The organism is Pseudomonas sp. NPDC088890, assembly GCF_044900155.1.
GTDB classification, from domain to species: Bacteria; Pseudomonadota; Gammaproteobacteria; order Pseudomonadales; family Pseudomonadaceae; genus Aquipseudomonas; species Aquipseudomonas urmiensis.
Genome location: NZ_JBJDNG010000019.1, coordinates 1 through 53,588, shown reverse-complemented (window position 1 = coordinate 53,588; position 53,588 = coordinate 1). Strand labels below are relative to the sequence as shown.

Genomic DNA, 53,588 nt, shown 5'->3' with positions numbered 1-53,588 from the left:
GACCAAAGTAGGCCGCCGTAAGGGCGGAAGGGGCCAGTAGCGCCGCCACATCAAACGGATAAGCTCAAATCTCTAAAAGCCCAAGCCCAAGCCCAAGCCCAAGCCCAAGCCCAAGCCCAAGCCCAAGCCCAAGCCCAACTTAAAGAAACACAAACTTGGCAATAAAGATCGCACAAAGCACCCAAAGGCTAGCCGAGATCTCCTTGTACTTCCCAGTCCCCGCCTTGAGCACCACATAACTGATGAACCCCAAGGCAATCCCATCGGCCACCGAAAACGTCAACGGCATCATGATCACCGTGACAATCGCCGGAATGCTGTCAGTTGCCTCATCCCAGTGAATGTGCGCCATGCACCCCATCATCAGCATCGCCACGTAGATCAGCGCCCCCGCGGTGGCATAAGCCGGAATCATCCCCGCCAGCGGGGCAAAGAACATCGCCGCGACAAACAGCAGCCCGACCACCACGGCGGTCAACCCGGTACGCCCACCCGCCGCTACACCCGCAGCGCTTTCCACATAGCTGGTCACCGGCGGCACACCCACCGCAGCACCAAAGACGCTCGACGCACTGTCTGCCTTCAGTGCCCGCGACAAGTTCTCGATCTTGCCATCCGCCGCTACCAGGTTGGCTCGCTGAGCAACGCCCATCAAGGTCCCGGCCGTGTCGAACATATGCACGAACAGAAACGCCAGGACCACGCTGATCATGCTGACATTGAACACACCCGCCACATCCATGGCCATCCAGGTCGGCGCCAGGCTCGGCGGCAGCGAGAACACCCCGCCATACTGCACCAGGCCCAGCCCCCAGCCCGCCAAGGTAACGGTGATGATGGCGATCAGGATCGCGCCGAACACCCGGTGGTAGCTGAGCACGGCAATCATCAGGAAGCACACCGCCGCCAGCAGTGGCCCCGGCTCATGCAGCGAGCCCAACTTGATCAGGGTGGCAGGGCTATCGACAACGATGCCAGCAGTCTTCAAGCCGATCAGTCCGAGAAACAATCCGACGCCGGCACCCATCGCATGACGCAAGCTCACTGGGATGCTGTTGAGCAGCCACTCACGTACCCGTGACAAGGTCAGGAACATGAACAGTACCCCAGAGACGAACACCGCACCCAGCGCTGCCTCCCAGGTGTACCCCATGGTTCCGACCACGGTATAGGTGAAGAAGGCATTCAGGCCCATGCCCGGTGCCAGGCCAACCGGCCAGTTGGCGTACAGCCCCATCAACAGGCAACCAAGGGCGGCGGCGATGCAGGTGGCGACGAATGCTGCCCCGTGGTTGATGCCGGCGTCAGCCATGATGTTGGGGTTGACGAAGATGATGTAGGCCATGGTGATGAAGGTGGTCACCCCGGCGATCATTTCAGTCTTGACCGTGGTGCCGTGTCGCTTGAGTTTGAAAATCCGCTCCAGCCAACTCGTTTCGAGCGGTGGGGCGAGATCCAGCGTAGGGGCTTCGGATTTGCGGCTTTCCACAGCGAGTACTCCTCAAGTCTTTCTTGTTGTTCGGAGCCAGTGACCTGCGCTATGCACTTGGTGACTCCGCGAGGGGGATTGGCAGACGTCCGACCGTTTGTTGACTTCAGGGTCAAGAAGTTGCTCGCTGGATTATCCTTTTGTGTACAAAGAATGCAAATAATGTTTTATCTTTTGTACGAACAATCTGACGTCTGATGGCTATATGCCGAAAGGCCACCTGCAGAAACGGGTCAGCCTGTGTACAATAGACCCATACCTTTATCCTTTATTTTCCAACCAGGGCTTGCCATCCACCCTCTGACAGGTATTACAGTCAAGGTCCGACTGGCGGATTCCCGTGCTCGAGTGCCCATGAACGAACAGCTGCAACCTCTCAAGAAACCTGTGCGCAATGGCAAGGCCGGCCGCAGTGGTACCCAGGATGACATCGTCTACGCGCATATTTTCGAGGCGATCCTCGAGCAGCGGCTGGCGCCGGGCACCAAGTTGAGCGAGGAAGCGCTGGGCGAGATCTTCGGTGTCAGTCGCACCATCATCCGCCGCGCCTTGTCGCGCCTGGCCCATGAAAGCGTGGTGCTGCTGCGGCCCAATCGCGGTGCGGTTGTCGCCAGCCCAACGGTTGAAGAAGCCCGCCAGGTGTTCTTCTCCCGGCGTATGGTCGAGCGCGCGATCACTGAACTGGCGGTGCAGCATGCAACGCTTGAGCAACTCAACGAACTGCGCCAGATGGTTCGCGAAGAGCGCGACAGCTTCTCGCGTGGTGACCGGGGCGCGGGTATTCGCCTGTCCGGTGAATTCCACCTCAAGCTGGCCGAGGCTGCCGGTAATGCACCGCTGGTGAGTTTCCAGCGCAGCCTGGTATCGCAGACCTCGCTGATCATCGCCCAGTACGAAAGCGGCAACCGCTCGCATTGCTCCTACGATGAGCACATGCAACTGATCGACTCCATCGAAGCGCGCGATGCGCAGCAGGCGGTGAGCCTGATGATGCATCACATGGACCACATCGACAGCAAGCTGAACCTGGACGAGGAAAGCGCCTCGGATGACCTGCATGCAGTGTTCTCGCACTTGCTGCAGAAAAAGCCCAAGGCTTCTGCCAAGGGTTGATCGTTTGCCTGGGTGATAATGGGGCCGCTGTACGGCTCTTCGCGGGCAAGCCCGCTCCCACAGGCACAGCGCTGTTCTGAATTCAGCGCTGTGCCTGTGGGAGCGGGCTTGCCCGCGAAGAGCCGTACAGCGGCCTCAGTCGTTACTGGCCATTAGCCAAAGCTCTGCTAGATTTCACTCCTGCAAACCTTCATCAAGCAGTTGGGCTTGCGCAACCGTTGCGTCCAACTACTTGAGGAAAGGTCCATGACTATGTCCCTGGGTGTGCGCATGGGTGCCGAGCTGCTCGGCACATTCTGGTTGGTCCTCGGGGGATGTGGCAGCGCAGTGCTGGCGGCCAGCTCTCCGATCGGCATCGGTGTTCTGGGTGTCGCGTTCGCGTTCGGTCTGACCGTCCTGACCATGGCCTTCGCCATCGGTCATATCTCCGGTTGTCATCTCAACCCTGCGGTTTCGCTAGGGCTGGTGGTCGGTGGCCGGTTCCCTGCCAAAGAGCTGTTGCCCTACGTCGTCGCCCAGGTGGTCGGGGCAAGCCTGGCCGCTGCGGTGATTTACTTCATTGCCAGTGGCAAGGCGGGCTTCGAGTTGTCGTCGGGGCTTGCCTCGAACGGCTATGCCGAGCACTCCCCCGGTGGTTATTCGCTGCTGGCGGGATTCACCAGTGAGGTGGTGATGACGGCGATGTTTCTGGTGATCATCATGGGCGCCACCGATGCCCGTGCGCCGGCAGGCTTTGCGCCAATTGCCATTGGCCTGGCCCTGACCTTGATCCACCTGATCTCCATCCCGGTCACCAACACTTCGGTGAACCCGGCGCGTAGCACCGGGCCGGCGTTGTTCGTGGGTGGCTGGGCGTTGCAGCAGCTGTGGCTGTTCTGGTTGGCGCCGCTGATCGGGGCTGCGATCGGCGGCGCGTTGTACCGAGGGCTGGCGCGCGAACCTTAGCGCTGGTGCACGCAGCGTCCTGCCGCGAAGGTTTCACGCACGGTACGGTCGTCGCCCAGGGTGGTGAGGACGAACAGGGTCTCCTCGATGCTGTTGGACTGCTGAATGCGGTAGTCCAGCAACGGCGTGGCCTTGTAGTCGAGCACCACGAAGTCGGCGTCGTTGCCAGGCTGCAGGCTGCCGATGCGATCCTCCAGGCGCAGCGCGCGGGCGCCGCCGAGAGTGGCCAGGTACAGCGACTTGTACGGGTGCAGGCGTGCGCCCTGCAACTGCATGACTTTGTACGCCTCGTTGAGAGTATTGAGCAGCGAGAAGCTGGTGCCGGCGCCCACGTCGGTACCCAGGCCGACGTTGACCTTGAACTTCTCCGCTTGCGGCAGGTTGAACAGACCACTGCCCAGGAACAGGTTGGAAGTCGGGCAGAAGGCGATTGCCGAACCGGTCTCGGACAGGCGCTGGCATTCTTCATCGCACAGGTGCACGCCGTGGGCGAACACCGAGCGCTCGCCGAGCAGCTCGAAGTGGTCGTAGACGTCCAGGTAGCCTGTGCGCTCAGGGAACAGCGCCTTGACCCAGTCGATTTCCTTGAGATTCTCCGACAGGTGGGTGTGCATATACACGCCCGGATGCTCCTTGAGCAGTTGTCCGGCCAGGGCCAGTTGCTCTGGGGTGCTGGTCGGGGCGAAGCGGGGGGTGACTGCGTAGTGCAGGCGGCCCTTGCCGTGCCAGCGCTCGATCAGTGCCTTGCTCTGGCTGTAGGAAGATTCGGCGGTGTCGGTGAGGTAGTCCGGTGCGTTGCGGTCCATCATCACCTTGCCGGCGATCAGGCGCAGGTCGAGGCGTTGGGCTTCTTCGAACAGGGCGTTGACCGACTCGGGGTGCACGCTGCCGAACACCAGGGCGGTGGTGGTACCATTGCGCAGCAGCTCCTGGAGGAAAATTTTCGCGACGTTGTCGGCATGGGCCTTGTCGGCGAACTGCTTCTCGCACGGGAAGGTGTAGGTGTTCAACCAGTCCAGCAGTTGCTCGCCATAGGAGCCGATCATGCCGGTCTGCGGGAAGTGGATATGGGTGTCGATGAAGCCTGGGGTGATCAGGGCATCCTGGTAGTGCACCACTTCGATGTCGGCATCCAGCGTCGGCAGCAGCTCGCTGGCGTGCCCCAAGGCACTGATGCGGCCGTCGTCGACTACCAGCAGGCCGTCTTCGTAATAGGCATGGGAGGCCTCCAGGCCGACCTCGGCTGGGTCCGCGATGCTGTGCAGGATGGCCGATCGGTAGGCTTTACGGGTTGCAGTCATATCACGCTCGTCAAATGGCTTGGCTGCGCCGAGAGGGCGGCAGCAGTTGGGCAATGGGGCCGGCGTTCACGCCAGCGTCGTGCTGGCCAAAGCAGGCGTTGTAGGTGGCAATGATTTCCGCGGCGATGGACACGGCGATCTCGATCGGCAGCTTGCCCTTGACCTCGGCCAGGCCCATCGGGCAACGCATCCGTGCCAGCAGGGCGTCGTCGTAACCGCGTTCACGCAGGCGGTGCTCGAACTTGACGCGCTTGGTCTTCGAGCCGATCAGGCCGAACCAGGTGAAATCGTTGCGCTTGAGGATGGCCGCAGTCAGCTCCAGGTCGAGCTGGTGGTTGTGGGTCATGACGACGCAGTAACTGCCTGCTGGCAGTTCGGCGACTTCGTCGACCGGCTCCTCGCTGATGATCTTGCTCACCCCGGCTGGGATCAGCTCGGGGAATTCCTGCTCGCGCGAATCGATCCAGCGCACTCGGCAGGGCAGGGCGGCGAGCAAGGGTACCAGAGCGCGGCCGACATGGCCCGCGCCGAACACGGCGATCTGTGCTTGTACTGCGGCCATTGGTTCGAACAGCAGCACCGTGGCGCCGCCGCAGCATTGGCCGAGGCTGGCCCCGAGGCTGAAGCGCTCCAGGTGTGGGGTGCTGCGTTGTTCCTCGAGCATCTGCCGGGCGATGTGCAGGGCTTTGTATTCCAGGTGGCCGCCGCCGATGGTGTCGAACATCTGGCTGGCGCTGACGACCATCTTCGAGCCGGCATTGCGCGGGGTCGAGCCGCGCTCCTCGATGATGGTCACCAGGACGCAGGCTTCGCCGCGGGCTTGAAGGTCGGCGAGGGCGTTGATCCATTGATGCATGATGCAGATCCTCTCTCGATCCCTGTTGGAGCGGACATGCCCGCTCCAACAGGGAGCCGCGGCGTTAATGCGTTACGGTTTCCACTTCAACTTCTGTAGGTTGCGCTGCGGCCAGCGCCTGGCGCATCTGCTCGCAGCCCCACAGTACCCGCTCGGGGGTTGCTGGGGCGTCGATGTTCGGCTGCACCTGGTAGCCGGCAATGCTCGCCACCGCATCCTTGATCGCGCACCAGGCAGCGATGCCGAGCATGAACGGCGGCTCGCCAACGGCCTTGGAATGGAACACGGTGTCCTCCGGGTTCTTGCGGTTTTCCACCAGTTTCACCCGCAGGTCCAACGGCATGTCGGCGACGGCGGGAATCTTGTAGCTGGCCGGGCCGTTGGTCATCAGCTTGCCTTTGGCGTTCCACACCAGCTCTTCGGTGGTCAACCAGCCCATGCCCTGGATAAAGCCGCCTTCCACCTGGCCGATGTCGATGGCCGGGTTCAGCGAGTCACCGACGTCGTGCAGGATGTCGGCACGCAGCATCTTGTACTCGCCGGTCAACGTATCGACGATCACTTCGACGCAGGCCGCCCCGAAGGCGAAGTAGTAGAACGGCCGACCACGCGCTTGAGAGCGGTCGTAGTAGATCTTCGGGGTGCGGTAGAAGCCGGTGCTCGACAGCGATACCTGGGCAAAGTACGCCTGCTGCACCAACTGCTCGAAACTGACGATCTGTTCGCGAATGCGCACATGGCCATTGCGAAACTCGACGTCTTCCTCGGTGACCTTCCAGTGCCGTGCAGCAAACTCAGTCAACCGTGCCTTGAGGATTTCGGCGGCGTTCTGAGCGGCCTTGCCGTTCAGGTCGGCGCCACTGGAGGCGGCGGTTGGCGAGGTGTTGGGCACCTTGTCGGTGTTGGTTGCGGTGATCTGGATGCGATCGAAATCGACCTGGAATACCTGCGCCACCACCTGCGCGACCTTGGTGTTCAGACCCTGGCCCATCTCGGTGCCGCCGTGGTTGAGGTGAATGCTGCCGTCGGTATAGATGTGGATCAGCGCGCCGGCCTGGTTGAGGAAGGTGGCGGTAAAGGAAATACCGAACTTCACCGGCGTTAGCGCCAGGCCCTTTTTCAGGATTGGGCTGTGCTCGTTGAAGCGACGGATCGACTCGCGGCGCTCGGCGTAATCGCTGCTGGCCTCGAGTTCTGCGGTCATCTCCTCGAGCATGTTGTGCTCGACGGTCTGGTAGTAGTGGGTGACGTTGCGCTCGGTCTTGCCGTAGTAGTTGGCCTTGCGCACCGCCAGCGGGTCACGGCCCAGCTGACGGGCGATGTGGTCCATCACCTGCTCGATGGCGACCATCCCTTGCGGGCCCCCGAAGCCGCGGTAGGCGGTATTGGAGGCGGTGTTGGTCTTGCAGCGATGGCCATGCACGGTGGCATCGCCCAGGTAATAGGCGTTGTCGGAGTGGAACATGGCGCGGTCGACGATCGAGCCAGACAGGTCAGGTGAGTAGCCACAGTTGCCGGCCAGGTCGAACTGGATGCCATGCAGGCGGCCGTCGTCATCGAAGCCCACGTCATATTCGACGTAGAACGGGTGACGCTTGCCGGTCATGGTCATGTCTTCGACGCGGGGCAGGCGCATCTTGGTCGGCTGGCCGGTCAGGCGGGCGATCACCGCGCACAGGCAGGCGGGGCTGGCAGCTTGGGTTTCCTTGCCGCCGAAACCGCCACCCATCCGGCGCATGTCGAGGACGATCTTGTTCATCGGTACGTCGAGTACTTCGGCGACCAGCTTCTGCACTTCGGTGGGGTTTTGCGTGGAGCAGTAGACGATCATGCCGCCATCTTCGGTGGGCATCACCGAGGAGATCTGCGTTTCCAGGTAGAAGTGCTCCTGGCCGCCGATGTGCAGCGTGCCCTGCAAGCGGTGCGGGGCGCTGGCCAGTGCTGCTGCCGAGTCACCGCGCTGGTGAGTGTGGCTGTCGAGCACGAAGTGCTTTTTACGCAGCGCTTGCACCACATCGAGCACCGGCTCCAGGTCCTCGTACTCGACGATTGCCGCCATCGCCGCCTGGCGTGCGGTTTCCAGGTCGCGGGCAGCGACGGCGAGCACGGGCTGGCCGAAGAACTCGACCTTGTCGATCGCCAGCAGTGGGTCACCGGCGACGACCGGACCAATGTCCTTCAGGCCCGGAATGTCTTCGTGGGTGATGACGATGCGCACACCTTCGAAGGCGTAGCAGGGCGTGGTGTCGATACGCAGGATGCGCGCGTGGGCGCGGTCCGAGGTGCGCGCATAGACGTGCAGCTGGTTGGGGAATTCCAGGCGGTCATCGATGTAGATCGCCTCGCCGGACACATGTTTGTCGGCGCTGTCGTGCTTGACGCTGCGGCCGACCCCGGTGGTCAGGTCCTGGCGGAACAGTTCGGCCATTTCGGCCTGGCTCTTGACGGCGTGATGGTTAGACATAGGCGGTCACCCGGGTTTCGATGTGCGGCGATTGCAGTTCGATGAAGTACTTGCGCAGCAGGTTCTGCGCGGTGAGTAGGCGGTACTCTTTGCTCGCGCGGAAATCCGTGAGCGGGCTGAAGTCTTCCGCCAGCGCTTGGCAGGCACGCTCCACAGTGGCCTGGTTCCAAGGCTTGCCACGCAGCGCCGCTTCACAGGCGCGGGCGCGTTTGGGAATCGCCGCCATGCCGCCGAAGGCGATGCGCACGCCGCTGACCTGGCCATTGTCGATGCTCAGGTTGAACGCTGCGCACACCGCCGAGATATCGTCGTCCAGACGCTTGGAGACCTTGTAGGCGCGGAAGGTCCAGTCATTGCTGGCGCGCGGCACGATGATCTTTTCGATGAACTCGCTGTCCTGGCGAGCGGTGATGCGGTAGTCGATGAAGTAGTCTTCCAGGGCCAGGGTGCGCTGGCGTTGGCCCTGGCGCAGTACCACCTGGGCATCCAGGGCGATCAGTAGGGGCGGTGAGTCGCCAATCGGCGAAGCGTTGCCGATGTTGCCACCCAGGGTGCCCTGGTTGCGGATCTGCAGTGAGGCGAAGCGGTGCAGCAGGGCGCCGAAATCCGGGTATTCCTCGCTCAGCGCGCCATAGCAGTCGGTCAGAGGGGTGGCCGCACCGATTTCCAGGTGCGTGGCGCTCTTGTCGATGCGCTTGAGTTCGGCGACGCCACCGACGTAGATCATCACCGGCAAGGTGCGGTGGAACTGGGTGACTTCCAGCGCCAGGTCGGTGCCGCCTGCGAGCAGGCGGGCTTCTGGGTGCGAGCTGTACAGGTCGGCCAGGTCGGCCACGGTAAGCGGTACCAGGCAGCGTTTGTCGCCGCTGTTTAGTTCGCCGGTTTCGCTCGGCGCGATGGCTTTGAGGCGAGCGATGGTTTGCGCCTGCTGGGCATCGAACTGATCGCGGCAGGGCATGGCGCAGCTCTGCTCGGCAGCGGCGAGAATCGGCCGATAGCCGGTGCAGCGGCACAAGTTGCCAGCGAGGGCCTCCTGGGCTTGGTGCAGGTCGTGGCCTTGGCTGTTTTTCTGCAGGGCGAACAACGACATGACAAAGCCCGGGGTGCAGAAGCCGCATTGCGAACCATGGCAGTCAGCCATTGCCCGCTGCACACTGTGCAGCTCGCCTTGATGCTTGAGGCCCTCGACACTGATCAGTTGCTTGCCGTGCAACGACGAGACGAAGGTCAGGCACGAGTTGAGGCTGCGGTAGCGCAGGGTCTCGTGACCTTGGTCGTCCTGGGTGAGCTCGCCCACGACCACGGTGCAGGCGCCGCAGTCGCCACTGGCGCAGCCTTCCTTGGTTCCGGGTTTGCCTAGGTGCTCACGCAGGTATTGCAGCACCGTCATGTTCGGGTCCAGGGCGTGCTCATTACGCAGCTCCTGGTTGACGAGAAACTGGATCACGGGGAAGGCCTCGCAATGGTTTTATTGTTGTTCGGGCGGACTCTAAGCAACCCTTGACCTCTTGGTCAATAATTTTCTGACTCAAAGGTCAAGAAATTGCCTGTGATGAGTCTGGGCCGCGAACACTGCCTTTACCGTAAGCATAGATCGCGCCGGATTTATTGGGAGAGGAGTGACGAGTTGCGCAGGTACGTGGCGTTTGCAGCCAGATTGCTTGGTAGATTGCAGCTTTGCTTCCCAGGCAGGCGTTGCGCGTTGCCTGTGAACCAGGTCCGCGCAGGGCGGAGCTGGGGATCATGCGCCACCAGGCAGATCGCAAAGAGCTTCCCGTTGCCTGGCAGCGAATGTGTGGCGAGGGCTACAGCCCGGCCATGATCACAGCCCTGAAGCGGCTGTGCCATTGTTCAACTTAGGTTGCCGGTAAAGCTCGAGCAACACCTGATCCAGCACCTGTGATGCCCCCCAAGGCTTGGGATCATTCAAGATTGCCGCCACGGCCCAGGTATGCCCGTTGCTGTCTCGGCTAAACCCGGCGATCGCCCGCACTGTATTGAGCGTCCCGGTCTTGATGTGGCCCTCACCGGTCAAGGCGGTGCGTTTGAGCCGCTTGCGCATGGTCCCATCCATGCCTACCAGCGGCATGGAACTGATGAACTCGGCAGAGTAGGGGCTCTTCCAGGCCGCTTGCAGCAACTGCGCCATCTCGCGGGTGCTAACGCGTTCAGCGCGAGACAAGCCGGAGCCGTTTTCCATCACCAGGTGCGGCGCGGTAATGCCCTTTTTCGCCATCCACTGACGCACCACGCGCTGGGCAGCACGCGCATCATCGCCGTCAGCATCGGTGCGGAATTGTGCGCCCAGGCTGAGGAACAGCTGCTGGGCCATGGTGTTGTTGCTGTATTTGTTGATGTCGCGAATCACTTCCACCAGGTCCGGCGAGAACGCCCGGGCCAGCAAGCGTGCGCTCTTGGGCACGTTCTCGATGCGGTCACGACCCTGAATGCTGCCACCGAGCTCGTTCCAGATTGCCCGCACGGCCCCGGCGGCGTAGGCCGGATGGTCGAGCAGGGCCAGGTAGGTCTGCGAATTGCAGCCTTCACCTAACTGGCCACTGACCACGACACTGACCCCATCAGGCTGAACCTGCGGGTTGTAGCGCACCTCGCCGGTGCATTGCTTGGAGGCTACGGCCTTGACCTGATTGTCGATGCGGATCGTAGCGATGGGGGGCTCGACCGCCACCAGTACTTTGCCGCCATCGTTACGGGCAACGAAGCGCAACGCTTTGAGGTTGACCAGCAACGAGTCCGGCTTGACCAGGAACGGCTTGTTCATGTCGCCGCCGTCATCGTCGAAGTGTGGCAGGTTGGGCTGGACGAAGTGGCTGCGATCGAGCACCAGATCACCCGTGACCGTGCGCACGCCGTTGGCACGCAGGTCGCGCATCAGCAGCCACAGCTTTTCCATGTTCAGCTTGGGATCACCGCCGCCCTTGAGGTACAGGTTGCCGTTGAGCACGCCGTTGCTCAGGGTGCCATCGGTATAGAACTCGGTTTTCCACTGGAAGGTTGGGCCAAGCAGCTCAAGGGCTGCGTAGGTGGTCACCAGCTTCATGGTCGAAGCCGGGTTGACCGACACATCGGCATTGAACACCGTTGCTGTGCCAGGGCCATCCAGAGGCAGCATCACCAACGACAGGGCCGAATCTTGCAGTTTGTTGGTCTTGAGAGCCTGCTGCACCTTCGGTGGCAGGGTGGTGTTGACGGCGGCAGCCTGGCTGGGCATGGCCAAGGGCAGCATGAGGCCGGCGAGAAACAGTGGGCGGAGCGCTTTGATCATAAGAACTGGAACCCTGCGGGCGAGGGGAAAGATAACGGGGCTGTAAAAGATGATGGCCCCAGATCGAAATATAGTGCGCATTATGCCCCAAGCGCACCGAACATGGGCCCCGTTCGACACAAATGCGCCGCTTGGCCGCGGAAACTGGTAAAGTGCCGCCGGTAATTACTCAAGAGGATTGTTTCATGGCTACCAACCGTTCCCGTCGTCTGCGCAAGAAACTCTGCGTGGATGAATTCCAGGAGCTGGGCTTCGAGCTGAACCTTGCTTTCAAGGAAGACCTGTCCGACGAAGCCATCGATGCCTTCCTCGACGCATTCCTTGCAGAAGCAATGGATGCCAACGGCCTGGACTACGTAGGCGGTGATGATTTCGGCCTGGTTTGCCTGGCTAACCGTGGCTCTGTCAGCGAAGAGCAACGCGCTGCTGTGGAAGCCTGGCTCAAAGGCCGTAACGAGCTGACCAAGATCGAAGTCAGCCCGCTGCTGGATGCCTGGTATCCGGAAAAGCCGATCAACTCGGCTTCCTGATCCACGCCTGAGCGGGTGCTTCAAGCACACCGCTCTGCCAAGCCCTGGTGGGTCAGCCTAGCTGATCAGCCAGGGCTTTTTCTATGCGGCGCATTTGTCGTGCCAGCACCTGTCGGCGCAGTTTGAGCTCCAGCAAAGACAGATTCGACTGCTCCAGCCGCTCACACGCCTCCATCAACTTCCTTGCCTCCAGCATTCGCGCGGCGCTGAGGATCTTGTGTGCCTGTTCGGCGATCGCTTGCGCTTGCTTCTGCGGATCGAGCGCCATGAGTGCGGCACAGTCATCGTGCAAACTCTGCTGCAGTATAGCCAGTAGGCGCCTGCGGTCCTGCGGATCATCACCCACCACTGAGGCTAGCCCAGACAAGCAGAAGTGGCGGTTCAGCGATGCCGGTGCTGTTGTGCGAAGTGCGGGCGTAACGCTGGCTAGGCGTTGGCTCAAGGTACGCAGACTGATGGGTTTGAGCAGGCAGTCATCCATGCCCGCATCCAGGCATTTTTGCCGCACTTCAGGCTGGGCATTGGCGGTATAGCCCAGGATGATGCAGCGCGACCTCGCACCCGCCTGCTCCTCGGCACGTATAGCCCGGGCGACTTGGTAGCCGCTCAAGTGCGGCATATTGCAATCGAGGATCAACACGTCGAAATCTTGTTCACGCCATCGGTCAAGGCCTTCTCGGCCATCGCTTGCGGTCGTGTGGCCAAGCCCCAGGAAGTTCAATTGCTGCGCCATCAGCAGCAAGTTCGCCGGATGGTCGTCAATGACCAGAATCCTCAGGCGCGCATCAGGCACCTCGACCTTAGGTTCCTCCGGGCCTACTGGCAGCGCGGACTCGACCTGCTGCAGGGGCATCAGCAGGCGGACCTGTGTGCCGACATCCTGTAGGCTCTTGAGCGTCAGGCTGCCGCCCATCATTTCACACAGGTTGCGGCTGATTGCCAGCCCCAGCCCGGTACCTGCGCGAGCGCCTTCGCTGTGGGCGTTGGCCTGGACGAATGGATTGAACAGCCGCTGCACCTCGTCATCGGCGATACCGATGCCGCTGTCGCGCACTTCCAGATCCAGTGTGGGCCCGCTCATCGCATCCAGATGCGTTAGGGCAACGCTGATGCGCACCTGACCATGCTCAGTGAACTTGATGGCATTGCTCACCAGGTTGGACAGCACTTGTTTGAAGCGCAAGGGGTCGATCAACACGTGGCAGCGAGCACTTGAATCGATCACCAACTGCAATGCCAAGCCTTTTTGCCGCGCCTGGCCCTCGAACACCCGCGCCACTGACTCGATCACATTGGTAAGGTTCACCGGCTCGGGCAGCAGCGACAAATGGCCCGACTCGATCCTGACGATGTCGAGGATATCGCCAATCAGCCCCAGCAAGTCCTTCGCCGACTGATAGGCGACTTCGATCGCCGGTTTGTCCAGGCGGCCTTGCTCGGCATGCTCGACCGCCAACTCAAGCATGCCGATCACCGCGTTCATAGGGGTGCGGATTTCATGGCTGATGGTGGCCAGAAACGTGCTCTTGGCGCGGTTGGCTTCTTCGGCCTGTTTTTTAGCCAGGCGCAGTTCCTCGATCAGCTTGCGCCGATCACTGATATCGATCCAGCCACCGATGATGCCTTGTAGTTCACCCAGCGAGTCTCGGAAGGGGAGCACCCAGTGATAGATGGTCAGCTCGCGATCGTTGATGCAAATCTGCCGATCAACGATCAATGGCACGCCGGCTTGCATCACATGCTGATAGTCGGCTTGGATCTGCTGGGTATGCTCATGATTACTACACAGGCTATCTTCCAGGCGCTTGCCGATGACGTCTGTGGCGCAAGCCTGCACTGCCTCCAGATAACTGTCGTTGCACGATTGCAGACGGCCTTCACGGTCACGAACGAACAGTGGATGCGGCGTCCCATTGAGCAGCGCACTCATGAATTCGAGTTGATCATTGAGGGCCTTTTCGGCTTGTTGGCGTTGTTTAATCTGGCGGCGCAGTCGCGCATTCCAGAGCAGCGCCAGCAGCAGCAGTAGGCAGAAGCCTATGACGATTTGAATCGCCAACTGCCGGTATTTTCGCCAATAGACGTCGTCGTGGTTGGTGTAGCCTCGCCAGCGGTTATTGATCACACCCAGCTCTTCCGGCGAGATGCTCATCAGCGCCTTGTCGAGGATCGATGCCAGCAGTTGAGCCTGCAGGGTGGTGGCCATGGAGAAGCTGGCGGGCTCTGTCCCGACTGTGCTGCGGATGATCAGCTCGGAACTGTTGGCCAGCGCGTGATTGGCATCGATCATTGTGGTGATTGCGGCGTCGACAGCGCCACTACTGAGCAGTGCCATGGAAAAATACGGGCTTTCGGTTTCGATCGCCATGACCTGGGGGTGCTGCTCGGAAAGCAGTTCGGCGATCGTGCTGTCACGGGTTACCGCTACGCGTTTTCCCGCCAACTGCTCCAAAGCAGGCGGCGTATCGCTGTCGGCCCGGGTGAGTAGCACGAAGGCGCTCTCCAGGTAGGGGCGGCTGATACGCAGCTTGCTGTCGCGTTCTTGCTGTTTGGAGATGGCTGCAATGACGTCGGCGCGGCCGTCTTCGAGCCGGGTGATCATGTCGCTAAGGCTGCTGGACTTCTGAATTTCAAAACGCAGACCGGTACGTAGGCGCAGCAGCTCCAAGAGGTCAGCGGTGATGCCACGAAACTGGCCATTGTTGTCAACGTACGACATGGGCGCGGCAGTTTCATCGATCACCACGCGCATTACAGGATGCTGTGACAGCCATTGCTCTTCGCGCCGCGTAAGTTGCAGTTTACGTTCGCTCAAGAGCGTGTCGCTGCCTGCGCTCCAGCGTTTGAGGATGTTGGTGCGCACGGTGCTGGGCTGGCTATCGATTACGGCATCGATCAGCGTCTTGAGCATGGTGTCGTCGCTGCGCATGGCAAAGCTGAAACCAATGGCCTCATGTTTACCGAAGGCCGCCATGCGCAAGCGCGGCAGGTGCCCCCGATTGAGCTGGTAATGGGTGGAAATGGTATCGCCGATGAACACGTCGGCCTGACCAAAGGCCACGGCGTTGAGTGCTTGGGTAGAGGATCCGAATGTCTGCAGGGTCGACTTGGGATAGGCTTGATTCACGCCTTTAGCTGGCAGGTAGTGATAGAGCATGCTCAGGCGCATGCCTTCGAGCCCAGCGTCCAGCGAGCGTTGTTCGTTTTCGCGGGTCACCAGCACCGGCTGGTCTATTGCGTAGGGCCGCGAGAGGGCCAGGCCAGCGGTGGCAGCTTCATAGCCATTGGCACTGCCGAGCATATCGATTTGCCCTTGTTTAAGGGCCTCAACCGCTGCATGGCGGCTGGGAAAGCCCAGCACCCGCACAGGGATTTGCAGGGCGCTACCGATCAGCCCGGCGTATTCGGCAGTGAGCCCTTGGTAGTCACGGCCACCGCTGGTGATGTCGAACGGGGCGTAATCTGGAAAAGATGTGCCGAGGGTCAAGGTCTGCTTGTTCTTGAGCCATTCTCTTTGTTCGCTCGACAGAGTCGGGTGCATAGCGTTGGCGGTCGATCGTGTGAGCAGGGTGTAGGACACGACGTCACGCTGGACGACCTGTGCCTGCCCGGTGCTGATCACCAAGCTAAGCATCAGTAAGGCTAAGTACCGCGCCATTGCCAACCTCAGACCAGCGCGTTGCGTTTTGCCACGTCGATCAGGTCCACCAGGCTAGCGACCTGGAGTTTCTGCATGAGGCGTTTTTTATAGGTGCTAACGGTCTTGTTGCTGAGGAACATGCCTTTGGCTATATCTTTGTTGCTCTTTCCTTGGGCAAAAAGTTGCAGCACCATCAGTTCTCTATCATTGACGTGTCGGAAAAGGTGTATGTCGGAACTGTTTTTTTCCATGTCGCCATGGAGCGCCTGGCTGGGGAAGTAGTTGTAACCGGAAAGTACCGCCTTGATTGCACTGACCAGCTCAGTCAGGTCTTCTTGTTTGCACACATAGCCCGAAGCGCCCGAATGCATACAGCGTAGGGCGAACAAGGCGGGCGCTTGCGCGGTAAGGATCAGCACTTTGCTGGGCAACGCCATCGACTGGAAGCGTGACAGTACTTCCAGCCCATCCAGTTTGGGGATGGCGATGTCGAGAATCACCAGGTCAGGCCGTGTTTCACGAATCAGTTGCATGGCGTCGACGCCATTGTCCGATTCACCCACGATCCTGTAACTCTGATTTTCCAGCAGCATACGCACCGCTAACCGTATAACGGGGTGATCGTCGACAATAAATATGGATTGCATATTCAACTTTCCATGGGCAGGTGTCTGAAACAGTGAGCACCTTATCGCAGATGGAGGAGGTCGGACATGCAGGAAACGGCGTTGAGCCGTATATGGGAAATGGCCTACAGCAAAAGACTATTTGTCCTGCGAGAGCAGCATCAAGATGTTTTGTTTTAACGACAGTCTGGTCATTTGCCAGGGAGATAACTTGGGTTGTTTATTTCGGTGATGGCAAGGTCGGACGTTTCCTTCAATGCGATTCGGCCAGCTTGCGCTGGCCGTGGTTGTCTCAAGTTGGACTGGAGCGCCCGGTCATTTCGCAGGCCATCTCGCTGGCATAGCTGTCAGTCATTCCGGCGATGAAGTCGATCATGCGCAGGAAGGCGTTATGCAATGAGCCGTGAGGGTCGGGAGCATGATTGCCGATCAGGTCCAGGACGCGGCGGCTCTTGAACGACGGCGTACGCCCGCCGTGCTGTTCCAGCGCCGCGCCACAGAAGGCGTTGAGGAGGATTTCCAGGGTGGTGTAGGCGCCAATCTCATGCAGCGTCTTGCGCTTGTCCTGGAAAATCTTCTTGCGCGCCATGTCTTTAGCCTGCAACACGCAGCGTTTGGCCGGGCCGTGCATATGCTCGACCAGGTCGCCCGCCAGCTGGCCGCTGAGCAGGGCGGCCTGCTGCTCGACAAACGCCTGCGCAGCAGCGTTGGTCAGGTGCTCGATGGCTTTGCCGCGCAGAATGGCCAATTTGCGCCGACGAGAATCATTGGCGCCAAGTTGACGGTAGGTCTCTGGCAGGTCGTCACCGACCAGATCGAGCAACAGCGCCTCAACTTCGGCGTACTCCAGCAGCTCCATCTCCAGGCCGTCTTCCAGGTCAATCAGCGCATAGCAGATATCGTCTGCGGCCTCCATCAGATAGACCAGCGGATGACGGGCCCAGCGCTGCGCTTCGAGTTGCGGCAGGCCAAGCTTGCGGGCGATTTGATCCATCAGCGCCAGCTCACTCTGGTAGCAGCCAAACTTGTGCTTCTTGTAGCCCAGGGCGTCGGCATGGCGCGAACTCCACGGGTACTTGAGGTAGGTGCCGAGCGTGGCATAGGTCAGGCGGGTGCCACCGTCGAACTGGTGGTATTCCAGTTGCGTCAACACGCGAAACCCTTGGGCATTACCCTCGAAATTGAGGAAGTCGGCGCGCTGGTCGTCGCTCATATCATCCAGCCAGCCGCGTCCTGCGGCCTGTTGGAACCAGTAACGGATGGCGTCTTCGCCCGAGTGACCGAACGGCGGGTTGCCGATATCGTGGGCCAGGCAGGCGGACTGCACGATCATCCCCAGGTCGCTCGGTTCGCACCAGTCGGGCAGATTCTGGCGCAAGGTTTCGCCCACGCGCATGCCTAGCGAGCGTCCGACGCAGCTGACTTCCAGCGAGTGGGTCAGGCGGGTATGGATGTGGTCGTTGCTGGACACCGGGTGCACCTGGGTCTTACGCCCCAGACGGCGGAAGGCGCCGGAGAAGATGATGCGGTCGTGGTCCTTGTGGAAGGGGCTGCGCCCCAGCTCTTCCGGGCTGTAAAGGGCTTTGCCCAGGCGTTCGCGGGTCAGCAGGGTATGCCAGTCCAAGGCTCATTTCTCCCGTCGGATAATCGCCATAGCTTCCTGTTTCAGCGGCGCCCGCGCAAGCGGCGGGCGCCGCTGATCAATGCCGCCGACCGTTCTGCAGGAACAGGCGTACCAGTGGGATCAGGCTACTGCCCAAACGCACCAAGCGAGAAAGGTTGCCGCTGCGTGCACCCTTGCCAGTCAAGAAACCCAGCGCTACCACTGCGCCAAGGCCCCACAACGGCGCGTGCTTGATGCCCAGGCCGTCCTGCAACGAGCCGCCCATGCCGCGCAGGCGTCTGACCGGTGCGAGCAGTTGCGCTGACTCATGACGAATTTCCTGGCGGTGCATTTCCAGGCGCAGGCGCAGCAACGCTTTGCGTAGCTCGCGCGGATTACGGGTGTTGGGGAGTTCGGGCAGGCTCATGGCAACAGACGCTCCCTGTCCTTGGCAAGCTCCTCGAGCGTGGAGCTGAAAGGGGATGATTCATCGAACACGGCAGCCTTCAAGCGCAAGCCGCAGTAGACCGTTGCTGCGCCATAGAACACACACAGCCCGATGATGCCCGCCAGCCGATAGCTGTCCCACAACAGTACCAGCAGCAAGCCGGACAGCGCCGTCAGCAGCAACAAGGCAAACACCAGCGCCAACCCTGCAAACAGCAGCAGCTTGAGGGTGCGACCTTTCTGCTCTTGCAGCTCGATGCCGAACAGTTCGATATGGCTGTGCAGCAACCCAAGCATGGCCGCGCCCAGGCGTTTGCCAGAGGCGCCAGCCGTGATGGCCTCGTTATCCATGGGCACTCCTCAGCGCCGATTGGCCAGCAGGCCGATCAGCAAGCCGACGCCTGCGGCAATGCCAATGGCCTGCCAAGGGTTTTCCTGGACGTACTCTTCGGCACTGGCCAGTGCCGCCTGGCCACGTACGCGCACCGAATCCTGGGTCAGTTGCAGGCTTTCGCGGGCTTGCTCGAGGCGCTCGTGGATCTGCTCGCGCAGCTCATCAGCCTGGTCACCGGCCAGGTTGGCGGTGTCAGCGAGCAGTTTTTCGGTGTCGCGCACCAGTGCCTGGAAGTCAGCCATCAATATCTCTTGAGCATTCTTTGCCGATTTGCTGGCCATTGGATCTCTCCCTGTCGATGTGTGTGGTTAATTCGAGTGACGCGGTGCAATGAAGGTTCAGTGCCAGTTGCTGGTATGGCGCTTGCTACGTCTGGGGGCGCCGCTGAGCGTCGCTGCGCCGAATCCGTGCGCCACGTCTGCGGATACCGCTAAACCTTAACCCAATCCACGACAAACCCAAGAAAAAACCACGCACGCTCTGCTCGCCTCACCGAAACGGGGCAGGGGAGTGGGCACCGATTCGGTGCAGGGATGCAGGTTCTTGAACTGTCCTGGTGCTTTTTCAGCAGGTCTGCCTACCTCATGGAAAACATGCACAGCGCGATGGACTCCCTGGTCCATGGCTCCAACACCCTGTTCCTTCTGCTGGGGGCCATCCTGGTCCTGGCGATGCATGCCGGCTTTGCCTTTCTTGAAGTCGGCACGGTGCGCCATAAGAACCAGGTCAATGCCTTGTCGAAGATCCTCAGCGACTTCGCCGTGTCGGCCCTGGTGTACTTCTTCGTCGGCTACTGGATTGCCTATGGCGTGAGTTTCCTGCAGCCAGCTACGCAGCTGGCCAGCGATCACGGCTATGGCCTGGTCAAATGCTTCTTCCTGATCACCTTCGCCGCAGCCATACCGGCAATCATTTCCGGAGGCATTGCTGAGCGTGCGCGCTTTGCCCCGCAGTTGTGTGCCACGGCGTTGATCGTGGCGTTGGTTTATCCGTTCTTCGAAGGCATCGTGTGGAATGGCAATCTGGGCATCCAGGCCTGGCTGCAGGCGCGCTTTGGGGCACCGTTCCATGACTTTGCCGGGTCGGTTGTGGTACACGCGATGGGCGGCTGGCTGGCGCTGGCGGCGGTGCTATTGCTAGGGGCGCGCCGCGGGCGCTATCGCGATGGCCGCCTGGTGGCGTTTGCGCCGTCGAGTATCCCCTTCCTGGCGCTGGGTTCGTGGATTCTGATCATTGGCTGGTTTGGCTTCAACGTGATGAGTGCGCAGAGCCTGCAGGGCATCAGTGGTCTAGTGGCGATCAATTCGCTGATGGCCATGGTTGGCGGCACGCTGGCCGCGTTGTGGGCAGGTCGCAACGACCCGGGTTTTTTGCACAACGGGCCGCTGGCTGGGTTGGTGGCAATCTGCGCTGGGTCCGACCTGATGCATCCGCTAGGCGCTTTGGCCACTGGCCTGGTAGCGGGGGGGCTGTTCGTCTGGTGCTTCACCGCTGCGCAGAATCGCTGGAAGATCGACGATGTGCTGGGCGTCTGGCCGTTGCATGGGCTGTGTGGGGTATGGGGTGGCATCGCCTGTGGCATCTTTGGCCAAGCCAGTCTGGGGGGCTTGGGTGGCGTCAGTCTGGTCAGCCAGCTGCTGGGCAGCCTGGCAGGGGTGCTGGTGGCGCTGCTCGGGGGCTTTGCCGTGTATGGCCTGATCAAGGCGGTGCATGGCTTGCGTCTGAGCCATGAAGAGGAGTTCCAGGGGGCTGACCTGTCGCTGCATCGGATTGGCGCAACCAGCCAGGATTGATCGTGGTCAGGTGCACTTCGCGCGTTGTGGACCTAAAATAAGCATCTCTCCACAGCTTGCGCGGGACTTGCCATGCTGCCTGAATGCCAACTGTTCAGCACCCTCGGTTGCCACTTGTGTGAAGTGGCCGAAGCGGTGCTGATGCCCTTTGTCGAACACGGCTTGTTGGTGGAGCTTATCGACATCGCCGACGATGAATCGTTATTCGAACGCTATGGTTTGATCATTCCGGTGCTGCGTCGTTGTGATAACGGTGGCGAGCTGCGCTGGCCGTTCGATGCTGAACAGGTGGTGGCCTTCCTGCAGTAGCATTGGCTTGATTTGACGCAACCGTAGGTAACTCCGTATGCTGTATATAAATACAGTATTGGAGTGGCCGATGCTCAACGTCGAGCAATTGAAGTACAGCGTCAATCGGATGTCCCCGCAGAAGGTGGGTGACGCCGTGCTGGAGCTGCGCCTCGAAGGCTTGGTGACCGACGACCGAACGCCTTTCGGCAAAGTCCATTTCAACACCTGCTTCGCTGAAATCGAGGCCTTGTTCCAGCGTGCCGGGTTTCACCGGCCACTGGATGTGGTGGGCTATCAGGGCCAGGTTTATGCGCTCTATGATTCCGGCCGCTGGGAGGCTGTGCAGGTGCTGCGCTGGCTCAAGGCGCGCTGCGAAACCGCCGAGGCTGGTTGAGGGCCGGGGCTTGGGGGATAATGGCAATCCCTCGATTGCACGAGCCTGTCATGACCACACCGTTCGACCCCGCCCATCAGCAAGCCAGTACCGTCTGTCTTCCTCCGGGAAATTGGCCAACCGTACTCGACTGTTTGTGTGATCACTTCAAGGGCATCGCTCGTGAACAGTGGCTTGATCGCTTTGCCAGGGGGCGCGTGCTCGATGCTCAGGGCCAGGCCATCCAGGCAGACCTGGCCTATCGGCGCGGCATGCGTCTGCATTATTTTCGCGAAGTGCCCAATGAGAAGCCGATCCCGGTAGAAGAAACCATCCTGCATCTGGACGAGCATCTGGTGGTGGCCGACAAACCGCATTTTCTCCCAGTGACACCCACCGGCGAGTACGTCGAGCAAACGCTGCTGCGCCGGGTGATCCGCCGTTTGGATAACCCGCACCTGGTGCCACTGCACCGCATCGATCGGCATACCGCAGGTTTGGTGCTGTTTTCGGCGAACCCGCAGACTCGTGGTGCTTATCAGCGGCTGTTCCCCGAGCGGCGTATCGACAAACGTTACCAGGCCATTGCTGCGGCGTTGCCGGCGCTTGAGTTTCCCTTGGTGCACCGCAGCCGTCTGGTGCATGGCGAACCGTTCTTTCGCATGCATGAAGTAGAGGGGGCGCCCAACAGTGAAACACTGGCGCAGGTGCTGGAGAAAAACGGTGAGCTGTGGCGCTATGGCTTGTCGCCGGTGACGGGTAAGACCCATCAGTTGCGGGTGCACATGGCAGCGCTCGGGGCGGGGATCTGTAACGATCCGTTCTACCCGCGGTTGCTGGAAGTAGAGGATGACTATCAACAGCCGCTTAAGCTGCTGGCGCAGAGCCTGCGCTTTGAGGATCCGTTGAGCGGGGAAGAGCGGTATTTCGAAAGTCGGTTGGCGTTGGACTGGTAGGGGTGTTGCGGCGCTGATTTTTGGGGTCGCTTCGCGGCCCGCCGCAGGCAAACCAGCGCCTGCATAAATCGCAGGTGGGCCAGCTTATACGCTGCGATGGGCCGCCTCGCGGCCCCACAATTTCAGCGGTTGAAGCGCTCCACCAGCGAATATTGCGTACCTGCGGTGCTGGTCAGCTCTTCGCTGAGTAGCGCCGAATGCTGCGCCTGCTCGGCGGTTTGGTCGGCCAGCTCGGCAATGGTGCTGATGTTGCGGCTGATTTCGTCGGCCACGGCAGTTTGCTCTTCGGTGGCAGCAGCGATCTGGGTCGCCATGTCGGTGATGTTGGCCACCGCTTCGCTGATACCCAGCAACGCCTGGTCGGCCTGCATTACCCGCTCCACACCTTCCTGAGCCTGGCGATGGCCGTTCTCCATGGTCAGCACGGCGCTGCTTGCAGTCTGCTGCAGCTTGGCGATCAGGCTGTGAATCTGCCCAGTGGATTCGGCGGTGCGTTGCGCAAGTTGGCGTACTTCATCGGCGACCACGGCAAAGCCGCGGCCCATCTCGCCGGCCCGGGCGGCTTCGATCGCAGCGTTGAGGGCCAGCAGGTTGGTCTGGTCGGCAATGCCTTTGATCACGTCAACCACGCCACCGATCTCGTCACTGTCCTTGGCCAGTTGGGTCACGGTCAGGCCGGTCTCGCCCACGGCGCTCGACAGCCGCTCGATGGCATCGCGGGTTTCCCCGGCAATCTGCCGACCTTGGCTGGTCAGGCGATTGGCTTCCTGGGTGGCATCGGCCGTGCGCTGCACGTGGTTGGCCACTTCCTGGGTGGTGGCGGCCATCTGGTTGACGGCGGCGGCGACCTGTTCGGTCTCCACCCGTTGACGTTCCAGGCCCGAGGAGCTCTTGTGCGCCAACGCATCGGACTGACGGGCCTGATCGCTGAGGTGTTCGGCGCTGTCTTGCAGGCGGGTCAGGCAGGTTTTCATCCGCGCGTCCTGGCTGAGCATGGCCATTTCCAGTCGGGCCTGGACGCCGCGGCTGTCGGTGAACATCTGCGCGATCAACGGATCGGAGGTGGTTTGTTCGGCCAGGCGCAGCAGGCGCTTGAGGCCGCGCTGCTGCCAGCTCAGACCGAGCAGGCCGAGCGGTACCGAGAGGCCTGCGGCCAGGGCGAAGCCCCAGGAATGCCCCAGCCAGTTGCCGATCAGGAAGCCGACCTGGCTGACTAGGATGAACGGCAGCCAGTCTTGCAGTACCGGCAGCCATTTATCGCGGCGCGGTATCGCCGACTTGCCCTGGTTGATGCGCTGGTACAGCGCTTCGGCGCGGCGGATCTGTTCGGCAGTAGGCTTGACCCGCACCGATTCGTAGCCGACCACCTGATTGTTATCGAAGATCGGCGTGACGTAGGCGTTGACCCAGTAGTGATCGCCAGACTTGCAGCGGTTCTTGACGATACCCATCCACGGCAGGCCCTGCTTGAGGGTCTGCCACATGTGGGCAAACACCGCAGGCGGCACGTCGGGGTGACGCACCAGGTTGTGCGCAGCACCGGTCAGCTCCTCGCGAGAGAAACCGCTGATCTCGATGAACGCATCGTTGCAGTAGGTGATCACACCCTTGGCGTTGGTGGTGGAGATCAACCGCTGTTGTGCAGGGAAAGTCCGTTCTCTCTGGGTAATCGGCTGGTTGTTACGCATGGGTCGTCAGGTCCGCAAGGCTTTCGATGGGTATCGGCAAGCCTCTGGTTTTATTGAATGAATATTTAACTTAGTTGATCTGGGGCAAGGGCTGGGTTGCTCACGTAAAGTAGCAAACGCGCGCTGTTCGCAGCAGTTGGCGGCAATGTTACTGAATTATTCCAGATTTCTGACGCTATGGTCGGATCATGACGCATTGTCCAGGCAAGGGCCAGCGCCGAGGCACCGATTTGGGGCGGGGACAGGGGGCGCTGCGCGCCCCCTTGATGCTCAGCTTGCGATCAGTTGGCGCAGTACGTAGTGCAAAATCCCGCCAGATTTGAAGTATTCAACTTCGTTGAGTGTATCGATCCGGCACAACACCTCGATCTGCTCCTGCTGGCCGTCTTCACGGGTGATGCGCAGCGTCAGGCTCATGCCCGGGCGAATTGTCGCGCCAGTGAGGCCCAGCAGGTCAATTTGCTCCTTGCCAGTCAGACCCAGGCTCTTACGGGTTTGCCCGGCCTTGAACTGCAGGGCCAACACGCCCATGCCGATCAAGTTGGAGCGGTGGATGCGTTCGAAGCTCTCCGCCAGCACGGCTTTGACCCCAAGCAAATTGGTACCTTTTGCCGCCCAGTCGCGGCTGGAGCCGGTGCCGTACTCCTGGCCGGCAATCACCACCAGCGGCGTGCCTTCGGCCTGATAGCGCATGGCAGCATCGTAGATCGAGAGCTTTTCGCCGCTGGGCACATGCAGGGTGTTGCCGCCTTCCTCGCCGCCAAGCATTTCGTTGCGAATGCGGATATTGGCGAAGGTGCCGCGCATCATCACTTCATGGTTGCCGCGGCGCGAGCCGTAGGAGTTGAAGTCACGAGGCTCCACGCCTTTGTCGCGCAGGTAGCGGCCAGCGGGGCTGTCGGCCTTGATGTTGCCGGCCGGGGAGATGTGGTCGGTGGTCACCGAATCGCCGAGCAGGGCCAGCACGCGCGCGCCGTGGATATCGGCGATGGTCGGCAAGGGACCGCCGATATCATCGAAGAATGGCGGATGCTGGATGTAGGTGGAGTCATCCTGCCAGACGTAGGTGGCCGCCTGCGGCACTTCGATGGCTTGCCACTGGGCATCGCCTGCGAAGACTTCGGCGTATTCCTTGTGGAACATGGCCGTATCGACTTTGGCCACAGCGTCGGCGATCTCCTGTTGGCTGGGCCAGATGTCGCGCAGGTACACCGGTTGGCCGTCTTTGCCGGTACCCAGCGGATCGCGGGTCAAGTCCAGGCGCACGCTGCCGGCCAGGGCGTAGGCCACAACCAGGGGCGGGGAGGCTAGCCAGTTGGTCTTCACCAGCGGATGCACCCGGCCTTCGAAGTTGCGGTTGCCCGACAGCACCGAGGCCACGGTGAGGTCGGCGCTGCCGATGGCTTTTTCGATGGCTTCATCCAAGGGGCCGGAGTTGCCGATACAGGTGGTGCAGCCATAACCCACCAGGTCGAAGCCCAGTTGGTCGAGGTACGGAGTAAGACCAGCAGCCTTGTAGTAATCGGTGACCACCTTGGAGCCGGGCGCCAGCGAACTCTTCACCCACGGCTTGCGCGTCAGGCCCTTTTCCACGGCTTTTTTCGCTACAAGTCCTGCTGCCATCATCACGCTGGGGTTGGAGGTATTGGTGCAAGAAGTGATCGCCGCGATCACTACCGCGCCATCACGCAGGGTGTAGGTTTGCCCGCCATGGCTGAAATCGATCTCGCCGGCCTGATCGGCATTGCCTACCGCCACGCCGCCGCCACCTTCGCTCTCCAGGCGGCCGACTTCTTTGGCCTGGGGTTTGGGTTGCAGATCGATGAAGCCGTTGAAGGCCTGGGCGACCTGCGACAGGGCAACCCGGTCCTGCGGGCGTTTAGGGCCAGCCAGGCTGGCCTCGACCTCGTGCATGTCCAGGGACAGGCTGTCACTGAACACCGGCTCCTGGCCAGGCAGGCGCCACAGCCCCTGTTCCTTGCAATAGGCCTCTACCAGTTGCACGGTCTGTTCGGGACGCCCCGTGAGGCGCAGGTAATCCAGTGTGACTTGGTCGACCGGGAAGAAACCACAGGTTGCGCCGTACTCCGGGGCCATGTTGGCCAGGGTGGCGCGGTCGGCCAGCGGCAGCTGGGCCAGGCCATCGCCGTAGAATTCGACGAATTTGCCGACCACCCCCTTCTTGCGCAGCATCTGGGTCACGGTGAGCACCAAATCGGTGGCGGTAATGCCCTCGCGCAGTTTGCCGGTCAGCTTGAAGCCGATCACTTCCGGGATCAGCATCGATACGGGTTGGCCGAGCATGGCCGCTTCCGCCTCGATCCCGCCGACGCCCCAGCCGAGTACGCCCAGGCCGTTGATCATGGTGGTATGCGAGTCGGTGCCGACCAGGGTGTCGGGGAAGGCATAGGTGCGACCGTCTTCTTCGCCAGTCCACACGGTGCGGCCGAGGTATTCGAGGTTGACCTGGTGGCAGATGCCGGTGCCCGGCGGCACTACACTGAAGTTGTCGAAGGCGCTCTGCCCCCAGCGCAGAAACGCATAGCGCTCACCGTTGCGCTGCATTTCGATGTCGACGTTCTCGGCAAAGGCGTTTTGGCTGGCATAGCGGTCGACCATCACCGAGTGGTCGATCACCAGGTCGACTGGTGACAGGGGATTGATCCGCTGTGGGTCGCCACCGGCCTTGGCCATGGCCGCACGCATAGCCGCCAGGTCGACCACCGCAGGTACGCCGGTGAAGTCTTGCATCAGTACCCGGGCAGGGCGGTATTGGATCTCGCGATCGGAGCGGCGATCCTTGAGCCACTGCGCCAGGGCTTGCAGGTCAGCGCCGGTAACGGTCTTGCCGTCTTCCCAGCGCAACAGGTTTTCCAGCAGCACCTTGAGCGACATGGGCAGGCGTTGCAGATCACCCAACTGGCGGGCTGCGTCAGTCAGGCTGTAATAGTGGTAGACGCGGTCGCCTACGTGCAGGGTTTTGAGGGTCTTCAGGCTATCGAGCGAGGGCATTGCCAACTCCTTCTGCGCCGGTGCCCGGCCCCTCGTGAAGGCCGGTGTCACCGCTCTGTACCGGTCCGCACGGTACGGACCTGGCTGAATGGTCAGGTTAGACCGATTTCCCGGTCCCGACCCTGTACTGGACAGGCGGGGCATGTCGCAGGTTCCGATCTTCCTTTATCATCGCCGCCCTGCCGGTGCGTGACGTGCGCTGGATCAAGGCTGGCGGTACCCGCCAGCGATGTGGAGTGAGAAATGAATACCCTGTTCATGCATTGCCGGCCCGGTTTCGAGGGCGAGGTCTGCGCCGAGATCAGCGAACACGCCGCCCGCCTGGGCGTTGCTGGCTACGCCAAGGGCAAGCCGCAGAGCGCTTGCGCCGAGTTTGTCTGCACCGAGCCGGACGGTGCCGAGCGCCTGATGCGTGAACTGCGCTTCACGCAGTTGATCTTCCCGCGCCAGTGGGCGCGCGGCAGTTTTGTCGAGTTGCCAGAAACCGACCGCATCAGCGTGCTGCTCGAACACCTGGCGGATGCGCCGGTTGCCGGTAGCCTGTGGCTGGAAGTGGTCGACAGCAACGACGGCAAGGAGCTGTCGACCTTCTGCCGCAAGTTTGAAGTGCCGCTGCGCAAAGCCCTGGAAAAGGCTGGGCGCTTGGTCGACGATGCCAACCGTCCGCGCTTGCTGCTGACCTTCATCAGTGGGCGCCGGGTGTTTGTCGGTGTATCGGAGGCGAACAATTGCGCGCTGTGGCCGATGGGCATCCCGCGCTTGAAATTCCCCCGGGAAGCGCCAAGCCGCTCGACGCTCAAGCTGGAAGAGGCATGGCATCAGTTCATCCCGCGTGATCAGTGGGAGCAGCGCCTGCACGATGACATGACCGGGGTCGACCTTGGCGCATCGCCAGGTGGCTGGACCTACCAGCTGGTCAAGCGTGGCATGCTGGTGACCGCCATCGACAATGGCCCGATGGCTGAAAGCTTGATGGATACTGGCCTGGTGCAGCATTTGATGGCTGATGGCTTCACCTGGCAGCCCAAGCAGATGGTCGACTGGATGGTCTGCGATATCGTCGAGAAGCCTGCGCGCAGTGCGGCGCTGATCGAGACATGGCTGGGTGAGGGGTTGTGCCGTGAGGCGGTGGTCAACCTCAAGCTGCCGATGAAGCAGCGCTACGCCGAGGTGCGGCGCTTGCTCGATCGTATCGAGGAGGGCTTCAAGGCGCGCAAGATCAAGGTTTCGATCGCCTGCAAACAGCTGTATCACGACCGCGAGGAAGTTACCTGCCATCTGCGCAGGCTGGATCTCAAGCCGCGTAACGGCGCGGCTTGATCACGCGCTGACTCAGCGCTTGCCGAGGATCTTGCCGAGCGTTTCCGGGCGTGGGGCGCCTTGCTGGCTTTGCAGGCGTCCCTGTTCGTCCAGGTAGAAGATCGCCGGGGTGGCTGCCAGCCCCAGCTCTTCCATCAAGGCCAGGTTGCTGTCGAGCTGTTTTTGCACGTTCTCGGGGATCTTATCCAAGGCCTTGAGGCTGCTGGCCTTGCCGGCTTTCTCATGCTGTTGCAGCGCCTTGGCCGGGTCTTTGGCGGCCAACAGCGCGGCCGACTTGCCAGGGCTGTCCTCGCGAATGATACCGACCATGATGTGGCGCAGCTGCACCTTGCCAGCCTCGACCCAAGGGCGTGCCTGCTGCCAGAACATATTGCAGTAAGGGCAGTTGGGGTCGCTGAACAGATACACCGTGCGCGGTGCGTCGGGCTTGCCGTCGGTAATCCAGGCGGTCTTCTCCATTTTCGCCCAGATGGCCTTGCTCATCGGCGCATACACCAGCTTTTCCAGCGGCTCGGCGCTGAGGTCCTGGCCCTGTTCGTCGAACAGACTGCCGACCAGTACATGCTTGCCGTCGGGTGTCAGGTACAGGGCAATGCCGTTGTTCTGGTATTCAGCGGCATAGCCGCGCAGGCCGTTGGGCGCGTCGAAGCTACCCTTGATCACTGCGCCCTTGGCTTGGAGTTGCTGGATTGCCTGGGGCAGTTCCTCGGCTTGCAGCAGCGGGGCTGCCAGCAGGACGAGGGTCAGTGGCAGGAGCGCATTCAATCGCATGTCAATTTCCTTTTACGGCGGAGGCGGGCAGGTTGGCCTGCTCGAAGGGTTCCAGGGCGTGGTGCAGGCTGGCGCGGGACAGTTCACCCAGGTGGCTGCCGACCAGTCGCCCTTCGGCGTTGTAGAACAAGGTGGTGGGCAGGGCCAGGGAGCCGACCCGCTGGGCCAGTTGGCCGCTGCCATCGAACAGGACGTGGGTCAGGCTCAGGCCAGTGGTTGCCAGAAAGGTGCTGACGTTCTCTGGCGTCTCGCCCTGGTTGACGAACAGGAAGGTCACATGCGGATAGTCGTGCTGGGCTTGCTGGAGCACCGGCATTTCACGCCGGCACGGCGGGCACCAGGTCGCCCAGATATTGATCACCAGTGGCTTGCCGCGGTAGTCGTGCAGGGCCATGGATTTGCCAGCGGCGGTGCGCAAGGTCAGGGCAGGCAGCTCGGTGCCCTTGCTGTACAGGTGGCTACCAAGGCTCGCTAGCACCCAGAACAGTGCGCCACTGGCCAGCGCCCAGCCCAGTGGCTGGCGCAAGCCGGGCTGGCGCCAGCCCTGCCAGAGGGTGCCAAGGATGATCCCGACCAGGCCACCCCAGAACAGAAAACCGCCATCGCGAATATCGATGATCTGCAGCGGTTCGTCGCGGTACATCGGCCAATAGAGCAGAACGAAGCCCAGGCGCGCGCCGAGCAACCCTAAAACGAACAGGTTGAACAGCGCCGACTCCGGACTTTGCCCACCGCGCCGAGCGACCCACCAACCGACCACGCAGGCAATGCCGAGCGCTGCGAGTAGCAACAGGTGGTTCAGGGCGATGGTCAGCGGCCCAAGGGTTACGGTCAGCATCAGCCTTGGCTCCTGGTCTGTGCCCAATGTTGCAGAAAACCGCTCGCGTCCACTTCACCGGTGATGCGCCGCGCACGGCGCTCGTTCCCTTCTGGGCCGATCCAGATCAGGCTTGGCGGACCGGGCACCTGATAGCGTTGCAGCAGTGCCCGGCTAGCTGGGCTGTCGGCAGTTACGTCCAGACGCAGCAGGTGTACACCGGCCAGGCTGTTGAGCACATCGGGCCGGGCGAAGACCTGCTTCTCCATGACCTTGCACGATACGCACCAGTCGGCATAGTAGTCGACCAGCACCCATTGGCCACGGCCCTTGGCGGCATCCAGTTCGCGTTGCAGGTCTTCGGGTCGGCTGACAGTGATGAAGGCATCCTCGGCTTTAGCCGCAGCTGGCGTATTGTTACCGGCGAACGGCTGCAAGGGTTGCCACAGGTCGCTACTGCCAGCAGCGGCGCCAACCAGCAATAGTCCGCCCCACAGTGCACCGAGCAAGGGAATCGCCCGCAGCGCAGGCAGACGCTGCAGGGAGGGCCAAGCCGCCCAGCCCAGGGCGATCAACCAGCTGCCGCTAAGGCCCAGCAGCAGTGGAGCGGGCAGCAGGGTGCGCACCGTGTACAGCGCCATGGCCAGGAACACGAAGCCGAATAGACCTTTGACCAGGTTCATCCAGGCGCCTGGGCGTGGCAGATAGCGGTTGCCCAAGGTCACCAGCAACAGCAGTGGCACACCCATGCCCAAGCCCAGGCTGAACAGTACCAGCGCGCCGTGCAGCACATCGCCACTCTGCGCGATGTAGAGCAGCGCACCGGCCAGCGGCGCGGTCATGCATGGCCCCATCAGCAAGCCGGACAGCGCACCGAGCAATACCGCGCCGTACAGGTTGCCGCCACGTGTGCCTTGCCCTGCGCGATCGAGGCGGTCGCGCAGGGCCGTGGGCAATTGCAGCTCGAAAGCGCCAAACATGGGCAACGCGAGCAGCACGAACAGCCCGGCCAGGCTGCCCAGCAGCCAGGGTTGTTGCAACCACGCTTGCAGGCTGGCGCCCAGCAGTGCGGCGACTACGCCCAGGCCTGCGTAGACCAGCGCCATGCTCAGCACATAGACCCCCGCCAGCAACCAGCCACGCCGGGCGCTGGCGCCGTTGCCCAGGACCAGCCCCGCCAGGATCGGCAGCATTGGCAGCGAGCAGGGGGTGAACGCTAGCAGCAGGCCCAGGCCGAAGAAGGCCAGCAGGCCCCAGAGCAGATTGTCCTGCTGCAGGTTGCTGGCTAGGGCCTGGTCGCTGGCTTGGTCGGCGACTGTTGCGCTGCTGCTGTTGCCTAGCTCGATGGCGGTAGTTTGCGGCGGGTAGCACAGGCCGGCATCAGCGCAGCCCTGCCAGCCCAGGCGCAGCTGGCCGCTGGCTTCGGCCGGCAACAGCAGTTCAAGCTCGCTGCGGTAGATCGCGCTGTCGCCGAAGAACTCGTCGTGATGGTTCAGCGCTGCTGGCAGTTGCGGGTGCTGTGCGGGAGGCAGGCCGTCGAACTTCAGCCGTTTCTGATAGAGGTAGTAGCCTTCCTTGATCTGGAAATGTACGCGCATCTGGCCTGATGGCAGGCGGTCGTGGGTGAGGACGAACGCTTGGTTGACGGGCAGGAAGTCAGGTTTGACGTCGAACGGATTGGCCTGCAGAGGCCCCGCCAGCAGAAAGGTCAGGATGATCAGGAAAACGCGCATGTATTGGCCTTGGTAATGCAGATAAGTGGCCATGCTGGCCTGGGTCGATTAACCGAGAGTTAACCCGGAATTACTCACCTGCTGATTCGGGGGAGTGGCTCATGCGCCCTGAGCGGTAATGGCCGATGCCCAGCCGCGACGAACCGCGCATCAGCGGTCATAATCCTCACTTAATCACCGTGTGGCGCAATACTCATCCCCCGATTGGAGACCACCCCATGCACGTACTGCTCTGCGAGGACGACGACCTGATCGCCAGTGGCATCTGCTCCGGCCTCGCCGCCCAGGGTCTGACCGTAGATCGGGTGGCCAATGCGTCCTCGGCGCAGGCGTTGCTCAAGGCCGCGCAGTTCGATGTGATGATCCTCGACTTGGGGTTGCCTGACGAAGATGGCCTGAAGCTTCTGCGCCGTTTGCGTCAGCAAGGCGAGACGCTGCCGGTCTTGGTGCTGACCGCCCGCGATGGCGTGACCGACCGGGTCGATGGGCTGCAGGCCGGTGCCGACGATTACCTGCTCAAGCCGTTCGACCTGCGAGAACTGGCCGCCCGCCTGCATACCCTGATGCGGCGCATGGCTGGGCGCGCGGTCAACATCATCGAGCACGGTCCTCTGCACTATGACCCCAGCAGTTGCGAAGCGACCCTGGCCGGCCAACCGGTAGACTTGTCGCGGCGCGAGCAGGCCTTGCTCCAGGCGCTGCTGCAGAATCCAGGGCGAGTGCTCTCCAGCGAACAACTTAAGGATTGCGTCTACGGCTTCAGCGACGAAGTCGAGAGCAACGCGCTGAACGTTCACATCCATCACCTGCGGCGCAAGCTGGGCAACAGCATCGTCGAGACCGTTCGCGGCCTCGGCTATCGCCTGGGCCCGGCGCAGGCACCTGAAGAGATTGCCCCATGAGCTTGCGTGTGCGTCTGTCGCTGATCCTGGGCAGCGCTTTCATCCTGATCTGGGCGCTGGCGGCGGCGTGGATGTTGCGCGACCTGCGCCAGCAGATGATGTTTTCCCTCGACCAGCGCCTGGTGGCTTCGGCGCGCATGGTCGCCGGGCTGATCGACCAGCTCCCGCAACCGCTGGCGACCAAGGGCGAGGATGCGCACTTTTCCGCCGACCAGCTCAGCGTGCCGGATGGCATGGCCTGCCAGGTCAGTTCGCTACGCGGCGAGATCCTCGCCAGCAATCACAAACACGACGGCGCCATGGACGACCAGAGCAGCGGCTTTCGCGATCAGACCATCGATGACGCCCGCTGGCGCACCTTCACCTACAACCATGGCGATGTGCGCATCACCACCGCTGACCGTAACCAGGAGCGAGAGGCACTGAACCAGTCGATCCTGCTGGCGGCCTCGGCGCCGGTGCTGATGGCGCTGCTCGGTAGCCTCGGTTTGCTCTGGATCGGCCTGGGCAAGGGCCTGGAACCGCTCAATCGAATGCGCGATGCCTTGCGCAAGCGACGTGCCGATAGCGTCGAGCCGTTGCAGGTGGCGGGTATGCCCAGCGAGCTGCAGCCCTTGCTCGAAACTCAGAACCAGCTGTTCTTGCGGATCGCTCAGACGCTGGAGCGTGAGCGGCGCCTGACGGACGACGCCGCCCACGAGCTGCGCAGCCCGTTGACCGCGATCAAGACCCACCTGCAAGTGGCGCAGATGACCGACGGCGCCGTGCGTGATCAGGCCCTGGCGCATGCCGAGCAGGGCGCAGATCGCATGCATCGCACCTTGGAGCAGTTGCTGCTGTTGGCTCGGGTAGAGGGCAGCCTGTCATTCGACGATGGTGTGCAGTGCAGTGCCGAGCAGGTCGCGCGCCAAGCCGTGCAGGATGCCGGCGGGGGGGACAACCGGCGGATCATTGTCCGCTTGCCGGAAGATGCCACCCGGATCTACCTCGGTATTCCGGCACCGCTAGCGGTGGCGGCGCTGCGCAACCTGCTCGACAACGCCCTGCGTCATGGCGGGGATGCGCCCGTGGAGCTGGAGTTGCAGATGGCCGATGGGCAGGTCGGGTTCATGGTTCGCGACCATGGCCCAGGGATCAAGGACGGTGATCTTGAGCACCTGACTGAACGCTTCTGGCGCAACAGCCAGAGCGGTGGCTGTGGCTTGGGTTTGGCGATCGTTCAGGCGATTGTCCAGCGCTGCGCCGGTAGTTTGCGCTTTGACAGCCGCAACGACGGCTTGCGGGTCTGGTTGCAGGTGCCTGCACGTTCGGGGCAGTGATCGTCAGCTGGCCCCTTCGCCACGCAAAGCCATGAAGGGGCCATGACTTACCTGTCAGGCGCTATTCAAAACTGCGCCCGGCACGCCAATAGCCCATCAATGTCAGGCTATTGCGATCCAGCCCGCGTTCTTTGATCAGGTAGCGGCGAATGTCCATGACCGTGGCCGATTCACCCGCGACCCAGGCATAGAACTCGCTGCTCTCGCCGCTGGCCAGCTCCCACAAAATGCGCTGCTCGATGTCCACCTCTTCCAGCTTTACCGCTGCTGGGGCGACCGTGCTAGGCAGTGTGGCCAGCTCGCGAACAGCATGGCTCATGGCATACCCGTGATCGCAGCGCAGCAAGTCGCGCGGCAACCAATGCAGCCTGGTGGCGGGGCTGTACGAGAGCGCTAGACAGTCGGCCTGCAACGGCACCTCGATAAATACCTCGACAGGCAGTTCAGGTTGGGTTTCGGCCAACTGCTCGAGAATGCCCGCGATCGCCGGCAGCGCGGTTTCATCGCCCACCACCAGCACCCGCTTGACCGCCTGTGGCGGCTTCCACTCATAACCTCCCGGGTCTCCCCGGTAGACCAAGTTGGGTGCGACCATCTGTAGGCAATCACCGATGCGCGCCTGGGTGGCCCAGGCCGAGGCGGGGCCATTGACGCCATGCAGGACGAAATCTATCGCGACTTCGCCTGTCTCGCGGTCCAGGCTGCGGATGGTGTAGGTGCGCATCGGCGGCATGTGCGCGGCGGCCAGGTTGCGCCGGGCCTGTTGCCATTGGCCGTTCTTGGGCAGCTTCGGCGGTTGGCCAGAGGGCGAGGGGAAGAACACCTTGACCCGTTGATCAGGTGCCAGGGTGCTCATCAGGCGCACCTCTTCGCCGCTAAACACATAACGGCACAGCGAAGGGCTTAGCGGTTGGATGGCGTTGAGCTGAATGTCGAAAATGCGATAGGCCGTTGCCTTGCTCCGGCGGATCAGGCCGGACAGGAAGGAGGTCATCAGTTTTACCTCATGCTTGAGGGAAGGTACTGAAGGGACGACCAGGCACTGCAACGAATTAGCGCAGACCTGTGCGGGTGACCTGGCTGATGAGGATGGCCCTTGGTTCGCGCTTGAGCGACAATGGGCACCCATCCGCGGAGTAGCCCATGACCGATTTCACCCCTGACGCCGTCCTCGACGCCTCCGGCCTGAACTGCCCGGAGCCGGTAATGATGTTGCATCAGCACGTACGCAACCTGGCCGCTGGCGGCCTGCTCAAGGTGATCGCCACCGACCCGTCGACCCGCCGCGACATCCCTAAGTTCTGTACCTTCCTGGGGCACGAGCTGCTCGAACAGCAAGAGCAGGCCGGCACCTACTTGTACTGGATCCGCAAGAAGGCCGACTGAACCGCGCTGGATCGAGCCCGCCGTAGCGCCTACACTGCGTTCCCCTGACAGGAGAGCGCCATGCTGATAGTTGCCGACGAGAATATCCCGCTGCTCGATGCCTTCTTTGCCGGATTTGGCGAGATCCGCCGTTATCCCGGACGCAGCATCGACGCGCAGTGCGTCAAGGACGCTGACGTGCTGCTGGTACGTTCGGTGACTCGCGTCGACCGGCAGCTGCTGCAGGGCAGCAAGGTGCAGTTCGTCGGAACCTGCACCATCGGCACCGATCATCTGGACCTCGATTACTTCGCCCAAGCTGGCATCCACTGGAGCAGTGCACCGGGCTGCAACGCACGCGGCGTGGTCGATTACGTGCTGGGCAGTCTGCTGACGCTGGCCGAGCTCGATGGCGAAAACCTCGCCGAGCGGGTCTATGGCGTGGTGGGCGCAGGGCAGGTCGGTGAGCGCCTGGTGCGGGTTCTTCATGGCCTGGGCTGGAAGGTGTTGGTCTGCGATCCGCCGCGCCAGGCCGCTGAAGGGGGTGACTTTGTCGACCTGCAAACGCTGCTTGAACAGTGTGACGTGATCAGCCTGCACACGCCGCTACAGCGCGACGCTGAGCACAGCACCTGGCACTTGCTGGGGCGAGAGCAACTGGCGCAGTTGCGTCCGGGCGCCTGGCTGATCAACGCCAGCCGTGGGCCGGTAGTGGATAACCAGGCCCTGCGCGATCTGCTGCTGGAGCGTGACGACGTACATGCGGTGCTGGACGTCTGGGAGCGCGAGCCTGAGGTCGATCTCGACCTGGCTGACCTTTGCACCTTGGCTACGCCGCATATCGCCGGCTACAGCCTGGATGGCAAACAGCGCGGCACTGCGCAGATCTACCAGGCATTGTGCAAGGCGCGTGGTGAGGCTGAGCAGGTGCAGTTGGCAGACTTGCTGCCCGAACCTGACCTTGCTCAGATCGAACTCAATGCCAGCAGTGACCCAACCTGGGCCCTGGCGACCTTGTGCCGGGCGGTGTATGACCCACGCCGAGACGATGCTGATTTTCGTCGCAGCCTCAGTGAAGATCCGGTCCAGCAGCGGGCGACGTTCGACATGTTGCGCAAGCATTACCCTCAGCGGCGCGAGATCGAGGGGCTGGCGGTGAGGTTGCGGGGCGAGTCGCCGCAGTTGGCGCAGATGGTCAATGCGTTGGGGGCTGTGCTGGTCTGATTGTCCCGCGATGCTTATGTATCGCCCAATAAAAACCCGGCGCATGCGCCGGGTTGAGTCAATTCTGTTTATCAGGCCTTGTTCGAGCGTTCGACGCGGCTTTTTTCCAGGTCTTCGCAAGCCTTTTTGATCATCTCATCGGTGATCGGGACCTCGCGGCCCTGGGCATCGATGATCGAGCCGCAATCCAGGTCGTGCTGTGGCTTGGTGGTCTTAGGCGTTTCGCTGCTATGTTGCAAGCTCATTTCCTGTCTCCTCATCAGGTTCAAGCTCAGGGTATCCCCTTGCCGTGACTGGCCTGTGACAGCTCCTTGGGCGTCACGACAAGGACAGTCCATCAGAAACCGCGGCAAAGCTCCAGAAGCACTTTAGAACGATAAGCTATAGCCACTGGCGCAAGCTTGCCATCGGACATGCCCCGGTCATTAATGCGATCCCCTGCAAGAGGCCTGAGTTCCGCCCGTGTAGATGAATGGTAGGCTGAGCGCTTCCTTGGCTAGATGATCTGCGTCATGCCCGATCCTGTTACTTCACGTCAGCGCCGCGCCCTGCGCCTGGGCTGGCAGTTCCTGCAACCGTACCGCAAGCAGATGCTCCTGGCTTTGCTGGCGCTGGTGGTCACTGCGGGCATTACTTTGTCGATGGGGCAGGGCATCCGCCTGCTGGTGGACCAGGGCTTCATGACCGGTTCGGCCCACCAGCTCAACCAGACCCTGGGCCTGTTCATGCTGCTGGTGGTCGCCTTGGCAGTGGGCACCTTCAGCCGTTTCTACCTGGTGTCGTGGATTGGTGAACGCTGCGTAGCTGACATCCGCCGGGCCGTGTTCGATCATCTGATCGGCTTGCACCCTGGGTTTTTCGAAGACAACCGCAGCTCGGAGATTCAGTCGCGCTTGACCGCTGATACAACGCTCCTGCAATCGGTGATCGGCTCGTCGCTGTCGATGTTCCTGCGTAATGCGCTGATGGTGCTGGGGGGCGTGGTACTGCTGTTCATCACCAACCCCAAGCTCACCAGTATCGTGGTGCTGGCTTTGCCGTTGGTGTTGGCGCCGATCCTGTTGTTCGGTCGGCGAGTGCGCAGCCTGTCGCGCCAGAGCCAGGATCGGGTGGCCGATGTCGGCAGCTACGTGGCCGAGACGCTCGGCCAGATCAAGACGGTGCAGGCCTACAACCATCAGCCGTTGGATCGCGAGCGCTTCGCTGAGACGGTAGAGGCTGCGTTCACTGTCGCGCGGCGACGCATTGCCCAGCGGGCGTGGCTGATTACCTTGGTGATCGTGCTGGTGCTGGGCGCGGTGGGGGTGATGTTGTGGGTGGGCGGCATGGATGTGATCGCCGGGCGTATCTCCGCGGGTGAGTTGGCAGCTTTCGTGTTCTATAGCCTGATCGTCGGCAGTGCCTTTGGCACCCTCAGTGAGGTGATCGGTGAGCTACAGCGTGCGGCGGGGGCCGCAGAACGTATTGCCGAGTTGCTGGCGGCGCAGAGCGCGATCCTCGCCCCGGTCGGCGCAGTTGCCCGAGCCGGTGAGCGAGCTAGCGGCCGTATCGAGCTGCGTGAGGTGGTTTTTGCCTATCCATCACGACCGACGGTAGCGGCTTTGGATGGCTTGAACCTGCTTGTCGAGCCGGGGCAGACCCTGGCATTGGTCGGCCCCTCGGGGGCGGGTAAATCGACCTTGTTCGACCTGCTGCTGCGTTTCTACGACCCGCAACAAGGGGTGATTCTGCTCGATGGCCAGCCGCTTACAGCACTCGACCCGACTGCCCTGCGTCGCCAGTTTGCCTTGGTGGCGCAAAACCCAGCGCTGTTTCGCGGCACGGTGGAGGCCAACATCCGTTACGGTCGCCCTGATGCCAGCTTCGCCGACGTCGAGGCAGCAGCGCGTGGCGCGCATGCCCATGAGTTCATCCAGCAACTGCCCCAAGGCTATCAAACATTGCTGGGGGAGGGTGGCATCGGCCTGTCTGGCGGCCAGCGGCAGCGCCTGGCCATTGCCCGGGCGCTGCTGGTCGATGCGCCGATACTGCTGCTTGACGAGGCCACCAGTGCTTTGGATGCGCAAAGCGAACACCTGATCCAGCAGGCCTTGCCGAGCCTCATGGCGGGGCGCACAACGCTGGTGATCGCTCATCGACTCGCCACTGTGCAGCACGCCGAGCGGATTGCGGTGATCGACAAAGGCCGCATCGTCGCGGTGGGCAGCCACCGGCAATTGGTCGAGGAAAACCCGCTGTACGCAAGGCTTGCCCAGCTGCAGTTCACCGCGAACTAAAATTTGTCGCCGCTTGGCGGGCGGATGTAGTTGATTTGTAACATTTCTGTAGCAATTGCCTGAGACTATCTGGCTCAGCTGTGACGTAAGTGCTCGACCTGGCTGCTATCGAACGATGGCAGCTTTTTTTTGGCCTGCGAACGAGGACAAGGATGTCTGTCGCGGCGCTGTTTCGGCACGCCGTTTTCTTCCCTCCTTGTTCCAGAGATCCGCGATGTTGCGTAAATCCCTCCGCGTACAAATCCTCTCTTTGCTCGGCGGCAGCCTGGCGGCGATGTTGCTGATTGCCCTGGTGTGCTTCCAGTTCCTGTCGTCCAGCGTGCGTGGCTATGCCGAGCTGGTCGACGGCCCGCTACGCGCTTCGCAATTGATCGATGAGGCCAACCTGCAGTTCAAGATCCAGGTGCAGGAATGGAAGAACGTGCTGCTGCGCGGTCGTCAGCCGGCCGAGCTGGATAAGTACTGGCAGCAGTTCCAGGCGCGCGAGCAACAGGTCCAGCAGTTGCTTGGGCAACTGATCCAGAGCAGCGACGATCAGCTCAAGGCGCCACTTGAGCAACTGCGCGACAGTCATCGGCAGTTAGGCCAGGCCTATGCGCAAGGCCGCCAGGCGTTTCTGGCGGCTGGAGGCGATCCGGTCGCAGGTGATCTGGCAGTCAAGGGCGTGGACCGCGCGGCCAGTGAGCAGATGAGTGTGCTAGTGGAACAATTGCGTGCCGATGCCCGGGAGCGCGCCGCTGCCATCAATGCCAGCGCGCAGCGAACTGTGTGGATCGGCTTGCTGGTGATGCTCGGCTCGGCGCTGCTGGTCGGCGTGCTCAGCCTGTGGCTGGTCAATCGCAGCCTGATCGAGCCGATTCGCCAACTGATCGACTATGTCGCACAACTGAGCCAAGGGCGCTTCGCTGCGCGCGTGGATGACCGCCGTGAAGACGAACTGGGCCGGCTGGCCCGGGCGGCCAATACCTTGCGTGACTTCTTGGCCGAGACCATTGGCCGCCTCAAGGACAACGCCGAGGAACTTGAAGGCGCCAGCGGCCAGTTGCGCAATCTGGCCGGGGACATGGCGCGCGGCACGCACGATCAGTTCCAGCGTACCGATCAAGTGGCCACCGCCATGCATGAGATGTCCGCCACCGCTCAAGAAGTGGCGCGTCATGCGGCTGAAGCGGCGCGCGCTGCAGACGATGCCGATCACAGTGCCCAGGCCGGCGAGCAGGTCATGCAGGCCACCATCGACACCATTGCCAACGTCAACCGCGAGATTGCTGGCACCGCTGCGGTGATTCGCGATCTGGAACACGACAGCACGCGCATCGGCAAGGTCCTGGAGGTGATCCGGGGTATCGCCGAGCAGACCAACCTGCTGGCGCTCAATGCTGCGATCGAGGCCGCTCGTGCTGGAGAGGCCGGGCGCGGCTTTGCGGTGGTCGCTGATGAGGTACGCAGCTTGGCCCAACGCACTGCGGCATCGATTGCCGAGATTAATCAGATCATCGAGGCGGTGCAGTCAGGCGCAGTAGAGGCGGTCAAGGCTATCGAGAGTGGCCAGCGGCGCAGTGAAGAGGGGGGCGAGCAGGTGCAGCAGGCGGGGCAGATGCTGCAGCGCATCACTGCGGCGGTGGAGGCGATCCGCGACATGAACCGGCAGATCGCCACGGCGGCTGAGGAGCAGACCAGCGTCGCCGAAGATATTTCACGCAATTTGATCGAAATCACCCGCATCGCTACGGCCAACCAACAGGCCGTGCAGCACACCGAGCAGGCCGGGCAGCGGCTGCATGGTTTGTCCGGGCAGTTGGGTGAAGTGACCTCGCGCTTGAGCGCTTGAAAAAAACAGGGGGAAATCCGCCAGATGGCGCTGATACAGGCCAAGCATGTGGCGGATTGTCGCCATAAAAGGCACAGCAATCAGGGTGCGACGACAGGCCTCAGCCATTAGACATTGGTCTTGGTAAAACTGGCACGGAGTCTGCTTAAGGGCGCAACGGCGGTCGTACCCGATTCATCGAAACCCCAGGCGCCGGTTGATACCAGGATCAGCCACGTCAGAACAACAATCCGGGCGTGCATATGCGCAGGGAGCGGTCAGCCAGACACTTCACTTCAATTGGATTGAGCTATGAAAAAAATCCTGCTGACGCTCCTGTGCCTGAGCGTCGTCGGCTGCTCCAAGCCTGCGCAACCGGAAAAAACCGTCGACGTCCTGCTGATCGGCGGCGGCATCATGAGCGCAAGCCTGGGGACTTACCTCACTGAGCTGCAACCGGACTGGAAAGTCGACGTCTACGAGCGCATGGACCAGGTCGCCGAAGAAAGCTCCAACGCCTGGAACAACGCCGGTACCGGCCACTCGGCGTTCTGCGAGCTGAACTACACCAGCGAAGGCAAGGACGGCAAGATCGACATCAGCAAGGCAGTTGGGGTCAACGAGCAGTTCGAGATCTCCAAGCAGTTCTGGGCCTATCAGGTCGAGCAGGGCGTGCTGAGCAATCCCAAGTCGTTCATCAACAACGTGCCGCACATGAGCTTCGTCTGGGGCGATGAGAACATCGCCTTCCTGCACAAGCGTGTCGCTGCCCTGCAGCACAGCTCGCTGTTCCGTGGCATGGAAATCTCCGAAGACCACGAGCAGATCCGTCAGTGGGTGCCACTGGTGATGGAAGGCCGCTCGCCTGAGCAGAAGGTCGCGGCAACCCGCATGGCCATCGGCACCGACGTCAACTTCGGCGAGATCACCCGCCAGCTGTTCGCCTCGATGAGCCGCAACCCGAACGTTAAGCTGCACCTGCGTCATGAAGTACGCGACATCGTGCGCAACGACAATGGTTCGTGGAATGTGGTGGTGGCGGACCTGGCCGACGGCGGCAAGCAAACTATCGTCAATGCCAAGTTCGTCTTCATCGGCGCCGGGGGTGGCGCGCTCAAGCTGCTGCAGAAGTCCGGTATCCCCGAGGCTGAAGGCTACGCCGGCTTCCCGGTGGGGGGCCAGTTCCTGATGACCGACAACCCTGACGTGGTTGCCCGGCATAAGGCCAAGCTGTATGGCAAGGCCTCGGTCGGTGCACCGCCGATGTCGGTGCCGCACCTGGATACCCGGGTCATCGATGGCAAGGAGGTGCTGCTGTTCGGCCCGTTCGCGACCTTCTCCACCAAGTACCTGAAAAATGGCTCGCTGCTGGACATGTTCGCTTCGCTGACCAGCCACAACATCAGCCCGATGGTGCATGCCGGGATCGACAACATCGACCTGAGCACCTACCTGATGGGCCAGTTGATGCTCAGCTTCGACGACCGGATGAACAACCTGCGCGAGTACTTCCCGAACGCCAAGAATGAAGACTGGAAATTGCTCCAGGCTGGCCAGCGCGTTCAGGTGATCAAGAAGGACCCGCAGCTGGGCGGTATCTTGCAGTTCGGCACTGAAGTGGTGGCCTCCCAGGACGGCAGCATCGCTGCACTGCTCGGCGCCTCGCCTGGCGCTTCGACCGCAGCGCCGATCATGCTGACGGTGCTGGAGAAGACCTTCAAGGATCAGGTCAAGAGCCCAGAGTGGCAGGCCAAGCTCAAGCAGATCGTGCCGACTTATGGCCAGAAGCTGAACAACAACCTTGAGTTGACCAACAAGACCCGTGAGTGGAGCAGCTCGCGTCTGCAACTGCTGTACGTGCCGGTGCAGGCGGAGCAAGCGTTGGCTCAGGCGACTGCGGCGCAGTAAGTCTGGTTGTGAATAGCGCCTCCCTTGGGAGGCGTTGTTTTGCCTGGGATCCGCGTCGGCCTTTTCGCGGGCCAGCCCGCTCCCACCAACACCCCGCCGGCATCAACAACGGTGAGGTGCCTGTGGGAGCGGGCTTGCCCGCGAAAAGGCCGACGGGTATTCAGCAGACGTTCACGCAGACAACAAAAAGCCCGCACAAGGCGGGCTTTTCGAGAAGCAGGATTTGGTCGGAGAGACAGGATTCGAACCTGCGGCCTTCTCGTCCCGAACGAGACGCGCTACCTGGCTGCGCTACACTCCGATGAACAAAATCCTACTGCAAGCCATTTTTCGACGCAAGCCCTTGTTGTGAAAAGGCTGTTTGCCAAAAAACAGGGTCAGATCACAGCTCTTTTACCGTGCGGACCTGGTCTTTGTTGATGCGTGTGCGCTTGCCATCGAGCTGCTCGAATTCGTAGAAGCCAGAGTCGTCGTCATAGGAAGGGGTGTCCACCGCCTGAATCTCGCGACCGTCATTCAGGGTGATGACGGTAGGCGATGCACAGCCGGCGAGGGCGCCCAGGCCCAGGGCAAGCAGGAAGGCGGGAAGGGTCCGTTGGATCATCGTGTTTCTCCAGTTCGATGGTGCTTGATGACTGTAAGACGCAGCGCGTCCTCGCAAGTTCCTTGCACAGTGCAGCATAGCGCCAATGCGCAAGGGTTGATGTAGAACAACCCTCGCGGCGATGGCAGGCCGGCCTGTGATATAACAAGCGCCATCGACTTCCCTCCCTGCGACGGATCCCCATGAAAGCCAAAACAGATACTCCCTTCGTGGCGCTGAACATCGCCGTGCTCACGGTCAGCGACACCCGCACTTTTGACACCGATACCTCTGGCCAGCTGTTCGTTGACCGCTTGACCGCCGCTGGCCATCAGCTGGCGCAGCGCGTGCTGCTCAAGGATGACCTGTACAAGATCCGCGCCCAGGTCGCGACCTGGATTGCCGACGAGCACGTACAGGTGGTGCTGATTACCGGTGGCACCGGTTTCACCGGTCGAGACAGCACCCCTGAGGCGGTCGCGTGCCTGCTGGACAAACAAGTGGACGGCTTTGGTGAGCTGTTCCGGCAGATCTCCGTGGCCGATATTGGCACCTCGACCGTGCAGTCGCGCGCGCTGGCCGGGCTGGCCAATGGCACCCTGGTCTGCTGCCTGCCAGGCTCGACCAACGCGGTGCGCACCGGTTGGGACGGCATACTCGCCGAGCAGCTCGATTCGCGTCATCGCCCGTGCAATTTCGTGCCTCACCTGAAACAGGCAGCGGCCTGTGAAAGCCGTGGTTGAGGGCGTGCGGAACCGGCCGTTGATGCCGGTGGAAGAGGCCCTTGAGCAACTGCTGAAACTGGCCGAGCAGGCGCCCATCGCCGAAACCGAAGTGGTCACCTTGGCTGAGGCCGAGGGGCGGGTGTTGGCTGAAGATCTGCTGGCGGAGCTGGACCTGCCACCGTGGCCGAACAGTGCCATGGACGGCTACGCCCTGCGACTGAGCGATTGGCAGGGCGAGCCGCTGCCGGTGAGCCAGCGCATTTTCGCCGGCCACGCACCGCAGCCATTACAGCCCGGCAGCTGTGCTCGGATCTTTACCGGCGCACCGCTGCCCGAGGGCGCTGACTGCGTCGAAATGCAAGAAAACGTCGAGGTGCTGGAAGATGGCCGGATAAGTTTTCTCGAGCCGTTGAGAGTCGACCAGAACGTTCGCCCACAAGGTCAGGAGACTCGGGCTGGCGAACAGGTGATGAGCAAAGGCACCCGTTTGGGCCCAATCGAACTGGGCCTGGCCGCGACCCTGGGGCGCGCCCGCCTCACGGTCGTGCGCAGGGTGCGCGTGGCGGTGTTGTCGACCGGTGACGAACTGGTCGAGCCTGGCCTGCCGTTGGGCCCCGGGCAGATCTACAACAGCAACCGCCGCCTGCTCGCCAGCTGGTTGCAGCGCTTGGGCTGCGAAGTGGTGGATGTCGGCATTGTTGCCGATGACCTGCAGGTTACCCGCGATTGCCTGGCCGGCTTGGCTGATGTCGATCTGATCCTGTCTACCGGTGGGGTCTCGGTGGGCGAGGCGGATTATCTGGGCATCGCCCTGCGTGAAGCCGGTGAGTTGGCATTGTGGAAGCTGGCCATCAAGCCGGGCAAGCCGCTGACCTTCGGCCACTACCGCGGGGTACCGGTGATTGGTTTGCCAGGCAATCCGGCCTCGACCCTGGTCACCTTTGGCTTGTTGACCCGGCCTTACCTGCTGCGCCGCCAAGGCGTGGCCGAGGTGACACCGCTGCGTTTCAGTGTCCCGGCAGGTTTCGACTGGACAAAGGCAGGCACCCGGCGCGAATACCTGCGGGCACGGATCGAGCAGGGCAGGGTGCGCATCTACAAGAACCAGAGTTCGGGCGTGCTGCGCAGTGCAGCCTGGGCCGAAGGTTTGGTCGAGGTGCTTGAAGGCAGCACGCCGCGCCAAGGCGACAGCGTGTCGTTCATTCCGCTTAGCGAGCTACTTGGCTGAGCGACCGACCAATACGCCGCCAACGGCTGTGGAGCTTGCCGGTGCCTGCTGGGTTAGGCGCATGTGCACGTTCTCCAGCTGTTGCGCGGCAACGCTCCAGTCGTGACGCTGGCGGGCAAACTGGCGGCCCGACTCGCCCAGTTGGCACATCCGCCATGGCTGATTGAGCAGTTGATTGATCTGCAGGGCCAGCTGACCGCCCTCGTCGCTACCCAGGTAATGCTCGCCATTATTCACCGCAAGGCCCGATACGCCCTTGCTGGTGGTAATCACCGGCAGGCCGGCGGCCATGGCTTCGAGAATCTTCACCTTGGAGCCACCGGCATAGCGTAGCGGGGCGAAAAACAGCGCCGAGCGCCGCTGCAGTTCGCGTAAATCTGGGCGATAGCCAATCCATTCGATGCGCGGGTCGTTCCAGTGCAGCTTCCAGCTCGACGGCAAGGCATGGCCGGCGATCGCCAGGCGCACAGCCGGGTTGCTCATCCATACCTGGGGCAGGATTTCTTCAAGCGCCCATTCGATCGCCTCAAGGTTTGCCCCGTATTCGAAGTTGCCGACAAACAGCAGGCGCTGGCTGTGCAGGGCGGGGCGCACGTCCTGGTAGTAATCGCAGTCCACACCATTGACCACCACATTTACCGGCCTGCCGCTGATCTGGCCGATCAGTTCGGCGTCATGGGCGCTGACCGCCACCACTTCATTGGGTTGGCGCAATACCCGTTGCTCCCAGCGCCGGTAGCGCCAGCGATCAAACGCATTGAGGGGTCTTAGCCACAGCGGCAGGCGATCCTGGCAGGCTGCGCCCATCACCGACTCGATGGTGTGTTCGCTGAGCATGTAGGGCAGGCCGCGTGCCTGCAGGGCTTTTTCGAACGGCTGGAAGCTGTAGCTGTGCTCGATCTGGATGACATCCCAGGGCTCATCCAACAACTGCTCGAACTGGTGGCGCAGGCACGGTGCCAGGCCGTGGATGATCGCCCGCATGGGGTAGTCGATGATCGGCGAGGCCAACAAGTTTAGTGGGCTGTGCAGCGGGCGCCTGGGCAGAACGATCAGGCGCTCGAGCAGCGGCTCCAGGGCGGCGCGGGCGGCATCGCCAAGGGGGACTTTGGACTGCACCAGCAAGGTGATCCGGTGACCCCGCTCGGCCAACTGGCGCAGCAGGTGATATTGCCGGGTCTTGCTGCCACTGGTGGTTGGCCAGGGCAGGTAGGGCAGGGTCCAAAGTATACGCATCTCCCCAATCCTCGCTGAGCGTCGGTTGTTGGATGGCAAGGCGCGCCCGCAGGCAATCAGCTGACCGCTGCGGCCGGGGCGCGTCCATAGATATCAGTAAAGCGTACGATGTCGTCTTCGCCCAGGTACTCACCGCTTTGCACTTCGATCATCACCAGGTCGATCACCCCGGGGTTGGTCAGGCGGTGGGTGCGGCCGGGCTTGATGAAGGTCGACTCGTTGGTGTCGAGCAGAAACTCCTCTTCACCATTGGTCACGCAGGCGATACCGCTGACCACGATCCAGTGCTCGCTGCGATGGTGATGCATCTGCAACGACAGCGATTCGCCCGGGCGCACCATGATCCGCTTGATCTTGAAGCGCGGCCCTTCTTCGAGCACGGTGTAGGTGCCCCAGGGGCGGGTGACCGTGCGGTGCAGGCGGTAGGCTTCATGGCCCTGACGCTTGAGTTGCTGGGCGATCACCTTGACCTCCTGGCTGCGCGCGGCATCGGCGATCAACAGGGCATCCGGGGTGTCGATGACGATCAGGTTGTCCAGGCCGACCGCACCCACCAGGCGCCGAGGTGCGTCGATGTAGCAGTTGCTGACGTCGTGCAACACGGTCTCGCCATTGCAGTGGTTGCCTTGGAGGTCGGTCTCGCGCAGCTCGCGCACCGCTTCCCAGCTGCCGATATCGCTCCAGCCCAGCTCGCAAGGGACGACGGCGACTTGGGTCGATTGCTCCATCAGCGCATAGTCGATAGAGATATCGGGGGCCTGGGCGAAGCTGTCTGGGTCTAGCTCCACTTGCAGGGCGCGATCACCTTGCTTGACCGAACTGACCTCCATGCACTGAGCTACGCTTTCCAGCACTTCTGGCGCATGGGCTTGCAGCTCGCGCAGCAAGGTGTCGACGCGCAGGCAGAACATACCGGCGTTCCACAGGTGGCGACCGCCGTCGAGATAGGCTTGCGCGGTTTGCGCGTCGGGTTTTTCCACGAAACGCTCGACTTTATGGCCAAGCTGTTCCAGCGCCTGGCCCTGCTCGATGTAGCCAAAGCCGGTTTCTGCACGGCTGGGGCGCAAGCCAAAGGTGCACAGCCAATCTTGATGGGCCAGTTGCGCGGCTTGGGCGACTGCTTGCTCGAAGGCGGGCAGATCCTGGATCAGGTGATCTGCCGGCAGAATCAGCAGCACGCTATCCTCGCCATAGTGGCGCGCGCAGTGCAGCGCGGCGGCGGCGATGGCGGGCGCGGTGTTGCGCCCACAGGGTTCAAGGATGTAGTCGAGGGCGACGTTGAACGCGTTGACCTGGCGATATTCATCTTGAGTGCGGAAGAACACATCGCGGTTGGTCACCGTCAATACCCGTTCCACGCCCGCGAGGGCACTGGCGCGGGCAAAGGTCTTCTGCAGCAGGCTCTCGCCGTCTGGCAGACGCATGAAGGGCTTGGGCATGGCCTCTCGGGAAACCGGCCAAAGACGAGTGCCGGCACCGCCAGCGATGATACAGGGGATCAGAACGCTCATTTCACAGCCTCGAAGCAAGGCGCTTGGGACAGCGCGATCAAAGGGACTTTCGACCAAAGAAGCAGCGACCTGTCAGGCGTCTGGCGAGGCAAAAAGTCAATTAAATGACTTTTTGGTCCGTCATCGTCCGTGATGGCCAAATATTTGTCGATGATGCACCTCTGGTCCCTGGGTTTCAATGTCATTTGTGTTAATCCGGCTATTTTCTGACGCAATTGCCCTCTGGGTGCAGCAATTCGCCCTCGGCCATGGTCGAGATTGAGGTAGCAACTTTTTCGGTTTTCTTGGGGGCACAGGTCATGGGCGAGCGCAAGGCAATGTTGGTCCTGCACGGCAAGCAGGCCTTGAATGAGCAAGTGCGCGAGGCGGTCGGCGCCATGCGTGACCGGGGCTGGATTCTGGATGTGCGCTTGACCTGGGAAGGCGGCGATGCACAGCGTCTGGTCAGCGAAGCGCTGCAGGCCGGTTACAGCCATATCGTCGCCGGTGGCGGCGACGGCACGTTGCGGGACGTCGCCGAGGCCATGGCACAGGCCAGTAGCCACGCCAGCTTGGTGCTGTTACCGCTGGGTACCGCCAACGATTTCGCCAAGGCTGCCGGCGTACCTTTGGAGCCCGCCGAGGCGTTGGCTTTGCTCGAACAGCCAGCGCATTCGATCGACCTGGGCAGGGTGGGTGATCAGCTGTTCCTGAACATGGCCACCGCAGGCTTTGGTAGCCAAGTCACGGCCAATACTTCTGAGGATCTGAAAAAGGTCTTGGGCGCTGCCGCCTACCTGTTCACCGGACTGTCGCGTTTCAGCGAGCTGCAAGCGGCCTCGGTCGAACTGCACGGGCCGGACTTTCAGTGGCAGGGGGATTTACTGGCATTAGGGATTGGCAACGGTCGTCAAGCCGGCGGCGGGCACGTGCTGTGCCCGGACGCACTGGCCGATGACGGCCTGCTCGACATTGGCATCCTGCCGGCCCCGCAGGAAATGGTCGGCGCCTTGCGAGACCTGTTGGCCGGAGAGGGGTTATTCGTTCGCGCGCGTTTGCCTTGGGTGGAGATCAAGAGTTCGCAGGGCCTGGACATCAATCTCGATGGCGAGCCGCTGCAGGCGGACAGCTTGCGTTTCGACGTGCTGCCCTCGGCCTTGCGGGTGCATTTGCCAGCAGGCTCGCCAGTGCTTAGTCGTCCAGACTGATGATCTTCTCGCGTACGGCAAACAGTACCAGGCCGGCGACATCGTAGATCTGCAGGCGCTTCATGATCTGCGAGCGGTGAGTTTCTACGGTTTTGATCGAAAGGCCCAGGCCGTTGGCGATTTCCCGGGTCGACTTGCCACGTACGATCAATCGCAGGATCTCTAATTGGCGCGCGGTGAGGTTGTGGCGGTCGACGCCAAGCGGCTTGCCGTTTTGTGCGTGTAGCAGGGCCTGATTGATTACCGTGTGAGCGATCGCCGGGCTCAGATAGCGTTCATTGGCGCGCAACGCAGTCAGTGCCTGCTCCAGTTCAGTGGCAGTGGTGTCCTTGAGTAGGTAGCCATGAGCGCCGCTTTCCAGCGCGCGCATGATCAGCTCTGGATCGGTGTGCATCGACAGAATCAGCACTTTGCAGCTGTGGCCATTGGCGCGCAGGTAGGTCAGGGCGTCCAGGCCGCTGGTCGAGCGCATGGAAATGTCCAGCAGCACGATGTCTGGATTCAAGCGCTGAACCAGATCGAGCAATTGATCGCCATCATCGGCTTCGCCGACCACCAGATAGCCCGGGATGTCGGAAACCAAGGCGCGAACGCCCGCGCGGATGAGCGAGTGGTCATCCACCAGCAATAGTCTACAGGTCATGGGTGGCGGGGGTCCTGGCGCGTTCATGGGTGCGCGGTGGCCATGGGAACAGGGCCTCGATTCGGGTGCCTTGGTTGGGCTGGCTGATGACGGTCAGGCTACCTTGCAGCGCGGTCGCCCGCTCGTGCATGCCAGCCATCCCGCGCTGCCCGGCCTCGGCCGGGTTGTTGGCCGGTATGAAGCCGCGGCCGTCATCCTGGATGGTCAGGGCCAAGCCTTCTGGAGTGCGCCGCAGATGGATCTTCAGATTGCGCGCTTGCGCATGACGCAGCATGTTGGTCACTGCCTCTTGGGTAATCCGGAAGGCCGCCATGGTTGCCGCTTCGCAAATGCCGCCCAGGCGCTGCTGGCATTCCAGGCTCCAATTTACCCCGCTGTTGGCCAGGGTACGTACCAGGTGCGCGCGCAGGCTCGCTTCAAGGCCGAGGCTGGCCAGTTGGCGCGGGTTGAGCAAGGCAGAAACATCGCGCACGTTGGTCAAGGTGTCGTCGAGGGTCGTGCGCAGGGTAGCGCATTGCGCTTGCAGCTCATCGGGGATGCGCCGTTGCAGCCAATCGAGCTGCAGCTTGGCGGCAGTCAACAGCTGGCCAATGTCATCGTGCAGTTCACGGCTCAAGCGCTGGCGTTCGCTTTCCTGGACTTTGAGCATTCGATCGGCAAGCTCGGCCGGGCGCAGGCTGATCGAGCGCGCCCAATGACGCAGCTGCCAGCCTACCCCGGCCATGGCGATTGCCTGCAGCAGGAGCAGGCCCAGGGGCATCGGTAAGGCTTGGCAGTACCACACCAAGTTGGCTGCCAGCGATGCCACACACAGCACAGTGGTTGTCCAGCGCAACACGGCGATGCGGGAGCAGCGACGCTGTGGGATCTTCAAGCGTGGGAGCATAGATAGGGAAGCCACTGAATTATTGCTGTTGGAGGCCGTTGCACGTGTCTGACCAGAGGCTTGGGCATCCTGCTTTCAATCAATCGCCGAGCGCGTATTTAATTGATGGCTATCTGCGATGCCTGCATTCGTTTGCGCGCATGGTATCACTTCAAGTTCATTTGGTCGCGGCTGGCTAACTGTCTGAAACCTCAGGATTTACGGGGCACTGGGGAGGTGTGGGGTCGCATCCTTAACTAGCAAAATGCCATTATCCGGTGGATTGTCTGGGTTCAACATTCAACTAAGCTGTTGCGCCGGGCATTACTGCGCTCGGAACTTTCCCTATAGTTTAAGTTAGAGCCTGCAATGGTAGTTACTTGCAATCTAGTTGCCGGCCAGCGCTGGCCTTATTTGCCCTGCGGATGAAGGTGGAGCGCCACGTGCGGGTGGTTACAGAGGTGATCGTTTGCCTGGCAAGGCGCACACGTTTGCGTAAACGGTTGGCCTAGAGCATTGGCCAGCTCACCGAGTAGCTGGGTCTGTTCGCAGGTGTCCAGGTTCAAGCGCCCTGTGCGTGCATCGACTAGCTCCAGTTGCCAGGCAAGCAGGGTCAGGCAGGCGGCCACTGCTGGCAGAGCTTGCGCTTCGAGCTGTGGGTGCTGGCACGCGGGTGCGAGCAGCTGTCCCAGTTCGTCGGCATAGTGAGCCACTTCCTCCAGGCCCAGGTCTTTTGCCCGCTGCGCCAGCGTGCCCAGGGTGTCATCCAGGCAATGGCAGGCATCAGGGTCGTTGTCGATCAGCTCAAGGTGTTGCAGGCACTCTTGGGCCTTGGTCAGCAAGATCTGCGCATCCAGCAGAAAGTCCTGCAGCGCGCTGCTGTTCAGCGGGGTGCTATCCATCATGAGGCTCCAGCGTGCGAGGCTGAAGCAGGGCTGGGCCACACCAAGTCGATCGCGTGCAAAAGCCTGACTCCGTTCATGCAATGAGAATGGCGTCACATTAATGGCTAATGGATATCGCGAACATCAGGTTGCACCCGATTGCTACCTAGGGGAAACCCTGATAGGTGGTCGGGTTGGGACAGAAGTCCCAAGTGTGTTCGGGCAGGAGGTGTGGCAGCAGTAAAGCATGATGGTAAAGTGATATCAATCGTCCGGGTGGCTTTTTCCGTGAGGGGTCAAGCTGCGCTCAAAGTCGCCGATACAGGACAGATGATTTCACTTTTCCCGACTCAAGCCTGGGGGTTTTTCCAATGGCCGGCATTCTCGATACGGTAGACCAACGCACCCAACTGGTAGGTGAGAACCGCCTGGAAATCCTGATGTTCCGCCTGGCCGGTCGCCAGTTGTTCGCGATTAACGTATTCAAGGTCCAGGAAGTCCTGCAGCTGCCCAAACTGACCCTGATGCCGCAACGTCATGCCTTCGTCTGTGGGGTGGTCAACCTGCGCGGGCAGACCTTGCCGGTGATCGACCTGTCCCAGGCCATCGGCATGCGTCCTCTGCAGCCGGGGCCTGATAGCACCATTATCGTCACTGAGTACAACCGATCGGTGCAAGCCTTCCTGGTGGGCGGTGTCGACCGCATCGTCAACATGAACTGGGAGGCAATCATGCCACCGCCGACCAGCGCTGGCCGTCAGCACTACCTGACCGCGATCACCAAGGTCGATGAGAAGCTGGTGGAGATCATTGACGTCGAGAAAGTGCTCGCCGAGATCGTTCCGTACAGTGCCAAGGTCTCCAATGACAAGCTCGCCGACCCGATCCTGGCGCGCGCCCGCGGGCGCGAGGTGCTGCTGGTCGACGACTCCACCGTGGCCCTCGCGCAGTTGCGTGACACGCTGTCGCAGCTGGGGGTCAAGCTGCACGTGGCTAGCGATGGCCTTAAGGCTTTACGCATGCTCAAAGGCTGGGCCGATGCGGGCGAGGATCTCTGCGAAAAGCTGTTGATGATCTTTACCGACGCGGAAATGCCAGAGATGGATGGCTATCGGCTGACCACCGAGATTCGCTCCGATGCGCGTCTGCGCGGGCTTTATGTAGTGCTGCACACCTCGTTGTCGGGTAGCTTCAACGAATCGATGGTGAAGAAGGTAGGGTGCGACAACTTCCTCTCCAAGTTCCAGCCGGATCGTCTGGTGGATGTGGTACGCCAGCGCTTGTTGCTTGATCACGCCCCCGCTTGAGCACTGCGCGCGCCGTCCACCGGGTATAAGCTAGGCGTTTTCGACTGGCATGAGGCGGGCAGGGATGTTTCTGAGTGCGTTGTATCGGTATCCGGTGAAGTCGTGTCAGGCGCAAAGCCTGGCGACCAGCGCGGTAGATCTGCTGGGGTTGCAGGGTGATCGGCGTTGGCTGGTGGTGGAAGAGTCCAATGGCCGATTTCTTACCCAGCGGGCCTGGCCGCGGCTGACGCAGCTTGAAGCCAGCCTAGGCCCGGCGGGGCAGTTGCTGCTTCAGACGCCTGGGCAGATGGCGCTGGAAGTGGCTGTGCCGGGCGTCGATGACGACCTGCGTGGGGTGACTATCTGGCGTGACACCTTGCGTGTGCCGGATGCCGGCGATGCGGCAGCGGCATGGCTCAGTGAGTTGCTCGGCAAGCCGGTGCGTTTGGTGTACTGCCCGCAGCAGCGTGCGCGCTACCTGCCTAGCGGGTATGGGCTGAACAGTGATCGGGCGGCGTTTCCGGATGGCTTTCCTTTGCTACTGATTGGGCAGGGCTCGCTCGATGAGCTGAATCGGCGGATTGGCCGGGACATGGAGATGCTGCGGTTTCGGCCGAACCTGGTGGTGCAGGGGGCTGAGCCTTTTGCTGAGGATGGCTGGAAGCGGATTCGTATTGGCGATCTGACCTTTCGGGTGCTCAAGCCTAGTGTGCGGTGCATTCTGACTACGCTTGATCCTGGGACGGGGGAGCGTAGTGCCGATCGGGAGCCTTTGGCGACGCTGAAGACGTTTCGGGAGCGGGAGGGGGATGTGCTGTTTGGGCAGAATCTGGCTGCGGATGGGGCGGGGGAGATTGCGGTTGGGATGGGCGTTGAGGTGCTTGAGTAGGTTCGGGGTTCTCGCGTTATGAGATATCCATGCTGATTTCCTGATTTCCTGATTTCCTGATTTCCTGTGTTTTGTGTGATTATCCATTCACGATGGTAGCATTTAGGCACCTTTCCGCCCTTACGGCGGGTCACTTTTGGCAGTCGCCCCAAAAGTAACCAAAAGGTCTGCGCTCCACCATCCGGCCCTACGCTGCGCTTCGGGTCCCCTCGCTTCGGTGCCTTCCGGGCCCGCGCGGCCTACGATTTGCTACGCAAATCTACATCTCGCGCCTTCGGCTACGCCGAAGGGTGCTGCGC

Annotated in this window: 45 protein-coding genes, 1 tRNA gene and 1 pseudogene; 21 read left to right on the top strand and 26 right to left on the bottom strand. The window is 61.7% G+C overall.

From position 1 onward, the window contains the following. Positions 1-139: 139 nt before the first annotated feature. Entirely contained in the window at positions 140-1,489 is a 1,350-nt protein-coding gene (locus ACI2JX_RS24450; protein ID WP_404691167.1) for an NCS2 family permease, read from the bottom strand. 354 nt (positions 1,490-1,843) lie between these two features. On the opposite strand from ACI2JX_RS24450, the gene ACI2JX_RS24445 reads away from it, so the two are divergent. Together ACI2JX_RS24445 and aqpZ are read left to right on the top strand one after the other, a co-directional pair. After that, on the top strand, positions 1,844-2,602 hold the full coding sequence (locus ACI2JX_RS24445; protein WP_404691166.1) for a GntR family transcriptional regulator: 759 nt from the start codon (positions 1,844-1,846) through the stop codon (positions 2,600-2,602). 246 nt (positions 2,603-2,848) lie between these two features. Further along, positions 2,849-3,547, top strand: coding sequence for an aquaporin Z (gene aqpZ, locus ACI2JX_RS24440; RefSeq protein WP_368972314.1), 699 nt, complete (start codon positions 2,849-2,851; stop codon positions 3,545-3,547). Here aqpZ and guaD read toward each other — a convergent pair. The 5 genes from guaD to dacB form a co-directional block, all read right to left on the bottom strand. Next, entirely contained in the window at positions 3,544-4,848 is a 1,305-nt protein-coding gene (gene guaD / locus ACI2JX_RS24435) for a guanine deaminase (RefSeq protein ID WP_404691165.1), read from the bottom strand. The two genes, aqpZ and guaD, sit on opposite strands and share 4 nt — an antisense overlap. Positions 4,849-4,858: 10 nt before the next feature. Continuing rightward, positions 4,859-5,704, bottom strand: coding sequence for a xanthine dehydrogenase accessory protein XdhC (xdhC, locus tag ACI2JX_RS24430; RefSeq protein WP_404691164.1), 846 nt, complete (start codon positions 5,702-5,704; stop codon positions 4,859-4,861). 64 nt (positions 5,705-5,768) lie between these two features. Then, on the bottom strand, positions 5,769-8,168 hold the full coding sequence (xdhB, locus tag ACI2JX_RS24425) for a xanthine dehydrogenase molybdopterin binding subunit (RefSeq protein ID WP_404691163.1): 2,400 nt from the start codon (positions 8,166-8,168) through the stop codon (positions 5,769-5,771). Further along, entirely contained in the window at positions 8,161-9,615 is a 1,455-nt protein-coding gene (gene xdhA / locus ACI2JX_RS24420; protein ID WP_264235388.1) for a xanthine dehydrogenase small subunit, read from the bottom strand. Before xdhA ends, xdhB begins: the two co-directional genes overlap by 8 nt. A 375-nt stretch (positions 9,616-9,990) precedes the next feature. Then, complete coding sequence (gene dacB, locus ACI2JX_RS24415) at positions 9,991-11,454, bottom strand: D-alanyl-D-alanine carboxypeptidase/D-alanyl-D-alanine-endopeptidase (RefSeq protein WP_186556288.1); 1,464 nt, start codon at positions 11,452-11,454, stop codon at positions 9,991-9,993. A 185-nt stretch (positions 11,455-11,639) separates the two neighbouring features. On the opposite strand from dacB, the gene ACI2JX_RS24410 reads away from it, so the two are divergent. Then, positions 11,640-11,984, top strand: a complete 345-nt coding sequence (locus tag ACI2JX_RS24410) for a YggL family protein (RefSeq protein ID WP_186556289.1) — start codon at positions 11,640-11,642, stop codon at positions 11,982-11,984. Positions 11,985-12,036: 52 nt separating this feature from the next. Here the strand turns inward: ACI2JX_RS24410 and ACI2JX_RS24405 are convergent, their stop codons facing one another. From ACI2JX_RS24405 to ACI2JX_RS24380, 6 genes are all read right to left on the bottom strand, one after another. Then, the gene (locus ACI2JX_RS24405; RefSeq protein WP_404691162.1) at positions 12,037-15,642 is read right to left on the bottom strand and encodes a transporter substrate-binding domain-containing protein; all 3,606 of its coding nucleotides are present in this window, start codon (positions 15,640-15,642) and stop codon (positions 12,037-12,039) included. 8 nt (positions 15,643-15,650) lie between these two features. Beyond that, positions 15,651-16,271 (bottom strand): response regulator transcription factor, encoded by a 621-nt coding sequence (locus tag ACI2JX_RS24400; protein WP_264235391.1) that lies wholly within the window; start codon positions 16,269-16,271, stop codon positions 15,651-15,653. A gap of 271 nt (positions 16,272-16,542) precedes the next feature. Next, complete coding sequence (locus tag ACI2JX_RS24395; RefSeq protein WP_264235392.1) at positions 16,543-17,874, bottom strand: deoxyguanosinetriphosphate triphosphohydrolase; 1,332 nt, start codon at positions 17,872-17,874, stop codon at positions 16,543-16,545. 76 nt (positions 17,875-17,950) lie between these two features. Next, positions 17,951-18,280: a hypothetical protein gene (locus ACI2JX_RS24390; RefSeq protein WP_368972318.1), complete on the bottom strand. Its 330-nt coding sequence runs from the start codon at positions 18,278-18,280 to the stop codon at positions 17,951-17,953. Further along, the gene (locus ACI2JX_RS24385; RefSeq protein WP_186556294.1) at positions 18,277-18,651 is read right to left on the bottom strand and encodes a phage holin family protein; all 375 of its coding nucleotides are present in this window, start codon (positions 18,649-18,651) and stop codon (positions 18,277-18,279) included. The genes ACI2JX_RS24390 and ACI2JX_RS24385 overlap by 4 nt, the downstream gene beginning before the upstream one ends. 9 nt (positions 18,652-18,660) lie before the next feature. Then, the gene (locus ACI2JX_RS24380; protein ID WP_264235394.1) at positions 18,661-18,975 is read right to left on the bottom strand and encodes a YqjD family protein; all 315 of its coding nucleotides are present in this window, start codon (positions 18,973-18,975) and stop codon (positions 18,661-18,663) included. 303 nt (positions 18,976-19,278) lie between these two features. Between ACI2JX_RS24380 and ACI2JX_RS24375 the strand changes: the two genes are divergently transcribed. From ACI2JX_RS24375 to ACI2JX_RS24360, 4 genes are all read left to right on the top strand, one after another. Next, positions 19,279-20,487: an ammonium transporter gene (locus ACI2JX_RS24375; protein ID WP_264235395.1), complete on the top strand. Its 1,209-nt coding sequence runs from the start codon at positions 19,279-19,281 to the stop codon at positions 20,485-20,487. Between the two features lie 72 nt (positions 20,488-20,559). Further along, positions 20,560-20,796 carry a glutaredoxin family protein gene (locus ACI2JX_RS24370; RefSeq protein WP_186556297.1) on the top strand — a complete coding sequence of 79 codons (237 nt, stop codon included), beginning with the start codon at positions 20,560-20,562 and terminating at the stop codon, positions 20,794-20,796. A 70-nt stretch (positions 20,797-20,866) separates the two neighbouring features. Beyond that, positions 20,867-21,172, top strand: coding sequence for a transcriptional regulator (locus tag ACI2JX_RS24365; RefSeq protein WP_186556355.1), 306 nt, complete (start codon positions 20,867-20,869; stop codon positions 21,170-21,172). Positions 21,173-21,222: 50 nt separating this feature from the next. Continuing rightward, entirely contained in the window at positions 21,223-22,107 is an 885-nt protein-coding gene (locus ACI2JX_RS24360) for a pseudouridine synthase (RefSeq protein ID WP_404691161.1), read from the top strand. 122 nt (positions 22,108-22,229) lie between these two features. Here the strand turns inward: ACI2JX_RS24360 and ACI2JX_RS24355 are convergent, their stop codons facing one another. Together ACI2JX_RS24355 and acnA are read right to left on the bottom strand one after the other, a co-directional pair. Then, positions 22,230-23,795 carry a PAS domain-containing methyl-accepting chemotaxis protein gene (locus ACI2JX_RS24355; RefSeq protein WP_186556299.1) on the bottom strand — a complete coding sequence of 522 codons (1,566 nt, stop codon included), beginning with the start codon at positions 23,793-23,795 and terminating at the stop codon, positions 22,230-22,232. Positions 23,796-24,065: 270 nt separating this feature from the next. Continuing rightward, positions 24,066-26,807: an aconitate hydratase AcnA gene (gene acnA / locus ACI2JX_RS24350; RefSeq protein WP_404691160.1), complete on the bottom strand. Its 2,742-nt coding sequence runs from the start codon at positions 26,805-26,807 to the stop codon at positions 24,066-24,068. Between the two features lie 243 nt (positions 26,808-27,050). On the opposite strand from acnA, the gene rlmM reads away from it, so the two are divergent. After that, positions 27,051-28,127 (top strand): 23S rRNA (cytidine(2498)-2'-O)-methyltransferase RlmM, encoded by a 1,077-nt coding sequence (rlmM, locus tag ACI2JX_RS24345; RefSeq protein ID WP_368972321.1) that lies wholly within the window; start codon positions 27,051-27,053, stop codon positions 28,125-28,127. Between the two features lie 12 nt (positions 28,128-28,139). On the opposite strand, the gene dsbG is transcribed toward rlmM, so the two are convergent. The 3 genes from dsbG to dsbD are packed head-to-tail and all read right to left on the bottom strand — an operon-like array spanning position 28,140 to position 31,448. After that, the gene (dsbG, locus tag ACI2JX_RS24340) at positions 28,140-28,898 is read right to left on the bottom strand and encodes a thiol:disulfide interchange protein DsbG (RefSeq protein WP_404691159.1); all 759 of its coding nucleotides are present in this window, start codon (positions 28,896-28,898) and stop codon (positions 28,140-28,142) included. Between the two features lies 1 nt (position 28,899). After that, entirely contained in the window at positions 28,900-29,736 is an 837-nt protein-coding gene (locus ACI2JX_RS24335) for a prolipoprotein diacylglyceryl transferase family protein (protein WP_404691158.1), read from the bottom strand. After that, positions 29,736-31,448 carry a protein-disulfide reductase DsbD gene (gene dsbD / locus ACI2JX_RS24330; protein ID WP_404691170.1) on the bottom strand — a complete coding sequence of 571 codons (1,713 nt, stop codon included), beginning with the start codon at positions 31,446-31,448 and terminating at the stop codon, positions 29,736-29,738. The genes ACI2JX_RS24335 and dsbD overlap by 1 nt, the downstream gene beginning before the upstream one ends. 218 nt (positions 31,449-31,666) lie before the next feature. On the opposite strand from dsbD, the gene ACI2JX_RS24325 reads away from it, so the two are divergent. Beyond that, the gene (locus ACI2JX_RS24325; RefSeq protein ID WP_264235401.1) at positions 31,667-32,350 is read left to right on the top strand and encodes a response regulator transcription factor; all 684 of its coding nucleotides are present in this window, start codon (positions 31,667-31,669) and stop codon (positions 32,348-32,350) included. Then, on the top strand, positions 32,347-33,669 hold the full coding sequence (locus tag ACI2JX_RS24320; RefSeq protein ID WP_404691157.1) for an ATP-binding protein: 1,323 nt from the start codon (positions 32,347-32,349) through the stop codon (positions 33,667-33,669). The genes ACI2JX_RS24325 and ACI2JX_RS24320 overlap by 4 nt, the downstream gene beginning before the upstream one ends. 61 nt (positions 33,670-33,730) lie before the next feature. Here the strand turns inward: ACI2JX_RS24320 and ACI2JX_RS24315 are convergent, their stop codons facing one another. After that, a complete protein-coding gene (locus tag ACI2JX_RS24315) occupies positions 33,731-34,663 on the bottom strand; it encodes a siderophore-interacting protein (RefSeq protein WP_404691156.1) in 933 nt (310 codons plus the stop codon). A 149-nt stretch (positions 34,664-34,812) separates the two neighbouring features. Between ACI2JX_RS24315 and tusA the strand changes: the two genes are divergently transcribed. Beyond that, positions 34,813-35,055 (top strand): sulfurtransferase TusA, encoded by a 243-nt coding sequence (tusA, locus tag ACI2JX_RS24310; protein ID WP_186556308.1) that lies wholly within the window; start codon positions 34,813-34,815, stop codon positions 35,053-35,055. 60 nt (positions 35,056-35,115) lie between these two features. Further along, positions 35,116-36,258 (top strand): 4-phosphoerythronate dehydrogenase PdxB, encoded by a 1,143-nt coding sequence (pdxB, locus tag ACI2JX_RS24305; RefSeq protein ID WP_264235406.1) that lies wholly within the window; start codon positions 35,116-35,118, stop codon positions 36,256-36,258. A gap of 71 nt (positions 36,259-36,329) precedes the next feature. On the opposite strand, the gene ACI2JX_RS24300 is transcribed toward pdxB, so the two are convergent. After that, complete coding sequence (locus ACI2JX_RS24300) at positions 36,330-36,503, bottom strand: PA1571 family protein (protein ID WP_186556310.1); 174 nt, start codon at positions 36,501-36,503, stop codon at positions 36,330-36,332. 267 nt (positions 36,504-36,770) lie between these two features. On the opposite strand from ACI2JX_RS24300, the gene ACI2JX_RS24295 reads away from it, so the two are divergent. The 4 genes and pseudogenes from ACI2JX_RS24295 (at position 36,771) to mqo (ending at position 42,252) form a co-directional block, all read left to right on the top strand. After that, the gene (locus tag ACI2JX_RS24295) at positions 36,771-38,534 is read left to right on the top strand and encodes an ABC transporter transmembrane domain-containing protein (protein WP_404691155.1); all 1,764 of its coding nucleotides are present in this window, start codon (positions 36,771-36,773) and stop codon (positions 38,532-38,534) included. A 115-nt stretch (positions 38,535-38,649) separates the two neighbouring features. Next, positions 38,650-39,480 (top strand): annotated as a pseudogene (locus ACI2JX_RS24290) (HAMP domain-containing protein); the annotation flags it as partial. Positions 39,481-39,597: 117 nt separating this feature from the next. Beyond that, entirely contained in the window at positions 39,598-40,365 is a 768-nt protein-coding gene (locus ACI2JX_RS24285) for a methyl-accepting chemotaxis protein (RefSeq protein ID WP_392463771.1), read from the top strand. 291 nt (positions 40,366-40,656) lie between these two features. Beyond that, on the top strand, positions 40,657-42,252 hold the full coding sequence (gene mqo, locus ACI2JX_RS24280; RefSeq protein WP_404691154.1) for a malate dehydrogenase (quinone): 1,596 nt from the start codon (positions 40,657-40,659) through the stop codon (positions 42,250-42,252). Between the two features lie 224 nt (positions 42,253-42,476). On the opposite strand, the gene ACI2JX_RS24275 is transcribed toward mqo, so the two are convergent. Both ACI2JX_RS24275 and ACI2JX_RS24270 read right to left on the bottom strand, forming a co-directional pair. After that, a tRNA-Pro gene (locus ACI2JX_RS24275) sits at positions 42,477-42,553 on the bottom strand. Positions 42,554-42,634: 81 nt separating this feature from the next. Then, positions 42,635-42,856 carry a YgdI/YgdR family lipoprotein gene (locus tag ACI2JX_RS24270; protein WP_264235410.1) on the bottom strand — a complete coding sequence of 74 codons (222 nt, stop codon included), beginning with the start codon at positions 42,854-42,856 and terminating at the stop codon, positions 42,635-42,637. A gap of 182 nt (positions 42,857-43,038) precedes the next feature. Between ACI2JX_RS24270 and moaB the strand changes: the two genes are divergently transcribed. Then, complete coding sequence (gene moaB, locus ACI2JX_RS24265) at positions 43,039-43,578, top strand: molybdenum cofactor biosynthesis protein B (RefSeq protein WP_404691153.1); 540 nt, start codon at positions 43,039-43,041, stop codon at positions 43,576-43,578. Between the two features lie 22 nt (positions 43,579-43,600). Further along, positions 43,601-44,788 carry a gephyrin-like molybdotransferase Glp gene (glp, locus tag ACI2JX_RS24260; RefSeq protein ID WP_404691169.1) on the top strand — a complete coding sequence of 396 codons (1,188 nt, stop codon included), beginning with the start codon at positions 43,601-43,603 and terminating at the stop codon, positions 44,786-44,788. On the opposite strand, the gene ACI2JX_RS24255 is transcribed toward glp, so the two are convergent. Both ACI2JX_RS24255 and ACI2JX_RS24250 read right to left on the bottom strand, forming a co-directional pair. Then, positions 44,777-46,024, bottom strand: coding sequence for a glycosyltransferase family 4 protein (locus ACI2JX_RS24255; RefSeq protein ID WP_264235413.1), 1,248 nt, complete (start codon positions 46,022-46,024; stop codon positions 44,777-44,779). The two genes, glp and ACI2JX_RS24255, sit on opposite strands and share 12 nt — an antisense overlap. Positions 46,025-46,080: 56 nt before the next feature. Then, entirely contained in the window at positions 46,081-47,535 is a 1,455-nt protein-coding gene (locus ACI2JX_RS24250; RefSeq protein ID WP_404691152.1) for a mannose-1-phosphate guanylyltransferase/mannose-6-phosphate isomerase, read from the bottom strand. 299 nt (positions 47,536-47,834) lie between these two features. On the opposite strand from ACI2JX_RS24250, the gene yegS reads away from it, so the two are divergent. Beyond that, on the top strand, positions 47,835-48,722 hold the full coding sequence (yegS, locus tag ACI2JX_RS24245) for a lipid kinase YegS (RefSeq protein WP_404691151.1): 888 nt from the start codon (positions 47,835-47,837) through the stop codon (positions 48,720-48,722). On the opposite strand, the gene ACI2JX_RS24240 is transcribed toward yegS, so the two are convergent. The 3 genes from ACI2JX_RS24240 to ACI2JX_RS24230 all read right to left on the bottom strand — a co-directional run bounded on the left by ACI2JX_RS24240 (position 48,706) and on the right by ACI2JX_RS24230 (position 51,132). Then, positions 48,706-49,365 carry a response regulator transcription factor gene (locus ACI2JX_RS24240; protein WP_264235416.1) on the bottom strand — a complete coding sequence of 220 codons (660 nt, stop codon included), beginning with the start codon at positions 49,363-49,365 and terminating at the stop codon, positions 48,706-48,708. The genes yegS and ACI2JX_RS24240 overlap by 17 nt on opposite strands. Beyond that, positions 49,355-50,251, bottom strand: a complete 897-nt coding sequence (locus tag ACI2JX_RS24235; RefSeq protein ID WP_404691168.1) for a sensor histidine kinase — start codon at positions 50,249-50,251, stop codon at positions 49,355-49,357. The genes ACI2JX_RS24240 and ACI2JX_RS24235 overlap by 11 nt, the downstream gene beginning before the upstream one ends. Positions 50,252-50,640: 389 nt before the next feature. Continuing rightward, a complete protein-coding gene (locus ACI2JX_RS24230; RefSeq protein WP_368972335.1) occupies positions 50,641-51,132 on the bottom strand; it encodes a histidine kinase in 492 nt (163 codons plus the stop codon). A 353-nt stretch (positions 51,133-51,485) separates the two neighbouring features. Here ACI2JX_RS24230 and ACI2JX_RS24225 point away from each other — a divergent pair, with 353 nt between their 5' ends. Both ACI2JX_RS24225 and ACI2JX_RS24220 read left to right on the top strand, forming a co-directional pair. After that, entirely contained in the window at positions 51,486-52,421 is a 936-nt protein-coding gene (locus tag ACI2JX_RS24225) for a chemotaxis protein CheV (RefSeq protein WP_264235419.1), read from the top strand. Between the two features lie 64 nt (positions 52,422-52,485). After that, the gene (locus tag ACI2JX_RS24220; RefSeq protein WP_404691150.1) at positions 52,486-53,289 is read left to right on the top strand and encodes an MOSC domain-containing protein; all 804 of its coding nucleotides are present in this window, start codon (positions 52,486-52,488) and stop codon (positions 53,287-53,289) included. Positions 53,290-53,588: the final 299 nt, after the last annotated feature.

Excerpts from the sequence above, each read along its gene's own strand:
- xdhB (WP_404691163.1), bottom strand. The coding sequence starts at position 8,168 with ATGTCTAACCATCACGCCGTCAAGAGCCAGGCCGAAATGGCCGAACTG.
- mqo (WP_404691154.1), top strand. The coding sequence starts at position 40,657 with ATGAAAAAAATCCTGCTGACGCTCCTGTGCCTGAGCGTCGTCGGCTGC.
- dsbG (WP_404691159.1), bottom strand. The coding sequence starts at position 28,898 with ATGCGATTGAATGCGCTCCTGCCACTGACCCTCGTCCTGCTGGCAGCC.
- ACI2JX_RS24255 (WP_264235413.1), bottom strand. The coding sequence starts at position 46,024 with ATGCGTATACTTTGGACCCTGCCCTACCTGCCCTGGCCAACCACCAGT.
- ACI2JX_RS24385 (WP_186556294.1), bottom strand. The coding sequence starts at position 18,651 with ATGGATAACGAGGCCATCACGGCTGGCGCCTCTGGCAAACGCCTGGGC.
- ACI2JX_RS24235 (WP_404691168.1), bottom strand. The coding sequence starts at position 50,251 with ATGCTCCCACGCTTGAAGATCCCACAGCGTCGCTGCTCCCGCATCGCC.
- ACI2JX_RS24295 (WP_404691155.1), top strand. The coding sequence starts at position 36,771 with ATGCCCGATCCTGTTACTTCACGTCAGCGCCGCGCCCTGCGCCTGGGC.
- dsbD (WP_404691170.1), bottom strand. The coding sequence starts at position 31,448 with ATGCGCGTTTTCCTGATCATCCTGACCTTTCTGCTGGCGGGGCCTCTG.
- ACI2JX_RS24225 (WP_264235419.1), top strand. The coding sequence starts at position 51,486 with ATGGCCGGCATTCTCGATACGGTAGACCAACGCACCCAACTGGTAGGT.
- dacB (WP_186556288.1), bottom strand. The coding sequence starts at position 11,454 with ATGATCAAAGCGCTCCGCCCACTGTTTCTCGCCGGCCTCATGCTGCCC.
- ACI2JX_RS24400 (WP_264235391.1), bottom strand. The coding sequence starts at position 16,271 with ATGCAATCCATATTTATTGTCGACGATCACCCCGTTATACGGTTAGCG.
- ACI2JX_RS24300 (WP_186556310.1), bottom strand. The coding sequence starts at position 36,503 with ATGAGCTTGCAACATAGCAGCGAAACGCCTAAGACCACCAAGCCACAG.
- tusA (WP_186556308.1), top strand. The coding sequence starts at position 34,813 with ATGACCGATTTCACCCCTGACGCCGTCCTCGACGCCTCCGGCCTGAAC.
- ACI2JX_RS24360 (WP_404691161.1), top strand. The coding sequence starts at position 21,223 with ATGACCACACCGTTCGACCCCGCCCATCAGCAAGCCAGTACCGTCTGT.
- ACI2JX_RS24325 (WP_264235401.1), top strand. The coding sequence starts at position 31,667 with ATGCACGTACTGCTCTGCGAGGACGACGACCTGATCGCCAGTGGCATC.
- ACI2JX_RS24355 (WP_186556299.1), bottom strand. The coding sequence starts at position 23,795 with ATGCGTAACAACCAGCCGATTACCCAGAGAGAACGGACTTTCCCTGCA.
- ACI2JX_RS24365 (WP_186556355.1), top strand. The coding sequence starts at position 20,867 with ATGCTCAACGTCGAGCAATTGAAGTACAGCGTCAATCGGATGTCCCCG.
- ACI2JX_RS24230 (WP_368972335.1), bottom strand. The coding sequence starts at position 51,132 with ATGGATAGCACCCCGCTGAACAGCAGCGCGCTGCAGGACTTTCTGCTG.
- ACI2JX_RS24370 (WP_186556297.1), top strand. The coding sequence starts at position 20,560 with ATGCTGCCTGAATGCCAACTGTTCAGCACCCTCGGTTGCCACTTGTGT.
- ACI2JX_RS24285 (WP_392463771.1), top strand. The coding sequence starts at position 39,598 with ATGGCGCGCGGCACGCACGATCAGTTCCAGCGTACCGATCAAGTGGCC.
- aqpZ (WP_368972314.1), top strand. The coding sequence starts at position 2,849 with ATGACTATGTCCCTGGGTGTGCGCATGGGTGCCGAGCTGCTCGGCACA.
- moaB (WP_404691153.1), top strand. The coding sequence starts at position 43,039 with ATGAAAGCCAAAACAGATACTCCCTTCGTGGCGCTGAACATCGCCGTG.
- acnA (WP_404691160.1), bottom strand. The coding sequence starts at position 26,807 with ATGCCCTCGCTCGATAGCCTGAAGACCCTCAAAACCCTGCACGTAGGC.
- ACI2JX_RS24410 (WP_186556289.1), top strand. The coding sequence starts at position 11,640 with ATGGCTACCAACCGTTCCCGTCGTCTGCGCAAGAAACTCTGCGTGGAT.
- ACI2JX_RS24240 (WP_264235416.1), bottom strand. The coding sequence starts at position 49,365 with ATGACCTGTAGACTATTGCTGGTGGATGACCACTCGCTCATCCGCGCG.
- ACI2JX_RS24335 (WP_404691158.1), bottom strand. The coding sequence starts at position 29,736 with ATGCTGACCGTAACCCTTGGGCCGCTGACCATCGCCCTGAACCACCTG.
- pdxB (WP_264235406.1), top strand. The coding sequence starts at position 35,116 with ATGCTGATAGTTGCCGACGAGAATATCCCGCTGCTCGATGCCTTCTTT.
- guaD (WP_404691165.1), bottom strand. The coding sequence starts at position 4,848 with ATGACTGCAACCCGTAAAGCCTACCGATCGGCCATCCTGCACAGCATC.
- ACI2JX_RS24375 (WP_264235395.1), top strand. The coding sequence starts at position 19,279 with ATGGAAAACATGCACAGCGCGATGGACTCCCTGGTCCATGGCTCCAAC.
- ACI2JX_RS24390 (WP_368972318.1), bottom strand. The coding sequence starts at position 18,280 with ATGAGCCTGCCCGAACTCCCCAACACCCGTAATCCGCGCGAGCTACGC.
- rlmM (WP_368972321.1), top strand. The coding sequence starts at position 27,051 with ATGAATACCCTGTTCATGCATTGCCGGCCCGGTTTCGAGGGCGAGGTC.
- ACI2JX_RS24250 (WP_404691152.1), bottom strand. The coding sequence starts at position 47,535 with ATGAGCGTTCTGATCCCCTGTATCATCGCTGGCGGTGCCGGCACTCGT.
- yegS (WP_404691151.1), top strand. The coding sequence starts at position 47,835 with ATGGGCGAGCGCAAGGCAATGTTGGTCCTGCACGGCAAGCAGGCCTTG.
- glp (WP_404691169.1), top strand. The coding sequence starts at position 43,601 with ATGCCGGTGGAAGAGGCCCTTGAGCAACTGCTGAAACTGGCCGAGCAG.
- ACI2JX_RS24270 (WP_264235410.1), bottom strand. The coding sequence starts at position 42,856 with ATGATCCAACGGACCCTTCCCGCCTTCCTGCTTGCCCTGGGCCTGGGC.
- xdhC (WP_404691164.1), bottom strand. The coding sequence starts at position 5,704 with ATGCATCAATGGATCAACGCCCTCGCCGACCTTCAAGCCCGCGGCGAA.
- ACI2JX_RS24320 (WP_404691157.1), top strand. The coding sequence starts at position 32,347 with ATGAGCTTGCGTGTGCGTCTGTCGCTGATCCTGGGCAGCGCTTTCATC.
- ACI2JX_RS24445 (WP_404691166.1), top strand. The coding sequence starts at position 1,844 with ATGAACGAACAGCTGCAACCTCTCAAGAAACCTGTGCGCAATGGCAAG.
- ACI2JX_RS24405 (WP_404691162.1), bottom strand. The coding sequence starts at position 15,642 with ATGGCGCGGTACTTAGCCTTACTGATGCTTAGCTTGGTGATCAGCACC.
- ACI2JX_RS24315 (WP_404691156.1), bottom strand. The coding sequence starts at position 34,663 with ATGACCTCCTTCCTGTCCGGCCTGATCCGCCGGAGCAAGGCAACGGCC.
- ACI2JX_RS24380 (WP_264235394.1), bottom strand. The coding sequence starts at position 18,975 with ATGGCCAGCAAATCGGCAAAGAATGCTCAAGAGATATTGATGGCTGAC.
- ACI2JX_RS24220 (WP_404691150.1), top strand. The coding sequence starts at position 52,486 with ATGTTTCTGAGTGCGTTGTATCGGTATCCGGTGAAGTCGTGTCAGGCG.